49 protein-coding genes, 8 tRNA genes and 1 pseudogene (1 of these 58 running past the window's edge) are annotated in these 57,671 nt (G+C 49.1%); 46 read left to right on the top strand and 12 right to left on the bottom strand.

All coding sequences use genetic code 11. The features are described 5' to 3' along the window. The 5 genes from CX664_RS25610 to CX664_RS08825 form a co-directional block, all read left to right on the top strand. Positions 1 to 62: the 3' end of a hypothetical protein gene (locus CX664_RS25610; RefSeq protein WP_145999904.1), read on the top strand. 136 nt of this gene lie to the left of the window's left edge; 62 of the gene's 198 nt are visible here — the last part of the coding sequence; the start codon falls outside the window, past its left edge; the stop codon is at positions 60 to 62. Positions 63 to 96: 34 nt separating this feature from the next. Continuing rightward, a complete protein-coding gene (locus tag CX664_RS08845; protein WP_180966434.1) occupies positions 97 to 1,260 on the top strand; it encodes a DUF2066 domain-containing protein in 1,164 nt (387 codons plus the stop codon). A gap of 213 nt (positions 1,261 to 1,473) precedes the next feature. Next, complete coding sequence (locus CX664_RS08840) at positions 1,474 to 2,751, top strand: ankyrin repeat domain-containing protein (RefSeq protein WP_145999903.1); 1,278 nt, start codon at positions 1,474 to 1,476, stop codon at positions 2,749 to 2,751. 361 nt (positions 2,752 to 3,112) lie between these two features. Further along, positions 3,113 to 3,829: a DnaA regulatory inactivator Hda gene (hda, locus tag CX664_RS08830; protein ID WP_101746377.1), complete on the top strand. Its 717-nt coding sequence runs from the start codon at positions 3,113 to 3,115 to the stop codon at positions 3,827 to 3,829. Between the two features lie 97 nt (positions 3,830 to 3,926). Next, positions 3,927 to 5,957: a DUF748 domain-containing protein gene (locus CX664_RS08825; protein ID WP_101746376.1), complete on the top strand. Its 2,031-nt coding sequence runs from the start codon at positions 3,927 to 3,929 to the stop codon at positions 5,955 to 5,957. 152 nt (positions 5,958 to 6,109) lie between these two features. On the opposite strand, the gene CX664_RS08820 is transcribed toward CX664_RS08825, so the two are convergent. Both CX664_RS08820 and arsC read right to left on the bottom strand, forming a co-directional pair. After that, positions 6,110 to 6,469, bottom strand: a complete 360-nt coding sequence (locus tag CX664_RS08820; protein WP_101746375.1) for a DUF2069 domain-containing protein — start codon at positions 6,467 to 6,469, stop codon at positions 6,110 to 6,112. A 2-nt stretch (positions 6,470 to 6,471) separates the two neighbouring features. Continuing rightward, complete coding sequence (gene arsC / locus CX664_RS08815; protein ID WP_101746374.1) at positions 6,472 to 6,819, bottom strand: arsenate reductase (glutaredoxin); 348 nt, start codon at positions 6,817 to 6,819, stop codon at positions 6,472 to 6,474. A gap of 169 nt (positions 6,820 to 6,988) precedes the next feature. Here arsC and CX664_RS08810 point away from each other — a divergent pair, with 169 nt between their 5' ends. The 3 genes from CX664_RS08810 (at position 6,989) to CX664_RS08800 (ending at position 9,184) form a co-directional block, all read left to right on the top strand. After that, complete coding sequence (locus tag CX664_RS08810; RefSeq protein ID WP_101746373.1) at positions 6,989 to 8,224, top strand: YihY family inner membrane protein; 1,236 nt, start codon at positions 6,989 to 6,991, stop codon at positions 8,222 to 8,224. 203 nt (positions 8,225 to 8,427) lie between these two features. Continuing rightward, positions 8,428 to 8,919, top strand: a complete 492-nt coding sequence (locus CX664_RS08805; RefSeq protein ID WP_180966433.1) for a TlpA family protein disulfide reductase — start codon at positions 8,428 to 8,430, stop codon at positions 8,917 to 8,919. Next, the gene (locus CX664_RS08800) at positions 8,912 to 9,184 is read left to right on the top strand and encodes an acylphosphatase (protein WP_101746371.1); all 273 of its coding nucleotides are present in this window, start codon (positions 8,912 to 8,914) and stop codon (positions 9,182 to 9,184) included. The genes CX664_RS08805 and CX664_RS08800 overlap by 8 nt, the downstream gene beginning before the upstream one ends. On the opposite strand, the gene CX664_RS08795 is transcribed toward CX664_RS08800, so the two are convergent. Continuing rightward, entirely contained in the window at positions 9,181 to 9,861 is a 681-nt protein-coding gene (locus CX664_RS08795; RefSeq protein ID WP_241693397.1) for a lytic transglycosylase domain-containing protein, read from the bottom strand. The two genes, CX664_RS08800 and CX664_RS08795, sit on opposite strands and share 4 nt — an antisense overlap. Next, positions 9,821 to 11,539: a proline--tRNA ligase gene (locus CX664_RS08790; RefSeq protein WP_101746370.1), complete on the bottom strand. Its 1,719-nt coding sequence runs from the start codon at positions 11,537 to 11,539 to the stop codon at positions 9,821 to 9,823. Before CX664_RS08790 ends, CX664_RS08795 begins: the two co-directional genes overlap by 41 nt. A 174-nt stretch (positions 11,540 to 11,713) precedes the next feature. Here CX664_RS08790 and CX664_RS08785 point away from each other — a divergent pair, with 174 nt between their 5' ends. Both CX664_RS08785 and CX664_RS08780 read left to right on the top strand, forming a co-directional pair. Then, complete coding sequence (locus CX664_RS08785) at positions 11,714 to 12,145, top strand: HIT domain-containing protein (protein ID WP_432388394.1); 432 nt, start codon at positions 11,714 to 11,716, stop codon at positions 12,143 to 12,145. 141 nt (positions 12,146 to 12,286) lie between these two features. After that, a complete protein-coding gene (locus CX664_RS08780; protein ID WP_101746368.1) occupies positions 12,287 to 12,487 on the top strand; it encodes a SlyX family protein in 201 nt (66 codons plus the stop codon). 66 nt (positions 12,488 to 12,553) lie between these two features. Here CX664_RS08780 and CX664_RS28430 read toward each other — a convergent pair whose 3' ends face one another. After that, positions 12,554 to 13,168 carry a cold-shock protein gene (locus CX664_RS28430; RefSeq protein ID WP_276328476.1) on the bottom strand — a complete coding sequence of 205 codons (615 nt, stop codon included), beginning with the start codon at positions 13,166 to 13,168 and terminating at the stop codon, positions 12,554 to 12,556. Positions 13,169 to 13,927: 759 nt separating this feature from the next. Between CX664_RS28430 and CX664_RS08770 the strand changes: the two genes are divergently transcribed. The 22 genes from CX664_RS08770 to nadA all read left to right on the top strand — a co-directional run bounded on the left by CX664_RS08770 (position 13,928) and on the right by nadA (position 39,634). Then, positions 13,928 to 14,269: an HU family DNA-binding protein gene (locus CX664_RS08770; protein WP_101746367.1), complete on the top strand. Its 342-nt coding sequence runs from the start codon at positions 13,928 to 13,930 to the stop codon at positions 14,267 to 14,269. A 205-nt stretch (positions 14,270 to 14,474) separates the two neighbouring features. Further along, a complete protein-coding gene (locus CX664_RS08765; protein WP_101746366.1) occupies positions 14,475 to 15,725 on the top strand; it encodes an OprD family outer membrane porin in 1,251 nt (416 codons plus the stop codon). Positions 15,726 to 16,192: 467 nt separating this feature from the next. Next, complete coding sequence (locus CX664_RS08760; RefSeq protein WP_101746365.1) at positions 16,193 to 16,669, top strand: tetratricopeptide repeat protein; 477 nt, start codon at positions 16,193 to 16,195, stop codon at positions 16,667 to 16,669. A gap of 84 nt (positions 16,670 to 16,753) precedes the next feature. Next, positions 16,754 to 18,289: a hypothetical protein gene (locus tag CX664_RS08755; protein ID WP_145999902.1), complete on the top strand. Its 1,536-nt coding sequence runs from the start codon at positions 16,754 to 16,756 to the stop codon at positions 18,287 to 18,289. Between the two features lie 213 nt (positions 18,290 to 18,502). Further along, positions 18,503 to 18,775, top strand: a complete 273-nt coding sequence (locus tag CX664_RS08750; RefSeq protein WP_101746363.1) for an FmdB family zinc ribbon protein — start codon at positions 18,503 to 18,505, stop codon at positions 18,773 to 18,775. A gap of 94 nt (positions 18,776 to 18,869) precedes the next feature. After that, positions 18,870 to 20,654, top strand: coding sequence for an aspartate--tRNA ligase (gene aspS, locus CX664_RS08745; protein WP_101746362.1), 1,785 nt, complete (start codon positions 18,870 to 18,872; stop codon positions 20,652 to 20,654). Between the two features lie 60 nt (positions 20,655 to 20,714). Next, positions 20,715 to 21,461 (top strand): YebC/PmpR family DNA-binding transcriptional regulator, encoded by a 747-nt coding sequence (locus CX664_RS08740; RefSeq protein WP_101746361.1) that lies wholly within the window; start codon positions 20,715 to 20,717, stop codon positions 21,459 to 21,461. 350 nt (positions 21,462 to 21,811) lie between these two features. Then, positions 21,812 to 22,336 carry a crossover junction endodeoxyribonuclease RuvC gene (ruvC, locus tag CX664_RS08735; RefSeq protein WP_101746360.1) on the top strand — a complete coding sequence of 175 codons (525 nt, stop codon included), beginning with the start codon at positions 21,812 to 21,814 and terminating at the stop codon, positions 22,334 to 22,336. A gap of 22 nt (positions 22,337 to 22,358) precedes the next feature. Next, positions 22,359 to 22,976, top strand: a complete 618-nt coding sequence (gene ruvA / locus CX664_RS08730) for a Holliday junction branch migration protein RuvA (RefSeq protein WP_101746359.1) — start codon at positions 22,359 to 22,361, stop codon at positions 22,974 to 22,976. 20 nt (positions 22,977 to 22,996) lie between these two features. Continuing rightward, a complete protein-coding gene (gene ruvB / locus CX664_RS08725) occupies positions 22,997 to 23,998 on the top strand; it encodes a Holliday junction branch migration DNA helicase RuvB (protein WP_101746358.1) in 1,002 nt (333 codons plus the stop codon). A gap of 181 nt (positions 23,999 to 24,179) precedes the next feature. After that, on the top strand, positions 24,180 to 28,070 hold the full coding sequence (locus tag CX664_RS08720) for a hypothetical protein (RefSeq protein WP_101746357.1): 3,891 nt from the start codon (positions 24,180 to 24,182) through the stop codon (positions 28,068 to 28,070). Between the two features lie 80 nt (positions 28,071 to 28,150). Then, positions 28,151 to 31,525 carry an ATP-binding protein gene (locus tag CX664_RS08715; RefSeq protein ID WP_101746356.1) on the top strand — a complete coding sequence of 1,125 codons (3,375 nt, stop codon included), beginning with the start codon at positions 28,151 to 28,153 and terminating at the stop codon, positions 31,523 to 31,525. A 222-nt stretch (positions 31,526 to 31,747) separates the two neighbouring features. Beyond that, positions 31,748 to 32,416, top strand: a complete 669-nt coding sequence (gene tolQ / locus CX664_RS08710; protein ID WP_101746355.1) for a protein TolQ — start codon at positions 31,748 to 31,750, stop codon at positions 32,414 to 32,416. A 15-nt stretch (positions 32,417 to 32,431) separates the two neighbouring features. Beyond that, positions 32,432 to 32,893, top strand: a complete 462-nt coding sequence (tolR, locus tag CX664_RS08705) for a protein TolR (protein ID WP_244910638.1) — start codon at positions 32,432 to 32,434, stop codon at positions 32,891 to 32,893. After that, complete coding sequence (gene tolA, locus CX664_RS08700) at positions 32,894 to 33,742, top strand: cell envelope integrity protein TolA (protein ID WP_101746354.1); 849 nt, start codon at positions 32,894 to 32,896, stop codon at positions 33,740 to 33,742. Continuing rightward, positions 33,739 to 35,073: a Tol-Pal system beta propeller repeat protein TolB gene (gene tolB / locus CX664_RS08695; RefSeq protein ID WP_101746353.1), complete on the top strand. Its 1,335-nt coding sequence runs from the start codon at positions 33,739 to 33,741 to the stop codon at positions 35,071 to 35,073. Before tolA ends, tolB begins: the two co-directional genes overlap by 4 nt. A gap of 232 nt (positions 35,074 to 35,305) precedes the next feature. Further along, a complete protein-coding gene (locus tag CX664_RS08690; protein ID WP_101746352.1) occupies positions 35,306 to 35,866 on the top strand; it encodes an OmpA family protein in 561 nt (186 codons plus the stop codon). Between the two features lie 112 nt (positions 35,867 to 35,978). Then, positions 35,979 to 36,833: a tol-pal system protein YbgF gene (gene ybgF, locus CX664_RS08685; protein ID WP_101746351.1), complete on the top strand. Its 855-nt coding sequence runs from the start codon at positions 35,979 to 35,981 to the stop codon at positions 36,831 to 36,833. Positions 36,834 to 36,855: 22 nt separating this feature from the next. Further along, a complete protein-coding gene (gene queE, locus CX664_RS08680; RefSeq protein WP_101746350.1) occupies positions 36,856 to 37,494 on the top strand; it encodes a 7-carboxy-7-deazaguanine synthase QueE in 639 nt (212 codons plus the stop codon). Between the two features lie 20 nt (positions 37,495 to 37,514). Then, entirely contained in the window at positions 37,515 to 38,210 is a 696-nt protein-coding gene (gene queC / locus CX664_RS08675) for a 7-cyano-7-deazaguanine synthase QueC (RefSeq protein WP_101746349.1), read from the top strand. A gap of 48 nt (positions 38,211 to 38,258) precedes the next feature. Next, a tRNA-Lys gene (locus CX664_RS08670) sits at positions 38,259 to 38,334 on the top strand. Positions 38,335 to 38,596: 262 nt separating this feature from the next. Continuing rightward, positions 38,597 to 39,634: a quinolinate synthase NadA gene (gene nadA / locus CX664_RS08665; protein WP_101746348.1), complete on the top strand. Its 1,038-nt coding sequence runs from the start codon at positions 38,597 to 38,599 to the stop codon at positions 39,632 to 39,634. 63 nt (positions 39,635 to 39,697) lie between these two features. Here the strand turns inward: nadA and CX664_RS08660 are convergent, their stop codons facing one another. Both CX664_RS08660 and CX664_RS08655 read right to left on the bottom strand, forming a co-directional pair. Beyond that, positions 39,698 to 40,645, bottom strand: coding sequence for an ankyrin repeat domain-containing protein (locus tag CX664_RS08660; RefSeq protein WP_180966432.1), 948 nt, complete (start codon positions 40,643 to 40,645; stop codon positions 39,698 to 39,700). Between the two features lie 600 nt (positions 40,646 to 41,245). Continuing rightward, a complete protein-coding gene (locus tag CX664_RS08655) occupies positions 41,246 to 42,925 on the bottom strand; it encodes a hypothetical protein (RefSeq protein ID WP_101746346.1) in 1,680 nt (559 codons plus the stop codon). A 325-nt stretch (positions 42,926 to 43,250) separates the two neighbouring features. Between CX664_RS08655 and CX664_RS08650 the strand changes: the two genes are divergently transcribed. Continuing rightward, positions 43,251 to 44,723 carry an F-box/WD repeat-containing protein gene (locus tag CX664_RS08650; protein WP_101746345.1) on the top strand — a complete coding sequence of 491 codons (1,473 nt, stop codon included), beginning with the start codon at positions 43,251 to 43,253 and terminating at the stop codon, positions 44,721 to 44,723. A gap of 131 nt (positions 44,724 to 44,854) precedes the next feature. On the opposite strand, the gene CX664_RS08645 is transcribed toward CX664_RS08650, so the two are convergent. Then, a complete protein-coding gene (locus CX664_RS08645; RefSeq protein ID WP_180966431.1) occupies positions 44,855 to 46,321 on the bottom strand; it encodes a M48 family metalloprotease in 1,467 nt (488 codons plus the stop codon). A 230-nt stretch (positions 46,322 to 46,551) separates the two neighbouring features. Here CX664_RS08645 and CX664_RS08640 point away from each other — a divergent pair, with 230 nt between their 5' ends. Both CX664_RS08640 and CX664_RS08635 read left to right on the top strand, forming a co-directional pair. Beyond that, a complete protein-coding gene (locus tag CX664_RS08640; protein ID WP_101746343.1) occupies positions 46,552 to 46,779 on the top strand; it encodes a sulfurtransferase TusA family protein in 228 nt (75 codons plus the stop codon). 58 nt (positions 46,780 to 46,837) lie between these two features. Then, complete coding sequence (locus CX664_RS08635; protein WP_101746342.1) at positions 46,838 to 47,902, top strand: AI-2E family transporter; 1,065 nt, start codon at positions 46,838 to 46,840, stop codon at positions 47,900 to 47,902. A 73-nt stretch (positions 47,903 to 47,975) separates the two neighbouring features. Here CX664_RS08635 and CX664_RS08630 read toward each other — a convergent pair whose 3' ends face one another. After that, complete coding sequence (locus tag CX664_RS08630) at positions 47,976 to 48,488, bottom strand: peroxiredoxin (RefSeq protein WP_101746341.1); 513 nt, start codon at positions 48,486 to 48,488, stop codon at positions 47,976 to 47,978. Positions 48,489 to 48,740: 252 nt separating this feature from the next. Here CX664_RS08630 and dapA point away from each other — a divergent pair, with 252 nt between their 5' ends. Beyond that, the gene (gene dapA, locus CX664_RS08625; protein ID WP_101746340.1) at positions 48,741 to 49,616 is read left to right on the top strand and encodes a 4-hydroxy-tetrahydrodipicolinate synthase; all 876 of its coding nucleotides are present in this window, start codon (positions 48,741 to 48,743) and stop codon (positions 49,614 to 49,616) included. Next, on the top strand, positions 49,616 to 50,803 hold the full coding sequence (gene bamC / locus CX664_RS08620) for an outer membrane protein assembly factor BamC (protein WP_101746339.1): 1,188 nt from the start codon (positions 49,616 to 49,618) through the stop codon (positions 50,801 to 50,803). The genes dapA and bamC overlap by 1 nt, the downstream gene beginning before the upstream one ends. An 82-nt stretch (positions 50,804 to 50,885) precedes the next feature. Here the strand turns inward: bamC and CX664_RS08615 are convergent, their stop codons facing one another. Next, complete coding sequence (locus CX664_RS08615) at positions 50,886 to 51,995, bottom strand: phosphoribosylaminoimidazolesuccinocarboxamide synthase (RefSeq protein WP_101746338.1); 1,110 nt, start codon at positions 51,993 to 51,995, stop codon at positions 50,886 to 50,888. A gap of 769 nt (positions 51,996 to 52,764) precedes the next feature. Between CX664_RS08615 and CX664_RS08610 the strand changes: the two genes are divergently transcribed. Both CX664_RS08610 and CX664_RS08605 read left to right on the top strand, forming a co-directional pair. Then, positions 52,765 to 53,628: a tetratricopeptide repeat protein gene (locus CX664_RS08610; protein WP_101746337.1), complete on the top strand. Its 864-nt coding sequence runs from the start codon at positions 52,765 to 52,767 to the stop codon at positions 53,626 to 53,628. 170 nt (positions 53,629 to 53,798) lie between these two features. Then, on the top strand, positions 53,799 to 54,716 hold the full coding sequence (locus CX664_RS08605; protein WP_101746336.1) for a P-loop NTPase family protein: 918 nt from the start codon (positions 53,799 to 53,801) through the stop codon (positions 54,714 to 54,716). 120 nt (positions 54,717 to 54,836) lie between these two features. Here the strand turns inward: CX664_RS08605 and rdgC are convergent, their stop codons facing one another. Further along, positions 54,837 to 55,808: a recombination-associated protein RdgC gene (gene rdgC, locus CX664_RS08600; protein WP_101746335.1), complete on the bottom strand. Its 972-nt coding sequence runs from the start codon at positions 55,806 to 55,808 to the stop codon at positions 54,837 to 54,839. A 311-nt stretch (positions 55,809 to 56,119) separates the two neighbouring features. On the opposite strand from rdgC, the gene CX664_RS08590 reads away from it, so the two are divergent. The 7 genes from CX664_RS08590 (at position 56,120) to CX664_RS08560 (ending at position 56,977) form a co-directional block, all read left to right on the top strand. Continuing rightward, positions 56,120 to 56,195: transfer RNA gene (locus tag CX664_RS08590), tRNA-Val, on the top strand. A gap of 38 nt (positions 56,196 to 56,233) precedes the next feature. Further along, positions 56,234 to 56,310 (top strand) — tRNA-Asp (locus CX664_RS08585). Between the two features lie 120 nt (positions 56,311 to 56,430). Beyond that, positions 56,431 to 56,507 (top strand) — tRNA-Asp (locus tag CX664_RS08580). A gap of 44 nt (positions 56,508 to 56,551) precedes the next feature. Continuing rightward, positions 56,552 to 56,627 (top strand) — tRNA-Val (locus CX664_RS08575). Between the two features lie 38 nt (positions 56,628 to 56,665). Next, positions 56,666 to 56,742, top strand: a tRNA-Asp gene (locus CX664_RS08570). Between the two features lie 44 nt (positions 56,743 to 56,786). After that, positions 56,787 to 56,862, top strand: a tRNA-Val gene (locus tag CX664_RS08565). 38 nt (positions 56,863 to 56,900) lie between these two features. Further along, positions 56,901 to 56,977 (top strand) — tRNA-Asp (locus CX664_RS08560). A 405-nt stretch (positions 56,978 to 57,382) separates the two neighbouring features. Here CX664_RS08560 and CX664_RS08555 read toward each other — a convergent pair. Next, positions 57,383 to 57,671: pseudogene (locus CX664_RS08555) on the bottom strand (integrase core domain-containing protein); the annotation flags it as partial.

Genomic DNA, 57,671 nt, shown 5'->3' with positions numbered 1-57,671 from the left:
TGCCCGCAGTTGTCCAGACGTTGGCAAATGCAGTATTTTTTGCCGGATTTATGGCAGAATGATGTTCATTTGATTTTTATGTACAGGATTTTATTGATGCCTGTGGCTAAGCGATGCAACGCTCTCCTGCAAAACCTGATCAGTCCGCTGACCTTCTTGTCTGCTCCTGAAGCCCGTTCAGCCGTTAAGGCGGCCGTTCTGGTGGTGGGTCTTCTGGTATTGTCCATATTGCCTGAAAATACCCATGCGGCCTTGGTCCAAGGGTTATACAGTCAGGAAGTGCCAGTGTCCGGACAAGGTTACCAGGAGCGGGCTGATGCCATGTCCCAGGCTCTGGCAGAGGTGCTGGTAAAAGTGGCCGGACAGCGTGAGGTGCTGGCCAACAGTGTGGTAAAAAGTGCACTGGCCAAGCCGGAAGCCTATATTCGCAAGTTTGGTTTTCGCAGCTCTGCTGCTGATCAGGAGCCCTCCCTCAACCGTCAGCAGTATTTGCAGGCGGTATTTGATGACCAGGCAATTAACCGCCTGCTGCGCAGTGCCGGTGTGGCCATCTGGGGGCAGAGCAGACCATCGACACTGGTATGGCTGGCGATGGAGAGCGGTGGGCAGCGCTCAATCGTCAATGCTTCAGGGACTCTTCCAGCAGTGTTTGCCGAGAGCTTTCAGGGGCGGGGCTTGCCGGTGCTCTTTCCGTTGATGGACTTTGAAGATGCCGGGGCGATTTCAACCGTTGATGTATGGGGCGGCTTTACCCACAAATTGCAGGACGCTTCCCGGCGTTATGGTTCTGAATCGATTCTGACCGGGCGTTTGTCCCGTGCTCTGTCACCAGACGCGCTGGCGCAAAACGAACGCTACAATGGTCGGTTGACGCTGATATTCCGGGGAATGAGTCAGTCTGTGGCGGTTAATGGCCTGGATGCTGTTGCGTTGACACAGCTGGCCGCTGATCTGGTAGGCACAACCTTGTCCCGGCACTATGCCATTGATGCCTCCGATGCCAGTGGCAAGACTCTGCTGGTGGTTGAGAATGTTGCCAGTCTGGACGATTATGCCGCCCTGAATAAATACCTTGAGCGGATAACCGCCATTCGTGATGTGTCTGTTCATCGGGTGGCAGGTTCAACGATTGAGTTGGAGCTGGTTATTGATGGCTCTGAAAGCCAGTTGGCCGATGCCCTGGCCCTGGGTCGAAACCTCCGGCCGGTTGCACCGGGTTATGACTCTTCGGCAACTATGCGCTACAGTTGGTCCTACTGACAGGCTCCTGGCTGTTTGCCGTCAGAGTTACGCTATGCGGTGGTCCATGTGATTAGTAGTGATAGTTCTTGCACAACCGGCTGGAGTTATTTGCGGTATCAAGGCAATACCCGGGATGCACAGGTTGTAGCTCCTGTAGCCAGAAATACTAAACCATTATCGTGTTTTAACCGGTCACTTTGGTCTCTGGAAAATACCCCGGCCTGCCCTGGCTTGAGCAATCGTTTTTCAGAGATTGGTGAACCGGTCAGAAGGTCGGTTTCCTTACCCGATTTGACCGCTTGCCCCTGTGAAAATAATGAAGCTTCCTGGTGTAGCAAAAAGATGATGCCAGTGTTTTTGTCGCAGGGGGAGGCAAAGCAGTGGGGCAGGGAATCTGAGTTAAAGAGTGATGGAGGTCATGCTGCCGAATGTTTACTCACCGCTATCGAAAATAATGATAGTGAAGTGGTCCAATCCTTAATCCACGAGCCTCTTCTTGATTTTAATATGGAGGTAATCAGTAAAACTTCGCGTCGTAGGTGTACTCCTTTAATGCTGGCGATTGAAAGAAATTTCCTGGAGCTTGCCAGGATTATACTCAAGGTTGAGACGGTTGAGATTAACAGGGTTTTGGGTTCGAATGCTTTGCATGTGGCGGCACAAGAGGGTAATGCCGATGCTGTAGATCTGCTATTGCGTTCAGGGGCAGACGTTAATGCCCGGGATGTGAATGGCTGGACAAGCCTGATGAAAGCCTGCAAGACAAAAAGTGAGGATGTTGTCAGATTGTTGCTTGATTATCAGGCAGATGTGACATTGGTTAATCTGTTCGGTTTATCGGCCCTCAATATACTGGTTAATGATGATGGTGCTGAGAGACCCGATCTATTGGTGTTGCTGATTGAACATGGGGCTCCTGTTGATCAATGCGATATGAACGCCTGGTTTCCGCTGATCATAGCCATCAAGAAGGGGGGCTTGCAGTATCTTCAAATTTTGCTGGGTGAAGGCTGGGAAAAAGCGACCTGTCAAAACGAAGGGCTGGTTTTTTTGTTTGCAGCTGTGTATGGGAATGAGTCCGTACTCAGGTATTTGTACGACAAAATGCCGAAGAACTTTTTATTGTTCAAGGATATCGATAAGTATTGCTCATTGCGAGGCGTTGATGTTTCTCACTACAAGACGGTATTAACATTATTAAAAGAAAGGTATGGGGATCTTTTATCGCCTGAACTACCAGAAACTTTTTTTTCTCTGAAAAGCCAGTGTCGTCGAGTCATTCAACGACAGGTGTTAGATAGAGGTTTTGATCAGCTTCCCCTGTCGGCAAATTTGAAAAACTATTGTGCTCAGATTCAATTACCCATCCTTGTGGATAACGAGGAAGAACTCCGGGCTTTTTACAGATCTGAATATGAAACTGACGATCGTGAAGATGGGTTCCTGACATGGGGCAGTCTACCTCCGGTTGATTCGGTGGATTGGTTTCATGAAGAATTCTGGGGGTAGCGTATATAATCATCGCCTTTGAAGTTACTGCTTGCTTATAGCCCTGCCCAAGGCCGCGATAATTATGGTACTCTTGCACCACCTGCATAGAAACGACAAGGCCAGCAATCTTTGCCATGCCGGAGCAGCTGAAGAGAAAGACTGATACACTTTTGTTGTCCTGTTTTTGTCATACTCTTTTTTTGTTAACAAACAGCCCATGTAGTGTCGTAGCGGTTACAAAACAGGGCTGAAGACGATTTATTGACCGGTCTATTGATATCAGTCAATACCGGTTGATAATTGAACGGTTTTATTGTGTTACTGTCTTTTGTAATGTTGCAGTTTCTGTTGTCAGTATCACACTACCTTTACGGATTTGATGTCCATTATGAGTTTGCCTGTGCAGCTACCGCTCAGTGTCCAGTTAAGAGACGATGCCACGTTCGCCAACTTCTACAGTGGGCGAAATGAGACGCTGGTCAATCTTCTGGATATGGATAGATCGGTTCCCGGCATCGAATCCGAGCAGTTTATTTTCCTCTACGGCCCCAAAGGGGTCGGCTGCAGTCATCTGCTTCAGGCGGCCTGTCATCAGGTGGACCGGCGCAGCGGGCGAAGCATTTATCTGCCCATGAAAGAGCTGGTTCACTACTCGCCAAAGCTTCTGGAAGGTATTGAGCGGCTGCAACTGGTGTGCCTTGACGATATTGGTGAGGTTGCCGGTATCGATGAGTGGGAAGAAGCGCTGTTTGATCTGTTTAACCGCCTCCGGGACTCCAGAACCCGGTTTCTGGTGGCGGCGGACAATCCTCCCAGGGCTCTGGGGATTCAACTTCAGGATCTGGTTTCCCGCCTTGGCTGGGGCATGGTATTTCAGGTGCATCCACTGGATGATCGGGACAAAGTCGCAGCACTCAAACTTCGGGCCCATTACCGTGGCTTTGACCTGAGTGATGATGTTGCCCGCTTTATTATTCATCGTGGTTCCCGGGATATGGGCAACCTGTTTACCTTGTTGCATAAACTGGACAGTGCCTCTCTGCGCGCCAAGCGCAAGCTCACCATTCCCTTTGTTAAGGAAGTCATGAGGTGGTGACCATAAAATTCCGCATCTGGATTGGTGAAAACCTTGGGGTTTGGTTTTTGCGGAATTTTTAGGGTTAAGGAGTGGTCATCAGGTTTGGAGCTGGCCTATGTGGTTGAGAAAGGTTGGTGGTTTTCAGTTTGTGGGGCTTTTGGGGCTGCTTTTTCTGGGGGGGCTTTCTATTTCTGGGTGGTGGTGGTTTGCCCGGGTTTCTGATCGGGTTTTGAACAGCCTTCACCAACAGACCGGGCAACGCCTGCCTGATAAAGACATTACTTTTGATCCATGGCAGCGCCGATTGACCGGCAGTGATATTCGGGTGGAAGAGCAAGGGATTCAGTTTACTGCTCAGAAGGTCAGTGTCGTGTTGAACTATCGCCATTGGTGGGGGGCGTGGTTTGGTGAGGATGTTGAATCGTTAAGTGGGATTGAACTGGATGATGTCAGCATCGCTATTGATCCGGAGTTGATTGCTTTCACTCTGCCGACGCTCTTTCAAAGGCTGTCCATCAACCGTGGCCGCCTTTTCATTACTGGAATAGACCAACCACTCTCTTTTGACCAGCTGACGCTGGCGAATGAAGAGGAAGGCAGAATCAGGATTTATTCAGACAGTCGTGATGGTGAGAGCTGGAGCTTCTCAGGCGTTTATGAGGTCAGTAAAGGCTTGCTGGATGGTGAAGTGAGGCTGGTCGAACTGCCTTTGTCCGCGCTGGTTAACGCAGTGCCTCTTTATGCATTGGCCATGCTGAATAATGAACTGTCTGCCAATGACCGTTTTTCAGGGACAGTGAGTGCCACATTATCACTGTCCTGGGATAAGCCGGGCGGCCTGATCCTGAAGGGCAATGCAGAAGGGCGCAGTGGGCAGCTCTTGTGGTCGGGACTATCTGCCCAATGGCAGCAGTGGCATCTGAATAACCTGCAATTTCATGGTAATGATCCTGCACAATCTAGGGCAGAACTGGCTATTTCAGGTCTTGATCTGAGAGTGCCAGAAGCACTGGCAGGAGAATGTCCGGTTCAGTTAATGCCAGCCTTACCTACTGGCATTACTTCGCTTGCTATTAACGACAGTCGTCTTGAACTGGCAAACGGCCATTCACCCTGGGTATTTGAAAACGTAAATGGAAGGCTGGTTGCCGATGGTTTTTCGGGGAAAGAAAAAGATTCCCGGACTTATCAGTTCAGTGCTGCACTGGCCAATATCGGGGATTTGCAGCTGAGTGGTCAATTATCCGGCTCTGATAATGATTTTGCGTTTCAGCTCAACGATGCTCGACTTGCAGGTCCTTTAAAAAAGTATTCGGCTGTTGCCGGTTATGATATGCAGGGTAGCCAATTTGACTTGAGTTATAACAGTCAAAATCATACGGGTCAGCTTGATATTTCTGACTGGCAGGCAAAAAAGATCGCAAACAGCCTGCCGGTTGCATCCATCCATTTATTAAAAGCCCTGATAACGGATTCGTCAGGTAGAGCGGCTATCCCGTTTTCTCTTGAGCCCGGTAAACCGAGATTAACAGAACGTATCTATCGGGCGGTTGAGCAGCATGTTATGACCATTGTCCAAGCTCCGCTCGACTACCTTTCCAATACCACAGGTCGTGCACTTGAACCTGTGCTTTACCATGAAGCGGGTAAAGCGACATTAACAAAGCGATCACAAAAGAACCTGGTAAACCTTAAGAAAGCGCTTATCGAGAGACCAGAGTTGAATGTGTTGATTAATGTGGGTGTTTCTGAATCCAGAGATTGGCCAGAGTTCTCACGTTATGAACTGGAAAAGACATTGCTGGAACTGTACGCAGCGACCAGTTCAGTAGAGCCTGCTGAGGTGATCACTATTCCACCCGGGGTGCGGGCATCGCTTGTGGAGCAAATGTATCTGGCTACCCGACGTCACCAGAAAATTCCTGAAGTGGCTGAGCAATCACCCGGGCAGAGGGTTCAGGAAGCCGAAAGCTGGTTGTTGAAAAACTGGCCAAAGACGCCTGATCAACTGGAGAGCTTGCAAAAGGCCAGATACGACTACCTGAAAAGTGAAACTGGCACGGCGTCCGGGCATATTGAGTTGCAGTTATCATCAGGCCCGGACCGAAAAGGGGGTGAGCCTGTGTCGGTACTAACTCTCCACTAGGAGGCTGACCGAGAATAGACTGCCCTACTGCGGTGGCAGCAAATTGGTCTAAAAAGTCGGAAATTTTTAGCAAATAGAACCACTATTCACTAAAAATTTCCGACTTTTTATCCTCAATTTTCTGCCATCCTCGCTACGGGCGCTATTCTCGGTCAGCCTCCTAACCTGTTCGCCTGAGCCTGCCAGCGCACAAACATCATGGAAGTAATAAATAACAGTACGCTGAATCCGGTGATCAGCCAGCCCTGGGGTTGTTCCGGCCTGAACCAGGCATCAAGAACGCCACTGATAAAATAAAAGCAAAGGATAAAACAGAGCCAGGAAGCTGCTCTCAGGCCACGCTTCAGAAGGCCGGGAAGTGGCAACAGCAGTGGCAGTATCTGCAGGGCGGAGATACCAAGGATCGAACCCTGTGGCGGATTCAACCACCAGGTTTCTGCCAGTAGAGAGAGAATCAGGCCAGCATAGAGTGCAAGGCAGACTTGATAGATTTGGTTGGCTTTTTGCTGCATTGTCAGAGAATCTCAAGCACGGACTCAGGGGGGCGGCCAATTCTGGCTTTTTCGCCGTTGACCACAATGGGGCGCTCAATCAATCTGGGAAACTCGCACATAACGTTGATCAGTTGCTCTTCCGTCAGGGATGGATCTTTGAGGTTATTATCCTTGAATTCCTGTTCACCTTTACGAAGCAGGTCCCTGGCATTGATGCCCAGTTTGCCCAGAATGGCTCTCAGCTGATCCGCATCCGGCGGGCTTTCCAGGTACAGTACCACCTCAGGACTGATTCCCTGCTCTTCCAGAATACTCAGGGTTTGACGGGATTTTGAACAGCGTGGATTGTGAAAGATAGTAATGCTCATGACGACCTTGCCTGGAGGACTATAGATATTTTCCGCAAAGCCTACCAATCTCTGTGGATGCTCTGCAAATCATTTGTAATAGATGTCGGATGTATAGTCAGGAAGTAAACCTGTCTCTTTCAGCCTCTGAATTCGGTACACTTATCTCTTGTTTGACAGGGAGTTCATTATGGCACCGGTACTGCAATTCTGGTCATCCTTCCAGAGTTTTTTCACGGCGGTTATTAAACGCTTTCTAGATAACCGCTGCATTGAAAATGCCGCGGCACTGACCTATACGACGCTGTTCGCCGTGGTGCCACTGATGACGGTCACCTACAGTATCCTGTCCGCGGTGCCCAGTCTTCAGGATGTTGGAGACACCATTCAGAACTTTATCTTTACCAGTTTTGTGCCTTCGACGGGGGAGATGGTTCAATCTTATCTGAACGATTTTTCCCAACAGGCAAGAAAATTAACCAGTATTGGTATCGCTTTCCTGCTGGTCACCTCCTTTCTGATGCTGAGAACCATTGATAAGGCATTGAATACTATCTGGCAGGTGGCGCATGTGCGCCGTGGCATGACCGGTTTCCTGCTGTACTGGGCCATTCTCAGCCTGGGGCCTGTGCTATTGAGTGCCGGGTTTCTTACGACGTCTTATCTGGCATCCTTCAAACTGGTTTCTCACACCACGGCCATACTGGGTGCAGAGCAGTGGCTTTTACGCCTTATGCCGGTTGTTCTCAGTACATTGGTTCTTACCCTGCTGTATACGGCGGTGCCCAACAGAAAGGTGCCGGTTCGTCATGCGCTGGCCGGTGCGGTTTTTGTTGCCATTCTGGTTGAACTGGCCAAGGCTGGCTTTACCTTATTTATTACTCTGTCGCCTACCTATCAGCTGATTTACGGTGCTTTTGCCGCTGTGCCCCTGTTTCTGCTCTGGGTGTATCTGAGCTGGCTGATGGTGCTGTTTGGTGCGGTTCTGGTTCGATCCCTGGATCTTTATGGCAAACAGGGCGGTGGTGAGCGGCCACACCCGTTAATCTCGATTTTATTAATCCTTAAGCAGTTGCAGGAAAAGTTTGAGCAGGGACGGGGGTTGCATTACAGCGACCTGCGCAAACGTGATCTTCCGGTTTCTCTTGATGATTGGGAGAGTCATACTGCCCGGCTGATGGCAATGGGGTTGGTCAGCAAGAGTGATGACGGCGAATGGCTTCTTGCCAGGGATCTCAGACACATCAGTCTGTTTGCTTTCTGTGAGCAGTTGCCCTGGCCGATGCCTCAGGATGAGCAGCTCCGGAATATTCTTATCGCTGATGATCCGAACTGGTTATCTGACCTGATTCAGAGGTTGCAGACAGTAAACAGTGCCCGACTGGAAGCACTGGACTGTTCGCTGGATCAGTTACTGTCTAAATAGCTGGTATTGGCAGCTTTTGGTCAACTTGATCAGGTGCTGTCTGTGGCTAATACTGAATTGCGTCTGTCTGGTAAGCCGGATTTATGGAGCCCGGCGGCAGGGCGTTGTCCTGGCTCTTGCTATGGGCAGCAGGTAGAGCGGGTTAAATGGGAATTGTATGACATAGTGCGTCCTTCCCTATGAATGTTTTTTCGGAGGTATTCGTGAGGATAACAAGAACATTGGAATACTTTCTGGTGGTTGTACTGTTGGGGGCTCTTGTGGCCTGTAGCAAGCCAGTGACTTTTGCGGATTTAAACGGCAACCCCGTTGCTATTGCCAGCGAAAATGGTCAATGGCTCGCGTTGAATTTCTGGGCAGAGTGGTGTGACCCTTGCCGGGAAGAGATTCCGGAGCTGAATGAGCTGGCCAATGACGGTCTGGTCAGGGTGCTGGGTGTTGATTTTGACAACAGTCAGGGGGAGGCGTTAATCGATAAGGCAAAAGCCCTGGATATTCGTTTTCCGGTGCTTCGGGAGTCGCCACTTACAGTGTTGAACGAGCCTCCTCCCCAAGTGTTGCCCGCTACATATATTATTTCGCCGGAAGGTAAAGTGGTGAGCAAACTGTTTGGACCACAGACCAGGAAAAGCCTTGAAGAGCAGATTCACAAGTTAAGTAAACACCAATTACAGGAAACCTCGTCCAATGGCTGATGTATGCAAAAGAGCCTTTGTTGAAGGCAGGGTGCAGGGTGTCTGGTTTCGAGGCTCAACCCAGGAGCGAGCCCGTCGCCTGGGCATCGGTGGCTGGGCAAGAAATCTGCCGGATGGACGGGTTGAAGTGTTAATGTGTGGCTCAGAAGCAGCCGTTGCCAAGCTGGAAGAGTGGCTTCATAAAGGACCACCTCTGGCCAGGGTGGTTAATATTTCCATTACCGAAGAGTCGCTGCAGGCGTTTGACTCGTTTACCACGGGTTAATTTACAACCCAGTGACGTTCCCAGTTGGTCAGTACGCGCTCCGGATACCAGGTTTTGCCCAGGCTGCCATTATACCGGGCCAGAGCCCTGGTCAGATTGCCATTTTCTTTCTCAAGGTAATAACTGAGAATGGTGCAGCCATAGCGCAGGTTGGTCTGGATGGTGATGAGGTTGTCCTTATCCCGGCCAATAACATTCTTCCAGAACGGCATAATCTGCATTAAACCCAGGGCACCAGCCGAAGACACCGCATACTGGTCAAAGGCAGACTCTGTCTGAATCAGTGCCAGCACCAGCTCCGGTTGTAAATCTACCTTGGATGCTTCGAAGTGAATCATCCTGAGCACCTTGAGGCGAAGGTCCGGGTCTTTAATAAACCGGGCCAGACGGGCAGACATATCAACCAGCCAGACCTCGGCGTCAAACTGATCGTCGAAGCTGCTGGGTTGATCCAGTGAGCGTGACAGCACTTCCTGTAAAATCGGGTCGTGCCATTCCGCCTGACTGGCTGCTGGCATAACAAGAGCCATGACAAGAACGGCCACAACCCCCAAAGCCCGGAAAAGGGCTTTGGGGTTGGCAGTTTTCAGCAAGCTACTTATAGCGGGTAAAAGGCTGTCAGCAGTTAAAGTACCGTTAGCGATTTGTGCGTTTTTTAAGCAGTTCGATAATTTCACTGAGCTGAATATCTTCTTTATTGTTTGCAGTCCGGTGCTTGTATTCCACCATGCCATCGGCCAGGCCACGGTCACTGAGAACCACGCGGTGCGGAATACCGATAAGCTCCATATCGGCAAACTTAACTCCGGGGCTGGCTTTTCTGTCGTCCATCAGCACTTCAAAGCCTGTGGTGGTCAGTTCCTGGTAGAGTTTTTCGGCCGCTTCACGGACCACTTCGGATTTTTCGATCTTCAGAGGTACCAGGGCGATCTGGAAAGGCGCGATGGCTTCCGGCCAGATAATGCCGCGGTCATCGTAGTTCTGCTCAATGGCGGCGGCGGCAGTTCTGGACACGCCGATGCCATAGCAGCCCATGGCCAGCGGAATGCTCTTGCCATTTTCGCTGAGAACCTTGGCGTTCATGGATTCGCTGTATTTGGTACCCAGCTGGAAAATATGGCCCACTTCGATACCACGCTTGATAAACAGCTGCCCTTTACCGCAGGGGCTTGGGTCACCTTCCTGAATATTGCGCAGGTCTTCAACGCGGCTGAAGGTGCAGTCACGCTCCCAGTTGATGCCGAAGTAGTGTTTGCCTTCGATATTGGCACCAGCACCAAAGTCGGCCATTTTCGCTACGGTTCGATCGACAATCACCGGCATTGGGCAGTTAACCGGACCAAGTGAGCCAGGGCCGGCACCCATGATGTTTTTAACTTCTTCTTCGGTGGCAAAGCGCAGGGGAGCGGCCACATCCGCAAGGTTTTCCGCCTTGACTTCGTTAAGCTCGTGATCGCCACGGATCAGCAGGGCGATGAACTCGCTGTCAGCGTCTTCTGCAGCCGCAACAATCAGGGTCTTGATGGTTTTTTCAACAGGCAGGTTGAACTGTTCTACCAGTTGATCGATGGTCCGGGCATCCGGAGTATCCACCAGTGTCATCGCTTCAGCGGGGGCAGGGCGTTCACCTGCTGGAGCAACGGCTTCTGCTTTCTCAATGTTGGCTGCGTAGTCGCTCTGGTCACTGAATACGATGGCATCTTCACCGGACTCGGCCAGTACGTGGAACTCCTGGGAACCACTGCCGCCAATGGCACCACTGTCAGCCTGCACTGCACGGTATTCAAGACCCAGGCGGTCAAAGATACGGCAGTAGGTTGCGTGCATATTCTGATACTCAGCTTGCAGACACGCTTCAGTGGCATGGAATGAATAGGCGTCTTTCATCAGGAATTCGCGGCCACGCATCAGGCCGAAACGTGGGCGACGCTCGTCACGGAATTTGGTCTGGATCTGGTACAGGTTGATTGGCAGCTGCTTGTAACTGTTCAACTCGTTACGGGCAATGTCAGTAATGACTTCTTCATGGGTTGGGCCAATCACAAAATCACGACCGTGGCGATCCTGAAAGCGCAGCAGTTCAGCGCCGAATTGATCCCAGCGACCGGTTTCCTGCCACAGTTCTGCCGGTTGTACGGCAGGCATCAGGGTTTCCAGTGCGCCAGAGCGGTTCATCTCTTCACGCACAATGTTTGCTACTTTTTGCAGGACCCTGAGACCCAGGGGTAGCCAGGTATAGAGGCCGGATGCCAGTTTACGGATCATACCGGCACGCAGCATCAGCTGGTGGCTGATGACCACGGCATCGGCAGGCGTCTCCTTAAGGGTTGGAATCAGATACTGACTGGTTCTCATGTGTTCATTTACCAGGCTGTTCAAAAAAAGGTTTGTCAAAATTTGACGTCAATTAATGCGCCATTTTAAGGCCAATCGGTTATTATACCAACCGCTGTTGCAAAATCCCCTGTTGTTGATTGGTTGTTCTGAAAAATACCTTCTCTATTCTATTTTCTCTGGATGGGCTGTACCGTGAGTAGCTTTGAACTGGATCCCCAGCTGGCAAGAGACTGTGTGGTTATTGGTGATTTTCCTGTTTGTCGCCTTTTGCTAATGAACGATAGCCAGTATCCCTGGTTTATCCTGGTTCCCCGTATCCAGGGGGTGGAAGAGATTTATCAGTTGGATGAGGCGGCCCAGCAACAGCTGCTTTTTGAATCCTCATATCTGGCGGAAATGCTGCAGGTGCTGTTCAGTGCAGACAAGATAAATGTGGCCGCGTTGGGTAACGTGGTTCGACAGCTGCACGTTCATCATGTTGTCCGTTTCACGGCCGATGCTGCCTGGCCAGCGCCGGTGTGGGGCAGGCATCCCGCCCGACCTTATACGGATGAACAGCTCGCAGAGGTGATGCGCAAGCTGAAAACGGGTATTACCGATATGCCTTCTTTCCAATGGGCTTGACAGGTAAGGTAAATTTGGAAGGCAGAAGCTCAAGGAGTAGACTGCGCAGATTAATCTGCTTCCGGTTGCCTGTAACCGATCTTGTTATGATGGTTAATGACCGGAAGTGGTTTGGCTGGCTGCCTGTGGGAGTAACAAACGATGCAAGATGAACTGCTTGAGCTGCAAACCCAGTTGAGTTTTCAGGAGGATACAATTGCTCAATTGAATGAAGTGGTTACCCGGCAGCAGAAAGATATTGACAGGTTAACAGAAGCCATGGCGCAACTGAAAAAGCAATTTGCAGAGATGGTGGCTGAACAGCTGGAAAGCCAGGAAGAGTTACCTCCTCCCCACTATTGATTGATGATTAGACGGTTCTGGATTCTTCTGGCCGGAACAACCTTGCCAGCCAGAAGACCGGAATGCCTATCTTCCTTTTGGTGCGGCAATAACATCTTCCGCCTGTAGGCCTTTGTCCCTTTCAACCACAATAAACTCAACCCGCTGTCCTTCACTCAGGGTTCGGTGTCCTTCGCCGCGTATGGCACGATAATGGACAAAGACATCTTCACCCATATCACGGGTAATAAAGCCAAACCCTTTGGTGATATTGAACCATTTGACTGAGCCGGTTTCCCGTCCGGAGTCATCAAGGGGTTCCGCCGAGGAGACGGAACTGCCGGGCAGGTTGGCGATAACATGAAACAGGGTGCCGGTGCTGACTGAAAACAGCGTAATCTGGTCGAGAGTCACTCCAGAGATCATCAGGGTGTTGTTATAGGCGAAACCCACCGCTGCACAGAGCGCTGACAACAGCAGGACGGACCCGGCTATCTGCAGCCACCGTTGGAAGCCATTGCGTCTGCTCAGGTAGGCTCCTGTCATTAAATTTAATGAAGCGGCCATCAGTAATAGTGCAACCACCGGGTTGGTTGGGTTGGCAGCGGCTGTTGATGGCTGGTAGAGGTTGGTCATGATGGCAATAACGAAAAAAAATGCCAACAGGCCGGTTAAAAGATGAATTGTTTTTAAATGTTTCAAGGCATGTTCCCTTAATTTGTTATCAGTATCAGTTGAAAACATCGAGCCCTTTTGCACGTGGGCTTTTCAGAACCACAAGCCATCCGTGAAAACAGAATCTGGTGTAAAGCTGTCGTGCATTTTTTAATCATGACCAGACAACATTGAGCCCGACAAACACGTTGTGCAACTTATTATGATGGAACACATGGTTTCCCATATCAGTGTTAATGTACCTTTATGATGTTTATTTCTCAAATATTGACAGGCCTGCCTGACATTTAACATGAAACGAGACACTTCACGGACGTTTAAGACAGGCGGGAAAGAGTCTGTAAACAGCGCTGTGAGCTTTCTGGTGAGTTGTTGGAAGGGTAGATTGACTCTGTTATTTGGGTGTGAATCTTTTGGTAAAAAATGCTCGACGTGGAAAAATACCGATATTATAGTGGTATCCAGTACCTTGAATATCTACTGCTGCCGTCTTCTATTAAGCATGGTGTTCGTAAAGTTGTAGAAATGTTTAGAGGTTGTTAATAGATAACGTTGTACTCATGGAGTGATAAGGCAACTCTGGTAATGTCTTATTGAGAAAGGGAGGTACCAAATCCGCCTGGTGCTGTGGCAGATAATGCAGTCGCTGATGGTTGCCGTTAGCTGGCAAAAGCAGATCGCTTTAATCAGATAACAGCAAAAACATTGGCAAGCGCTCAATGCCCTCTTTAAAAGGGAAAGCCTAAGGGAAGGCTTAAAAGGAATTTTCATCAGGAGAGTACGACTATGGCTGGGAAAAAAGCACCCGCAATCAAGGAAAAATACAGCAAAACCCAGATGCTGGCAGAAATTGCCGAGAATACCGGGCTTAGCAGAAAGCAGGTCAGTGCGGTAATGGATGAACTGAGTGAACTGGTTGAACGCCATATTAAAAAACGGGGTTGTGGTGAGTTTACCTTGCCCGGTCTGTTAAAAATCGTGACCAAGAAAAAACCGGCGCAAAAAGCCAAAAAAGGTGTGCCAAACCCTTTCAAACCCGGTGAATTAATGGATGTGCCGGCCAAGCCCGCTTCTATTCAGGTGAAGGTAAGGCCATTGAAGAAGCTGAAGGAGTTTGCAGCATCGTAGGCTGTTTATAGCTAAAAGCTTATAAGAGCTGCAAAACCAAAGGAGCTTACCGGCTCCTTTTTTTATGGTTGCAATTTGATCAGGGTTGTAGAAAAATAATTTCTCGTTGCGAACAGGATGTATATCACCAAGGGGAACTGCTTATGTCAGTTGGTGGTAGTCGCAATAATAAACACAACAAAGTACTCAGGGAGCAATTCTGATTATGAAAACCCTCGCTAAAAGCGCACTGGGTGTAGCTGTTGCTACAGCTGTCGCCGCTACCTCTGTTCAGGCTTCTCAAGCAGTGACTATGGATCCGAGTCTGACGTTTACCTATAAGAATTTTTACTTTGATGCAGATTTAAAAGAAACCGGTCAGAAGAGGGGACATGATTGGTCCCACGCATTGATTGCTGATTTTGATACCGGTTACGTCAATGGTCTGGTTGGTGCTGTTGTGACTGCGGGTTACGCTGGGCCACTGGATGTTGATTCAGGATTTGCTACTAACGTTGCTGGTGGATCTGATAAAAAACAAGATGATGCTATTTCCGGATTCCAGCAGGCTTACCTGAAAACAAAGCAGTCTTTCAGTGGTGTTGATTTTGAAGGTACTGTTGGTGTCAAGAAGCGTAGTACGGAAACTTACTCTGATTCCGGCTCTCGCATTCTGGCGGCCAGCTCTACAGGTTACGACCTCTCGGTTGGCTTCGAAGGTGCTAATGCATATTTTACTGAAATCACCGGTGTTAGTGAGCGTAATGCTTCAACACTTAATGGCGACCTTTCTGGTGGTGGCGATAAGGTTGATTATCTCCGTATCCTGGGGGCTAATTACAGTTATGCAGGCTTGGATCTCGCTGCAGAATATGGAAACTCAAAAGATTTGGTTAAGCAGACTTTCCTGAAAGCCGGTTATGGTTTTGAGCTTGATGATATGAGTTCTGTTGAACTTGATGCTCGTTACGGTAAAGCCAAGAGTGATCAGCCAGATAATAATGCAAAAGCCAAGTACTATAACCTGAATGCAACTTATAACTATGGCAATGCTTATGTCGCCCTTGGTTACAACAAAACCAAAGATGGTGATTATAACTCTGACTACATTGATGGTGAGCATGGTAAATTCAATTCCAGCTTGTCATTGTGGGAAGACTATGCAGAAGAAGGTGAGAAAGCTTATGTTGTTTCAGCGGGCTACAACTTTGCTGATCAAGGTCTGAGCGGTTTGACTTGGGATGTATGGTACGCTAAAGGCGACGATGCTGATGAAATTGAAGATTTCAAGCGTCGTGAGTATGGTAGCTATGTCAATTACGCTTTTGATGGCTCTCTTGAAGGTCTGTCTGTAGCTTGGCTTTACACCAATTACCGAGCTCAGGGTGATGTTGTTAATGACAGTGGAAGTCTTGGAGGTCTTTCTGATCTGGATATCAACCGTCTGTACCTGACTTACTCTGTTGCTGCATTCTAAGCAGTTAATTGCTTAAGTTGATAAAAGAGGGCGTATGCCCTCTTTTTTTTGCTTAAAAAATTAGTGAATGAATATTCCAGATGCTTTTTTAATCAGAGTGTGCCAATGCATACAAGTCTTTCATTATCTGAATTGCATATCTCAGTGATGGCTTTATCAATGAGTTATTGTACGTTCTGACGCTTCAGTCCAATCCCTCTGAGCTGGTTTTTTGAAACATGTAGTTAATTTCCAGATTGTATTAACTATCTCTGTAAATATCCGCAAACTCCATGCGACTGATTTTTAAATCAGGTGCTGAGTGAAAAAAAAGATAGCACAGAGATTTATATAAACATTTGATTTCTAAAGTGATTAGGTCAGTTTTCAGCCTTGATGCCACTAATGATGAATAGGTATAAATACAAACTGGTTATAATGGAATAATACCTTACACAATTTTATCAGGGATGAGGCTTTTGAGGGTTATGGATAATAAGGCTGATCAGCCATCCTCAGCGTCACTTTGGCTCGCTTATCTGGCTAAAGGTGGCTCCATGAAAGAACTTCGTAATTTGGATCAATGTCAGCTTGATGCTATGTACAGGGTGGCTTTTGCCCAATTTAATTCCGGCCATTTTACCGATGCTTTAAAGGTCTTCCGACATCTTTGTCTGCTTGATCATACCAGCTATTCCTATTTTCTTGGCCTGGGCTTATCACAGTATGAGCTTTCCCTGTTTGCCCAGGCTGCGGCAACGCTGGCTCATGGGGAAAAGCTTGATCAGAAGGACCCAAGGGCTTCACTGATGATGGCTAAATGCTTTATCGAGATCAAACGCTGGTCTCTGGCTCAAAAAGCCTTATCTGAGGCGGTGACCAGAGCGAGCCAGTCTGCCCGTTGGAAAGATGAGCTTCAGCAGGCGAAAAAATTGACCAGTTTTGTTCGTGGCAAATTGCAGTGAAGATGTTTCAGGGGTTGTTTGTTGTCCGGTAAGGAATACCGGGCAGGGTGATTTTCAGGCGTCATGGTCAGGGAGGGCGTTATTATGTCGAACACAGTTGGAGAACCGGGTGGTGTACAAACAGGAATAACGCCTGCACCGGGCACGCCGGGCAATGTTTCGGCAAATCCCGGGAATGGGGTAAGCAGTGGCTACAGTCCAGCAAATTCTGTCTCACAATCTACGGGTTCAGGTCCGGACGGAAGTCAGGCGGGTGTCCAGCTGAATGCTCCGATAAATAGTGGCAACAACGGTGTTGACTATCTGGCAAGAACCTTGCAGTCAAGGCTTGATTCGTTTCGTGCCACGATTGCCCAGAATAATGCCATGACCCCGGGGGAGCTTGATCTTTCTGATACCCAGAACCTGCTGTTGTCCTTAAGAGGTGCGATTAATGACCTTAAGGTACTTAACAGTGTGACAACCATTGAAATACGGGCGGCAGACCGACAGGCACAAGTCTCTCTTTCATCGGACATTTTTGCAATGAGAAAAACGATCGAGTCTACGCAGAATTCGATCAACAGCAAACAGTCAGAACGGGACAGGGCTCCTGACCATCAGAAGCCAGCACTGGATGCTGAAATAGAATCATTAAAAGGGAGAAAAATGGCCGCGGAGGTGCGACTGACTGCAAAAGAGGCGCTACTTTCGAGTTCTGATGATAATGCGGTCAGGGATCTGTCGGTCCCCCTGGTGAAGGCTATCAGTCCGGAATCTCTGGAATCCGGTGAAAAGCAGCTGGATGAACTGAAACATGAATTAAAAGTATTAGAAAAGCGTTTTGACAGTGATGAGGTTCGCTCCAGGCTGACTAGTCTTATTGCTGCTGACTATGACAGGGAGATTCTTCGGGTATCGGATCGTGACATTGAAAATCGTCAGCCCCGGAGAGGTAAAGGCTCTCCTGAGGCATTGAAATCGCTGGTAAGCCCGGAGGTCGTTGATAACCTGTTCAGTTTCTTTTCGGCTCGTGACACCACTGCGAGGGACTCTGTGCGCAATCAGGCCGCTCCATCTGAACAACAGTTAACTGATGCCGCTGAAGGTCTGGCTCTGGTGCTGCTTGCAGAGCCTCCCGTGACAGCCCGTGAAAAAAATACCGTCAATCGGTCATATCCTGATGATAGTACCAGTATTGAGGATGCCGATAATTCACAGACTCCAATGCTGCGTGCAGAGCCACCAGTAACGGCCAATGATAAAAATGCAACTGATCAGCCAAATCCTGGCGATAGTCTTGAAAGTAGTAAAAATGCACAGTCTCCGATACCCCCGGCAGAGCCACCAGTGACAGCCAGTGAAGAAAATCCCGTCGATCAGCCCTATCTTGGCGACAGTCTCAGTCTTGAAGGGGCTAATAATCCACAGGCATTTACAATGCTCCTGTTAAAAGAGCGAATGGCTGATATGCAAGAGGCGTTGGAAAAGAGATCGGATGGGGACATGGTTGATTCTGTTGGGACCAATCAACTTGCCCAGCTGCTTGAAGCAGAGCGAGAAGTCGAGGCCATGGTTGTCGAGGCGATCAGGGATCAGGAACGCTATGAGGCGGATATGCTTAAATCTCATCCGGTTTAAGAGGCAATATCTACGAAAGGGATTCAGTGTTGTTCGTTCTATTTGATAAGCCGTACTGGTGACCAGTGCGGCTTTTTTTGTCTGGCAACGGCTGACTCTGCCGGTCTTTGGGGTATAATGGCCGTTTTTCTGCGAATCAGTAAACGTAAGCGCCCAAGTCAATACGATATCAATGGTGCTTACTGTTGTAAGTAATAGGGTAGGCCAGCGTCAATGCCGATCTATGAGTATCAGTGTGAGCAATGCTCCGAAGTGACGGAAGCGATTCAAAAATTCGGTGATGCACCGTTGCGTGATTGCCCGGTCTGTGGTCAGGCCGCACTGAAGAAGCTGTTAAGTGCGCCGGCCTTCAGGCTGAAAGGTGGTGGTTGGTATGAAACCGACTTCAAAGGAGGCAGTAAGAAAAACCTGTCTTCCAGTGATAACCACTGTCCTGGCAAAGACAGCAAAAGCAGTTGTGCCGGTTGCCCTGCAACCAGTCAATAAAAGCGTTGCCCGGCAACCAGTGATTGATCCAAATCCTTTCAGCCCGGCGGCTGTAAGGATGAAATCCAGTTGAATTCCTGATTTGAGGTATATTATGCGCAGCCATTATTGCGGCGAACTGAATCTTTCCCATGATGGGCAGGAAGTCACCCTCTGCGGTTGGGTACATCGCCGTCGTGATCACGGTGGCGTGATTTTCCTGGACCTGCGTGACCGTGAAGGCCTGGCTCAGGTGGTGGTCGACCCTGATACTGAAGAAGCGTTTGCACTGGCTGACAAGGTGCGTAGCGAATATGTCCTGAAAATTACCGGTATTGTGCGCCCACGTCCTGAAGGCACTGTGAACAGCAATATGTCTACCGGTGAGATTGAGGTGCTGGGTAAGCAGGTGGAAATCCTTAACCAGGCCCAGACTCCGCCTTTCCAGATTGAAGGTTATACCGATGTGGGTGAAGATGTGCGCCTGCGTAACCGGGTCATTGATCTGCGTCGTCCTGAAATGCAGGAAAAGTTGATTATTCGCAGCAAAGCCACCGCTGTAGTGCGTCGCTTTATGGAAGAGCACGGCTTTCTGGATATCGAAACACCGATGCTGACCCGTGCAACTCCAGAGGGTGCCCGTGACTACCTGGTGCCCAGCCGCGTGCATCCGGGGCACTTCTACGCACTTCCCCAGTCTCCACAGCTCTTCAAGCAGATGTTGATGGTGTCTGGCTTTGATCGCTACTACCAGATCGTCAAGTGTTTCCGTGATGAAGACCTGCGTGCTGACCGTCAGCCTGAATTTACCCAGATCGATATTGAGACATCCTTCCTGGATGAAGCTCAGATCATGGGCATTACCGAGTCCCTGATCAAAAAACTGTTTATGGAAGTGAAGAGCGTGGATCTCGGTGCCGAATTCCCGCGCATGACCTATGCCGAAGCCATGAGCCGTTATGGTTCTGACAAGCCAGACCTGCGTATTCCCCTGGAGCTGGTGGATGTGGCTGACCTGATGGCCGGCGTTGACTTTAAAGTATTTAAAGGCCCGGCAGAAGATCCTAAAGGCCGTGTTGCCGCACTGAAAGTGACCGGCGGTGCCGAGCTGAGCCGTAAGCAGATTGACGACTACACGAAGTTTGTCAGCATCTATGGTGCCAAAGGTCTGGCCTGGATCAAGGTGAATGAGCTGGAGAAAGGGGTTGAAGGCCTTCAGTCGCCAATCATCAAGTTCCTGGGGGATGATGTCACCATGAACATCATGTCCCGTATTGGCGCTGCCAATGGTGACATCGTCTTCTTTGGTGCGGATAAAGAAACAATTGTGAATGAGGCGCTGGGTGCTCTGCGCTGCAAGGTGGGTGAAGATCTGCATCTTTATACCTGCGACTGGGCACCATTGTGGGTTATTGACTTCCCGATGTTTGAAGAGACCGATAATGGCTCCCTGACTGCGCTGCACCATCCATTCACAGCACCAACCTGTTCTCCCCAAGAGTTGGAAGCTAATCCGTCTCAGGCACTGTCCCGTGCTTATGATATGGTTCTGAATGGCTATGAAGTGGGTGGTGGTTCCGTCCGTATTCATCGTCAGGACATGCAGCAGGCGGTATTCCGTGTGCTGGACATCCAGGAAGAAGAGCAGCGTGAGAAGTTTGGCTTCCTGCTGGATGCCCTGAAGTACGGTGCGCCTCCTCACGGTGGCCTGGCGTTCGGCCTGGATCGTCTGGTGATGCTGCTCTGTGGTACCACTAACATTCGTGAAGTGATTGCCTTCCCGAAAACCCAGTCAGCTTCCTGTTTGCTGACCCAGGCTCCGGGTGAAGTGGAAAGTCAGCAGCTGCGCGATCTGAATCTGCGCATTCGTCGCGATCCGGCAACTGCAACCAGTCACTGATTCATCCTGGCAGCCTCTCAGTGGAGCGGCTGCCAGCCAAGCGTTTAAATAGAGGTTTTTATGGCAGGTCATAGTAAATGGGCCAACATCAAACACCGTAAGGCTGCGCAGGACGCCAAGCGGGGCAAAGTCTTTACCAAAATCATCCGGGAACTGACCGTTGCCGCCAAGCAGGGTGGCGGTAATGTTGAGGATAACCCGAAGCTGCGGGCGATCGTTGATAAAGCCCTGGCTGCCAATATGACCCGGGATACCATTAACCGCGCGATTGCCCGTGGTGCCGGTGGTGAAGATGATTCCAATATGGAAGAAGTCACCTATGAAGGGTACGGGGCTGGTGGCATCGCGGTGCTGGTCGAGTGTCTGACGGATAACCGCAACCGGACGGTGGCTGAAGTTCGTCATGCTTTTGCCAAGCATGGTGGCAATCTCGGAACTGATGGCTCCGTTGCTTATCTGTTCGAGCGTAAAGGCCAGATATTCTTTGAAGAAGGTGTTGATGAAGAGCAGCTGATGGACGCAGCCCTGGAGGCCGGTGCTGAAGATGTCGTCACTAATGATGATGGCTCAGTAGAAGTGCTGACCGAGTGGACTGAGTTTATGGCCGTCAAGGACGCTCTGGAAGCTGCCGGGCTTACTCCTGCGGGTGGTGAAGTTGCCATGATCGCTTCTACCCAGACAGAACTTGATCTGGCAGGTGCCGAGAAAATCATGAAGCTGATTGATCGTCTGGAAGATCTGGATGATGTTCAGAATGTCTATACCAATGCGGACATTCCTGCAGAAATCATGGAGCAACTGGGCTGAGTTCTAGTCTGGATTGAGTTAACGGAAAGCCCGGATTGCTCCGGGTTTTTTTGTACCTGTTTAAAACGCAGGTGCAGTTAGCCAAGAGGAATTATCAGGGAGTTTCCGTTAAAGGTTAAAAGCCAGTGTGATTAGAAACAGCACCAGGGTGACACTGGCAATGGTCAGTAATGTTTTCATTTGATGGTTCATCTGGCAGGCTGGCTCCCCAAAACTCATGTTCAAGAGTAAGTCGCAACCGGTGAGTTTCGTAGCCTGTTTTGGTAATGCCGTGTTTCAAAATTGTAATGCTGGAAACGTGTATGTATATACAGTATTCTTTTTAACGACAGGTTTGGAACAGAAATGGAATGGCCATATTGTTGGGGATTGATCCCGGATCCAGGATTACCGGGTATGGAATCATTGAGGAAATTGGCTCCCAATGTAAATACGTAGCATCCGGCTGTATCCGAATTCAGGATGGGCCACTGCCAGAAAGACTTGCCCAAATTTTTCAGGGTATCAATACGGTGATTGAAATGTACAGTCCGCAATCTGTCGGTATTGAGCAGGTGTTTATGGCCCGCAATGCCGACTCCGCCCTGAAGCTTGGGCAGGCCCGTGGTGCGGCGATTGTTGCCGCGGTAAATCATGGGCTCGAAGTTGCAGAGTACTCGGCACGACAGGTGAAACAGGCGGTGGTGGGTAAGGGCTCTGCGGAAAAGTCCCAGGTACAGCATATGATTACTTCAATCCTGAAGTTGGATAAAACCCCTCAGGCCGATGCCGCCGATGCTTTAGCAGTGGCATTGTGTCACTCCCACACACGGGCAAGCCTGGTGCGAATGGCCGGTGCAACGGGCAGAAGAAATCGTCGGTTATTAAGTAGTTAAGTCGCTAGAAGAGATACTGAATATGATAGGCAGACTCCGCGGTATTTTACTGGAAAAAAAAGCCCCATACCTGCTGATTGAGGCTGGTGGGGTGGGCTATGAAGTTGAAGCGCCGATGTCGGTGTTCTACCGTCTGCCAGAGGTTGGTGTTGAGACAATGCTTTATACGCACTTTGTCGTTAGAGAAGATGCGCAGCTGCTCTATGGCTTCAGCGACGCCCGGGAGAGAGAGCTGTTCCGTACTCTGATTAAAGTGAATGGAGTGGGTCCGAAACTGGGCCTGACACTGCTCTCCGGAATAGAAGCGTCTGTATTTGTCCGTTGTGTCCATGATGGCGACAGTTCTACCCTGGTGAAATTACCCGGGGTTGGCAAGAAAACCGCGGAACGCCTGATCGTGGAGTTAAAAGACAAACTGTCAACATGGGACAGCTCTGCTGCGCAATTTGATGGTTTGACTGGAACGCCCCTGGGGCAGGCCCTGGAAAAACAGGCCGCTGATACTGAACAGGAAGCCGTCAGTGCCCTGGTTGCCCTGGGCTATAAGCCTCAGGAAGCCAGCAAGGTGATTGGGCGGATTAACGTGGAAGGTCTGTCCAGTGAAGAACTGATCAGGCAGGCATTAAGAAGTATGATTTAACATCATTCCCGGAAAAAATTATGATTGAAGCGGATCGCTTAATATCAGCCAGTGAGCGCCCGAGCGAAGAGGCCCAGGATCGGGCCATTCGACCTGTCCGGTTGCGTGAATATACCGGACAGCCAAAAGTCAGGGAGCAGATGGAGATATTTATCCAGGCGGCCCGAAAGCGTGGTGATGCTTTGGATCATACGTTGATATTTGGTCCGCCCGGGTTGGGAAAGACAACACTCTCCCATATTCTGGCCAATGAAATGGGCAGTAATATCCGTTCGACTTCAGGACCAGTGATTGAAAAGGCCGGAGACCTTGCCGCCCTGCTCACCAACCTTGAGCCAAATGACATCCTGTTTATTGATGAAATCCATCGTCTCAGCCCGGCCGTTGAAGAAGTGCTTTATCCGGCCATGGAAGATTATCAGTTGGATATTATGATTGGTGAAGGCCCTGCGGCACGTTCGATCAAACTGGATCTGCCACCCTTTACCCTGGTAGGCGCGACCACCCGTGCAGGGCTGCTGACTTCACCTTTAAGGGACCGGTTTGGCATTGTTCAGCGGCTTGAGTTCTACAATGTGGCGGATCTCAGTGCCATTGTGCTCCGTTCTGCTGGTATTCTCGGAGTGCCGATGAATAGCGAGGCGGCCAATGAAGTTGCCCGCCGTTCAAGAGGTACACCCCGTATCGCCAACCGGCTGCTGCGAAGAGTCAGGGATTACGCGGAAGTAAAAGGCGATGGTTCGGTAACCCGTGAACTGGCAGACGCCGCCCTGAATATGCTGGATGTGGACGCCAGCGGTTTTGATCATATGGACCGTCGACTGTTACTGGCCATGATTGAAAAGTTTGATGGTGGCCCAGTGGGGGTTGACAATCTTGCCGCAGCCATCAGTGAAGAGCGGGACACCATTGAAGATGTGCTTGAGCCCTACCTGATTCAACAGGGTTATATAATGAGAACACCCAGAGGCAGGGTATTAACTAAGAGCGCTTATCTACATTTTGGCTATGATTACCCCTAGGGGCTGTTCAGGTCATATTATGAACTAGACTTCAGTTCATGCTCGGAGGACCTGACAGTCCTCTTTTTTATCCTTACGGCATTTGGAAATATCGTAACAGGAGTACCCTGATACCCTCAGTATGCAACTAAACTTCAACAGGCCACAGTCCGGCCATATCTAAACAGACAGGATGTATAATATGCTCCCAGCTGGAACGCCTGAAACTTCCTACGGGATGCAGGTACGCTCGAATGATATACCAGAATCAGAGTATCTATCAGGAGAGATACGAACTGCCGGTATCAAAAGACGTGTTATCCCTTTTGCAGTAGACGAACATGTCTTCAGTGAGAACCTGATAGAAGGAATGATTAATCACAAGGGAATGGGGAGACTGGCAGGGGTAAAAGACAGGGGATGTCGCCTGGTTGAGCGTCCTGAGTTAATTCAGTGGTTAACGACTGAAGCTGCTCAAAGTCGTTTATCGGCACCTGATGTCATTTGGTCTCACAGGGGGATCAAGAGACCGAAATCAGATTACAGTACTCTCAGTCAACTTGAAGACCTGGCCGTGTTGATGGGGTTTGCGAAAAGTTTAGGGTTCACCAGTCATTCAGTTCAGGATAGCAGCGCACCGTTTTGCAGTGATCTTCATCCGGTCATGGAGAAGTTTGTTGCGTTGTTCGACAGCAACAATCTCGCGTTGAATTCTTTTTATGAGGTGAGCTTTTATGCAAGGGATGATGTAAATAAACTGTATTTACACATAAAACATTCACATGCTGTGACGCTGTTAACCCCTGATATTATTCCCGATCATGAGGATCCCTTTGGTCGCCTTGACTTTGATCGGGCTACACGCCCTGAACCAATGTATAGTCCTGATGGTATCTACATTGAACTGGATGGTGCTGAGGGTGACAGGGCGTTTTCAGGATTGATTGATCGAGTAAGACTGCTGGATCCATTTGAGGAAAAATCCAGCATGAGTTTCCTGATTCGCTTTCGGAAAAATATTCCTGGGGATCAAATTATTTCTGATATTGCCAACTATCGGCTGGTCACAGGAAGTGAGGACAGGAATCAACTGTATTTCTCCTGCAGTGTCCCTGTAACAACTCTGAAAAAAGGAGAATTATTTATTGAGTTGCAAGCTCCGTTTATTAACTGTCCTGACCCCGATCTTGATGAAATATTTGATGTCGAAAAGGAGTGCAAATCAACCAGGGATAAGCTGCAAAGAAATCCGGATGGCAGTATAAACAATAAGACAAACCGGGATCTTTTGCGCCAGAAGTCGATACCCATTGTCAGAAATACCCGGCAGACTAAGCCTGAGAAAAATGGCTTTGCCGGTGAATATCTTGGTTCAGGAATTGCACAACGCGTCTTTACCCATGCCGAGTTTAATAAATTGGCAGCAAAGAAAATCATGCACACCATGAACCACGCTACTTCTGCAGCAACCATCAAGACACTGTATAGTACACAGAGAATGTGCTCGTGTGTGATGACAGACCCCCTGCTGGGAAAAAATGGAGAAATCAAGTTTGCACTGAGTCCTATAGAATACATAGCGGTGCCGTATCGGGATGGTGCGATTGGTGCTGATCAGGTGTATGAATTTGATTTTCCAGAAAAGAATGCTGCCTGTGGTGTCGCTGCTTCTAATCATCCGGTGACGGTCAGGAGGATAAGAAACAGTACATCAGAGTCGGATGTTTTTAATAACCTTGATTACCTGCCCGTCCTGCCCAGAGAAGAGTGCGATGAACCTTTCTTGTCCGATCACCATTACAGGATGGAAGCAATGGAGGTTAATGGCGATTCAATGAAACCGGAGTTTTATGAACAGGACCAGGTGACAGTGTTAGGATTGCAGAGGAAATACGATCAGGAAGAGATGGTTGAATGTATATTGAAAGATCCTAATGAAAAACCTGAGGTTAAATTTGAAATCATTAAAGGTATTCTGGATTTGATAGACCGGTGTGACCGTTTTAACAAGATGATCGAGGAGAAAGGCAATGGCTGGGTAATCAAATGTGTTATTGATGGTAATTTTGCAAATTTTGCCTATGACCGGAAGAAACATCAGCTTATTTATCTTGATGTTGCCCCGGCAACGGTTACCATCGATGGGCAGATTTTGCCGGGGAATCAATTTATGATGGAATGGATTAAGGAGCGCCATGACTTTATTTCCAAAATGTCTGAAGATCCACAGATGTCAAAATTGTTTGTGCTGGTGATGCTGACCAATGATCTTCGTCAACTTGAAAAAATACAATCCAGACTGGTAAGAGAGTCGGTCAGTCATGATTCTCATAAAGAGGAAACCTCTTCCCTGCGGGACGTGGTCAGCAAAGTGTCCTCTTTGCTGGCGGAAGATGATCGATTTTTATCCTGGTGTGCCTGCCATTTTTTCTCAGACTCTGAAATGACCATGGAAAGCCTCAGTTACCACGAAGACGCATCTTCGGGGGGGCGGTTTTCTCAAGTTGTGTCGATTTTATTTGAACGGTATATACAAAAACCCCTGGTTGATTTTGATCAATATGTAGATAAGCCTGATCCGGCTGAATCGGAAAAGATAAAATCATTACCCTTATCAAGAAGAATGGAGTTGCTTCGACAGTTGTCTGATGTGGCTTTTGGGTACATGAAACATATAAAAAAGAGTCTGGCGGAGAAAACATCGAAGAAGTTGAATGGTATTGATGACCACAAAGAAGATACTTTATCCAAAATTGAATACGAAACAATGATGAATAAGGCTATAAAAGGCGATGTTATTCATTTCTTTCCAACTACTTGTCCTCCAGAGGATATGTTTAATGAATCTGCATTTTCCTGGCTAAAAACATGGGAAGATGTTCATGGCTGTAAACCAATAGAAGGCGATAGCGTTGACAGTGTTTTGGGATTAAGTCGTCAGTTATTGCTCGATGCCGAGTTTGACGAAGCCAGTGATTCTCTATTGATCACCATACCTTGCTTTCAACGATTGGTCAGAAGGATTTATGGTAAAAAAGTGGATGTACTCCTGGTTGAGCCTTTTCATGGGCATGATAAGAAATTTCGAACGGCTTTATATCAGTGGCGGTCTATGTGTCAGGATAAGTCTCTTCGCCTGGAAGAATGCACAGGGGTTGAGGCATTTCATGATACGCTGGAGAATTTGACCATGGACACAATGGTACTTGTTAATCGTCAACCGGAGAATTCCTATCTTATTGGCAATGTCAGTGAAAATCCATGGTCCAGTATCTTCGTCAAGGACAAGGGAAAGCAGGCCAGTAAGCTCAATTGCTCATTACCAGTTACCTATATGCCATGCCAGGATGGTTATGAAAAGTTATTTTTTGAAAAAGTGCTTCTGGGTTTGAAAGAGTTATACGAAACCAGAAAAGAAACAAGCCTGGGAAATGAAAATAGTGAGAACCTCTCTGATGAGGATTTCCTTAAGAAGCTCGTCGTATGGCTCCCGGGCAGCTGTGCGGAAACCAGGAAGGTAGAACGGGATGTTGAGCGTGTCTTTATCAAAATGAACTTGTCGTCCAGTATCATGACTCGATTAAAGCCATGGCTTCGTGGTTATGTCGATATGATACAAGATGAATTTGGTTGGGAGCACTCGCCAAGAGTGTACCTGATGATGCCACTACCTTCAGAAAATACCAGAGAGTATGCCCGTTGGATGCTGCGTCTCACGAAGGATAGAAATGGCAATGACATATCATTCATGAACTTTACCAGTGAGCTTACCATGAATATGCTTCAGGAGAAGATTAAGGCAAGTATTAATGAAACGTCATCCTCCAAACCGGATTTTATGTTTATTGAGGGTGGGTATGGGTACAGGTCGGGGCATTTTCTACTGCATGATACGCCAGTCATCAGAGTATGCAGTGGTTATGATGAGGGCTTTTTCAACGAAATAGACAGCATTGGTTCTGTGGAAGATCTATCCTTGAAATCAGTATCTGTCAGTATACCATATACTTCCCTTGTCAACGGGGATCCCGTCAGCAGGAGTTCTATGGAGTGCCTGAATGATCCCCATGGGAGATTCTTCAGTGATCGATAATGCGGGGCATGTTGGATGATGGTTGTCTGATAAACACGGCTGCAGTACCTATGAAATATTTCCGGATGTAATATGGTGTTATGGCTACATCTATCCGTCAGAAGATTACGCTGTTTAATCTGCTACCAGCGATAGTGTTCTACAGTATTATTACGTTTGTCTTTCTATATTTTACCTTTCGGACGGCCTCTGAAGAAATCGGCAGAAGGCATCTCAATGAGACGTTGCGATATGCAGCATCCGTCGATACAAGAATGAGTAAAGTGATCTTGGCTGGCAAGGCCTTATCCCTGTCTGCCAGTGAGATTTCTTATCATGACCTTTCTGCAAAAGTTATTTCAATATTCAGAGATATGCCCTATGTGAAATCGGTATCCATTGTCGATTTTGAAAAGAAAGGCGGGGTGTTGGTAAAAAGTAAAGAGTCTGTTTATTTTGATTGGATGGTGAAGAAATTTGTTTCTGGAGATCAAGACTCAGATTACTCCATTCCTGATCAAATCTATTTATCAATCAACAATAATCTGGAGTATGACTGGTATGTTAATACTGAATTAACCGGGCCGGTATTTTATACCAGCTTTCTGGTCAGGGTTTCGGATGATAACCATCGGAGCCGCTTTCTAAGGCTCGATCTGGATGCTGCCAAACTGGTCAATATGCCGATAAACCTGGATTTTCGGGTTCGCCTGATTATTGCCGACCCTTTCGGACACATTGTGTACGCCAATGGCATATCGCTACTGAAGTACAGAACCATTGAAAAATTCTCACGGCTTGGGCCTTGTGAGGGTAGTGGCGAACTCTATTTTCCCTCAGAGAATGGCGGTTCGTTCAGGCATTTGCTGTATAGCCCTATTAAACCGTCCAGGCCTGATGAACCGTGCGGTTTTATGAAGGATGTTTTGCACAATGTTGTTAAGGAGGGCAGGTTGGTCAGTGTCCGTATTCTAACCAGGGGCAGCTACAAGTGGTCGGCAGCTGTGCCTGTTAAATCCACCGGTTGGTTTTTCAGCTACAGCATCATGGAAACTGACATCATGAAGCCGGTGTATAAACAGGCCTTTTTAAGCGCAAGCCTGATTGGCCTGGCCATGGTGTTAGCCATTATATGCTTGTGGGGTGTGTCTGGCAGGATTACGCGTCCCCTCAATGAATTAAAGCGTGAAATGAATACCTTTGGTTTTCTGCCCAGTGAGTCAAGTGATAATTTCCAGGATTCAAGGGATGAAGCGGTTAGCCTGAACCGGAGCTTTATCCGGTTAAAGGAACGACTGTTAAACCGGGAAGAGGCGTTGCAAAAAGCCCGGGCACAAAATATGGCCAGCCTTGTCCAGCAGCTAAGAGGACGTTATTTCTATTTTCATCTGGCCACTTCGGGGGATATTACCTATGTCAGTCCATCAATTACTTCAGTACTGGGTTTCGACGAAGACGAGTTTTCTGGAAAAATTCAGGGTTTCTTAACGGATTCGGTGATTAACGATACCTTCAGAAGCGTCCTGAAGCAGTTGCCAAAAGGGGTTTGGCAGGAAACATTTGAACTGGAATTTTTCCATAAAGACGGTTCCATACGCTGTATTGAAGTGGGGTGTGCAGGGCACGCCAATAAAAGCTCACTCACCCAGAAAAACACCGGCCAACAGCTGGATAGCATTGAGTGTATGGGAAATGATATTACCCATCTTGTTCGTGATACGGAAAAATTCAAGGCATTGATAGCCGGTTCGCCGGATGCCATTGTTATCACCGATACGGCGGGTGCCATCAACCTGGTAAATCCCAGGGTCGAAGATCTCTTTCGTTATCACGAGTGTGATTTACTGGGCCTGCCATTAGCGCTGTTAATTGACCCTGAGTACCGGTCAGATCTGATGCTGCTGAAGGAGCTTGACTCCGATGATATCGATAGCCATTGCCTGGAGGCAAGGCTCTCCCGTGGGGTTGATAAGTATGGCCATGGATTTCCAGTGGAAATATCCAGCAACGTGTTGACCACAGCCGATGGTTTGCTGATCTCCATCGTCTTTCGTGACATTACCCAGAGAAAGCGAATCGAAGGCGAGCTACTGAAGGCGAAAGAAACGGCCGAAAAGGCCAGTCAGGCAAAATCTTTATTCCTGTCACATATCAGCCATGAACTGAGGACCCCGCTTAATGGCGTCCTTGGCTATGCCCAGCTGCTGTTGGCTGACAGGGATGTTCCCGATAAATACCGGGAAAGTCTGTCATCCCTTGAGGCCTGTGGTTTGCATCTTTTGACCATGATTAATGACATTCTCGATATCACCAAGATTGAAAGCGGCATTGTGAGAACCCGGGTGGTGCCTTTTAATATCCAGGTGACGCTGGATATGGTGTTTGCCAATTTTCGTGAAACTGCGAAAGTCAAAGGCCTGAACTTGTTGCTGGATATTCTGCCCAATGTGGAGCTGGAGATCGTTGCTGATAATGTCAAACTGCGCCAGGTGTTGATCAATTTGGTTGGCAATGCCGTCAAGTTTACTGACTCTGGCAGTGTCTATCTAAAGGTGTTTGTCAAAGGTGAAAAGCTTCAGTTTGAAGTGCTTGATAGTGGCGTGGGTATTGTCTCATCGGATTTGGCGCAGCTGTTTCAGCCATTCACCCAGCTAAAGAAAGGGCAGGAGTGTGGCGGTGCCGGTTTGGGGCTGTCTATCAGTTATCGTCTGGTGGAAGCCATGGGGGGAGAGCTTCAGGCTGAGAGTGAACCTGGCAAAGGGAGTCGTTTTTATTTCAGTATCCCCTATCAGGTTAGCCATGGGGAAAGCAGAAACGTGTTAGCCACCTTGCCCCCGGGAAACGGCGGAGCTGATTTACAGCCAGAGCACTTTAATCAGCATCAAATTCTGGTGGTTGACGATAGCATTAATAATAGAGATATGTTGGTAAAGGCCCTTAAGTCTAAATCTTTTCATGTTGAGGCGGCAGAGGGAGGGTTGGAAGCGGTGGAAAAATGCAGAACCACTCGCTACGACCTTATTTTGATGGATCTCAGAATGCCCGGCCTGGATGGCTTTGATGCTGCCAGGGCGATTCACCGTATCGGCCGACACCCATCCATTAAGATTATGGCCGTATCTGCCAGTGTGTCAGAACAGGCGAGAGTACAAATTGCAGATTCCGGATTTTGTGGTTTTATTGCCAAACCTGTGCGCTTTGATGAACTGTTTAATTGTATTTATGACCATTTGGAAAATGATAACGGCTTGTCTCCTGATTTACCGCTCTCCGGTGTTTGTCTGAAGGAAATGGTTACTGCTTTGCAGCGCCTGCTTGAGATCGGTGACCTGAAAACACTGGAAGAAAAAGCCGAAGGGTGGTCAGTGCAGCCGGGTTATGGCACCGTCCCTGAAAAAGTTATTGAGCTGTGCAAGCTGCTGGACGTTATGGGGCTGGAGACACTCTATAACGCTTTAGTGGAACATTCTGGCTAGGAGGCTGTCCGAGAATAGACTGCCCTACTGTAGGATGTGTGTAAATCTGATTTGATCTCTCTCACTGACGTGCTATCAAACAGTTATTCACGGGATACAATTACCTTGCTTTGATGGACCTTTATCGGGTGGTTCTGATCCCCATTGTGGTTTTTGGTGTTATGATCAGTCCTTTTTCGACTTCATAATTGATGGGTAGAGAGGTTGTCGGTGGCAGAAAGCATGTCTCTATGGGCTCTGGTGGGTAACGCCAGTTGGATTGTGCTACTGGTGTTATTGTTGCTGGTAGCTGCATCGGTTGTTTCATGGATGATAATTTTCCAGCGGGGAATCCTGCTGAGAAATGCGCAGCAGACCATGATTGAGTTTGAAGATCGTTTCTGGTCGGGAATGGATCTGATTCTGCTGTACAAGGAAGTGCAACAAAATGAACAGTCCGGCTCAGGGGTGGAACACATCTTTAAAGCCGGTTTCGCCGAATTTACCCGCCTGCGAAACCAGGGGACTGTTGATCCTGATGCGGTTATGGAAGGTGCTCAGCGGGCCATGAGGGTAGCCATTTCCAGGGAGCAGGAGCGCCTCGAAGGAAACCTTCCCTTTCTTGCCAGCGTTGGTTCTACCTGCCCTTATCTTGGTCTTTTTGGCACAGTTGTCGGTATTATGAACTCTTTCCGGGGGCTGGCGGTGGTGCAGCAGCCAACCCTGGCTTCGGTTGCACCGGGCATTGCCGAGGCTTTGCTGACCACTGCTGTTGGCCTGGTTGCCGCTATTCCGGCGGTTGTCGCCTATAATCGCTATGCTTCAAGGGTTGAAGCCCTGGTGTCCAATTACGAGATATTTGCGGATGAGTTTTCCAGTATCCTTCACCGTAAAGTTTACAGCCGGACATAAAGGGATCTTAACGCAATGTCACCGATGATAAGTGGGGCAAAGATAAGAAGTCGTCGTAAACCCATGTCTGAAATAAACATGGTGCCGTTTATCGATATCATGATGGTGCTACTGGTTGCTTTTATGATCACTGCGCCCATGATGACTCAGGGCGTGAAAGTTGAGCTGCCCAAAACCAGTAGCGATAATATTGCTCTGCCAGAAGATAAAGAAGTCCTGGTCATCTCTATCAAGGCGGATGGCAGTTATTATATGGACGTCGGATCTGACCATGACAAAGCCGTGAATCTTTCGTCCCTGACAGAGAAAGTCGGTAAGGTCGTGAGTGCCAGACCCGGTACTCAAGTGTTGATTCAAGGAGACACCAGCGTTGCCTATGGATCAGTAGTTCAATTAATGGCTGGCCTGCAAAGCTCAGGTATCAGTCATGTTGGGCTGGTCACTGATCCGGTGGCGGTTGGCATGGAAGAGCGGTAGATGAAGAGATGGTTTAATATTGCTTTTCCAGCCTTTATGGCAAAGGTGACCGAAGGTTATGGGTTTGCTGTAGCCCTCTCTCTGATTCTTCATCTCATGATGTTTGGTGTGCTTTTAGTCAACTGGAGTGCCGACGCCCATCCAAAAATAGCACCGCCGGTGCCCATCAGCGCAGCATTGGTATCGTTGCCTGAACCGGCGGCAAAGCCGCAAACTGTCAGGAAGCCTGCGCCGAGTCAGGTGGAACAAAAGCGCAAAGAAGAGGCAAAAAGGCGGGCGGAAGCCAAAAAAATAGCAGAGGCAAAGCGCAAAAAAGCGGAACAGCAGCGAAAGGAGCAGGAGCGGCAGAAAGCCCTGGCCTTGAAGCGGGAAGAGGAAAGAAAAAAAGATGAGCTTCGTAAAAAGGAAGAAGCTGCCCGGGAGCGTCAGGAGCTGGAGAGGCGTCAGCGGGAAAAGGAGCAAAAGCGCAAAGAGCAGCAAGCGCTTGAGCAAGCCATGGCAATGGAGCAGCAGGCTTTGGCAGCTGCTCAGCAGCTTGAGCATGACCAGCTGCTGCAAGCACAATATGCCGCGCTGATTAAAAGCCTGACCTCCCGGTATTGGAGCAGGCCGCCCAGTGCACGCAATAACATGGTGGCAGAAATTCGAATCAGTCTTTCTCCCTTTGGGGATGTGCTGGATATTACTATGCTGAAGTCCAGTGGTAATGATGAGTTTGATCGCTCCGTTATTCAGGCTATACGCCGAGCGTCGCCCTTTTCAGAGTTGAAGGATCTTGAGCGGCGAATTTTTGAACAACACTTCCGACGAATTACCTTCCGATTCAGGCCCGAGGATCTGGTTAAATGAGGCACTTATTCAAAACCTGTTTATTATTTTACTGTCTGCTCTGGGGGATGAGTGCTCAGGCAGAGCTTGTCATTGAGGTCACCCAGGGAAATGACCAGGCAGTGTCCATGGCAGTTTCCCCCTTCAGCTGGACAGGGGGGAAAGTGTTGCCGGAAGACCCGGCAGCAATCATTGATAACGATTTGAAACTCAGCGGTCTGTTCAAGGCGCTGCCAAGAACCAGTATGCTCAGCTTCCCGGCCAGTGAGCCGGAAGTTTATTATCGTGACTGGAGGTTGCTTGGGGTCTCTTACCTGGTAACAGGGCAGGTGGCACACAGTGGCACAGGTTACACCGTGAACTATCAGCTTTATGATGTTGTCAGGGGGAAGCGCATTGCCAAGGGTGGATTTACCGGAAACAGTGCCCAGCTTCGGGAGATGGCCCATCGCATCAGCGATGTTGTCTATGAAAAGATCACGGGCCTGAAGGGCGATTTTGCCACCCGGATTCTCTACGTAACCGCCCAGAGGCACGACGCTGAAAGAACCGATTATCAGCTGAATTATGCCGATGCGGATGGTAAACGTAACAGGAAGGTGTTCAGCTCCAGCGAGCCTATTTTATCGCCCAGCTGGTCGCCAGATGGCACCAGGGTTACCTATGTCTCCTTCGAGCAGGGTCGCCCTGCCATTTATATGCAGGAACTGGCAACGGGCATTCGCAAGAAACTGACCGGTTTTAAAGGGCTGAATAACTCGCCGGTATGGGCACCGAACGGTAAATCCATTGCCATGGTGCTTTCCAAAGATGGTAATCCGGACATTTATATTCTTGACCTGGCAACGAATAAAATCAGTAATGTCTCGACTCACTACGCCATAGACACTGAACCGGACTGGATGCCAGATGGCAACAGTCTCGTGTTTACCTCAAACCGGGGTGGGAGTCCTCAGGTCTATCAGCAGGAGGTCAGCCGTAAAAGTAATGGTGAATTTATCACAACAGGCAAGCCCCGTCGTCTAACCTTTGAAGGGCGGTTCAATGCCCGGGCCAAGGTCTTTCCGGATGGTAAGTCACTGGCTCTGGTGCATAAAGGGGAGGGAGCTGCTGACTTTAACATCGCGGTGCTTGACCTGGATACCGATAGACTGCGGCTGCTGACGTCATCCAGCCTGGAAGATTCGCCCAGTATTGCCCCGGGTGGGCGCAGACTGATCTATTCTGTACAGGGTGGCAAGAATGGCGAGCTGGGTATCGTTTCTGCTGATGGGCGGGTGAAACAGCGATTGCCTTCTGCCAAAGGTGATGTCCGTGAGCCTGCATGGGGTCCGGCTATTGAGCTCAGGTAACGTACAGGCAGGGTGACCGTTCTATAGTTCTGTGAAGCAGATCGCAGGCAGTCACTTTTGCCCTGCCGATTTTCCGACTTGCTGCTATGCTCGTTTAAACTGCTTTTTTCCGGTAGCCCTTTCTCTGAGGAAACCTCACAATCCCTTGCTATTCGGGCTAGTCGGGTGACTTCAGTTCTGATAATGTACCGCACAAATCTTGAAATCCCGTAGAGAATGATTGGAGTTAAAAATGCAAATCGCCAATGTTGTTAAAGCGGCTTCCATGGCTGTAGCCGCTCTCTGGCTGGCAGGGTGTGCTTCCAAGAAAGAGCCAACCACAGCAGAAATCCAGCCACCGGTTGTTACTGTTGAAGAAGAGGTGCTGGTTGAAGTTCAGCCAGTTCTGGATCCTGCGGTTCAGGCTGTCATTGACAGTGGCCGAATTGATGAGTCTCCGGAAGAGATTCAGGAGCTTCTGGAGAAGAACACCTATTTCTTCCCATTTGACAGCGCCAGGCTGGATAATGACGCATACAAGGCTCTGGATGTGCATGCTGCCTACCTGACTTCTGATATGGGGTACATGAAAAATATCGTCATTCAGGGTCATACTGATGAACGTGGTACCCGTACTTACAACCTGGCTCTGGGTGAGCGTCGTGGCAAAGCGGTGATGGATTACCTGGCTGCTAAAGGTGTAGCAGCTAACCGTATTGAAGTGATCAGCTTCGGTTTTGAGAAGCCTCTGGATCCTGAGCACAGTGAAAGTGCGTGGGCTTTGAACCGTCGTGCGGTAATTGTTACTGAGTAAGCAATAATACCAGTCATATTCTTGATTTGATGCTCTCTCGGTAAGCTTGCTGGAAAGCAGCCCGGTGAGAAAGGAGAATACGACTGGTATCATTATTTCGTCCGGGGGATAAATGCGTAGAGGAAACACTAACCCAAAGCTGATGGCAATGCTGGCTCTTCCAGGGTTGCTTGCTGGTGCTCTGAATGGCGTGGCAATTGCCGCAGCCCCGGTTGAAGAACCGAGACCTCTGGGGCTTTCAGCTGAATCTCAAACGGTTGTCAGTCAAATCTCAGATGGTCCTGTTACGATATCATCCTCATCGGATAGTGATGCTGATTACAATGGTACGGCTCATCTGCTGAATACGATTGATCAGCTGCGACAGGAAATGATGGAAATGCGCGGGCAGCTGGAAGAGCAGGCCTTTCGCATTGAGCAACTGCAGCAGGAAGGTCGGGACAGGTATCTTGACCTTGATGATCGAATCTCTCGATTGAAAGATCAGTCTGGGACAGTGCCCCCGGCTCCAGTTGCCAACTTAAAGACACCAATGGTGAGCGCACCAGTGGCAGAGGCGGCAGAAAAAAACAATCAACCGGCTTTGCAAGCCGAGGAAGAAACTTACCAGTCAGCATTTGCCCTGATTCGTTCCAAACAGTTTGATAAAGCGAAAAACGCACTCCGGGAGCAGCTGAAAACCTACCCTGAAGGTCGTTACGCAGACAATGCCCATTATTGGCTGGGTGAAGTTGATATGGCTCAAGGGCATTACGATGCCGCCAAAGTCTCCTTCCAGATCATTTTGAATGAGTTTCCAAAAAGTCCAAAAGTTCCGGATGCCAGCTATAAGCTTGGACGAGTGCACGACTTGCTCGGCAATCAGAAAGAGGCAAAGAGACTTCTTGAGCTGGTTATTCAGCAATATCCTGATAGCTCGGCAGCCAGGCTTTCTGATACTTATTTGAGAACCATGGGCGATTCCTGATACCTGATGGCAGTCATCCTCAATGCTGAGAATTACCGAGATATTTTACTCATTGCAGGGAGAGACCAGAACCACCGGGTTGCCTACGGTATTTGTGCGCTTAACCGGCTGTCCCCTCCGTTGTCGCTGGTGTGATACGGAGTATGCCTTTAAGGGGGGAGAGTTATTATCCGCTGAAGAAATCCTGGAGAGAGTATCAGAATATAACCCCGGGTACGTCACCGTGACGGGAGGCGAGCCATTGGCCCAGAAAGCATGCCATGGGTTGCTGAGTCTTCTGGCTGACCAGGGTTATGAGGTTTCTCTTGAAACCAGTGGTGCAATCAGCCTCTCTGAGGTTGACGCCAGGGTGGTCAAGGTAATGGATTTGAAGCCTCCAGCCTCAGGCGAGTCCCATCGTAACCAGTATGAAAATATCGGTTTTCTGAACAGACAAGACCAGTTGAAATTTGTTATTGCCGATCGCGGCGATTATGAATGGTCTGTCTCCAAACTGATCCAATACGACCTGGCGAACAGGGTTTCCGATGTTCTTTTTTCTCCGGTCAGTGGCACCATGTCTGCCCGGGTATTGGCGGGTTGGATCCTTGAAGACAGACTGCCGGTGAGATTTCAATTACAGCTGCACCGGATGATCTGGGGTGATCAGCCGGGTGTCTAGGACATAAAAAGGTATTGCAGATGAACAGAGCAGTAGTCCTATTATCCGGAGGGCTGGATTCGGCCACCGTTCTGGCAATGGCTTTAGAGCAGGGATTCGAATGTTACTCGGTCAGTTTTGATTATGGGCAACGTCACCGTTGTGAACTTGAGGCTTCCCGCAAGGTAGCTGAGGCTCTGGGGGTTAGTGAACACAAGGTGTTAAAGCTGGGGTTGACTGATATAGGCGGTTCAGCGCTGACCGATGATGATATTGCAGTCCCGGATTTCAACGATCCCCTCAAGGAGGCTCAGAGCCAGGTTCCGGTCACTTATGTTCCCGCAAGGAATACGGTTTTTCTTTCTCTTGCTCTTGGCTGGGCAGAAGTACTGGGGGCTCGTGATATTTTTATTGGTGCCAATATCGTTGATTACTCGAATTATCCTGACTGTCGCCCGGAGTACCTGAAAGCATTTGAAGATATGGCGAATCTTGCCACGCGGGCTGGTGTTGAAGGCGATCTTTTTCGGATCAGGGCACCACTGCTGAATTTAACCAAGTCTGAAATAATTTCTGAAGGCTTCAGGCTGGGCCTGGATTATGGTATGACCGTCTCTTGCTACCAGGCCGATGAATACGGCGCTGCCTGCGGTGTTTGTGATAGTTGCTGTTACCGGCGAAAGGGGTTTCTTGAAGCAGGGGTCGATGACCCGACGACTTATCGTATTGCGGTTTAACTCGAATCACTTGTAAAACGAATTCTGGCGCGTATAATTTCGCTGATTGGGTCGTTAGCTCAGTTGGTAGAGCAGTTGGCTTTTAACCAATTGGTCGTAGGTTCGAATCCTACACGACCCACCACTTCCTGCCAAACCCTCTTATTTACCTCTTCACCATAATTATTATTAGTGCTGATGCTGTGTTAGAATATCCGCCACATTTTTTTAGAAAATGGCGGTGCGAAAATAATGCGGAGCTGGACTTCCTGCCATTGTGGGGATAGCGGCAACGTCATATTTTCGGCTCATGGCTGATTGATAGAGGAAGTTGCAGACACTTACCTGCCTTTTATATGAAACAGTTCATCCTGGAAGGGTAAAGTGCTTTGCCGGATGCAAGCTTTATGAATGCAGTGATAGACAGAGAGCTCGTTCAGGGCCATTTGCAGAAGGCTCCATTACCGGTGGATCCGGTTGCGAAGGAAGCCAAAAAAAACAGAATCAAACAGCTCCTGAAAGAGAGGGGAGCGGTTCTGGTTGCCCACTATTATACAGATCCTGTCGTTCAGGAACTGGCTGATGAGACCGGTGGCTTTATTGCCGACTCATTGGAAATGGCTCGCTTTGGTGCCCGGCACGATGCCAAAACGCTGATCGTGGCCGGTGTCCGCTTTATGGGGGAAACCGCCAAAATTCTCAGCCCGGAAAAGCTGGTGCTGATGCCGACCCTGGAAGCAGAGTGTTCCCTAGACCTGGGCTGCCCTGTGGAAGAATTTTCCGCTTTTTGTGATCAACACCCTGACCGGGAAGTTGTCGTCTATGCTAATACGTCTGCTGCCGTAAAAGCACGGGCAGACTGGGTTGTAACCTCCAGCTGTGCACTTGATATCATCGAAGACCTTGATGCCCAGGGTAAAGCCATTATCTGGGGGCCGGATAAATACCTTGGCAGTTATATTCAAAAAAATACCGGTGCCGATATGCTGCTCTGGGACAGTAGCTGTATTGTTCATGAAGAGTTCAAGGCGAAAGGTATTGAAGACCTGAAACGTGTTTATCCTGATGCCGCCGTGCTGGTTCATCCGGAGTCCCCTGACTCAGTGGTTGAGATTGCTGATGTGGTGGGATCGACGAGTCAGTTATTGAAAGCTTCTCAGGACATGCCGAACAGCGCATTCATTGTTGCTACGGACCGTGGGATTTTCTATAAAATGCAGCAGGCTTCACCTGAGAAACGTTTTATAGAGGCTCCCACCGCAGGCAGTGGTGCCACGTGCCGCAGTTGTGCCCATTGCCCATGGATGGCAATGAATACCCTTGATGCTCTGCTGGAGTGTCTGGAAACTCCGGGTGAACTGAATGTCATTGAGGTCAGTGATGAGTTGCGGGATAAGGCACTGAAGCCCTTACAACGCATGTTAGACTTTACAGCGGCCGGTTAACATTAATTATCTTCCCGGTTTCTGAGCAGGTCGTCTGAGAATGGACGGCCTCCCGGGACAGTATTATAAGCTCTTCCCGTTTTTATCCATGTAATTGATCAAAGTGGCTTGTAGCTTATGTTTTGATTTAGCTTCCGCCTGAGGTGGAATCCCTACATAGAGTTCCAGCGGCGTACCTCCTTTAAAGAAGTAGAGAGATTTGTCAAACAGGTGTTGCTTGAGCATATAACAAGTGCTGGGAAATTTTGCCTCTATACGCCAAAAAAATTTGTTAATGTTGGCTTTGCCTTCATATAAATTGCCACCATTGTCGATAAGCTTGAACATTGTCGGCAGGTGGCCCTCTAAGGCTGCAAAATGCATGGGAGTAGCCCTGCCATTCCACCGACCGGTGCTTTGGTTTATCTTGGCACCGTGTTCTATCAGATGGTCAATAATTTCCAGGTTGCCTGACCAGGCAGCCAGATGGAGCAGTCGAATGCCGCCTTCAATGATTGGCTTATTGACATCCTTAACGGCGCTGAGCAGCGTACGAATAACATCGTTATTGCCTTGCTTGAAGGCCTTATAAAAATAGGACCTGGCGATGTCATAATAAAATCTGTTGACATCGGTTCCAGCCGATAATAGTACCCTCATTGTATCGGTATCTTCGATTTCCATGCTTTTCTGTAGCGCTGTCAGGCCATCCGTGTAAAGCGAATCCGGGTCAGCTTTACCCTCTTTGCAAAGAATCTCTACTGATTTCGATTGCCTGTTCTTAACTGCCCAGTGTAGCGCTTCTTGTTTTTGTTTCCTGGCATCGGGAAAAGCAGTACACAGACAGGATAAGATTTTCTCATGATTCGATATGGCTGCCCTTGCAAAAGGATCTAAGGTAGGCCCTTCGCCTTCCCCCGTTGTTGTCAGGCGCATAAACGTCGAAGAAGGCACGGCTTGTGCCAGATGGTTGATGACATTTGCATTATCGTTTGAGCATGCCCGCAGGAATAACGACTGAAAATCCTCCACGCTGATTTCCTGTCCATCAACCAGAGGTAATGTGAATGGTAATTGGGGAAAGGGCAAGGATGATTCAGAGGCATTTTCAGACGTATTGCCATCGTCATTTAAATCGATATCGGTATCAAGGCGGAGCGTGCAGGCCGCCTCCCTGACAAAAGGAGAAAGCTGGACAATTCTCTGGAAGAGGGTCTGGGTAAAAGATTCATGGGGTTGGACGGTGGGGAGATTTCCTGTAGGCGTTGTTTCGCGAACCCGCTTACCGTTGAAATTGACTCGAATGGTCTCCGGGTGTGTTCCAGAGGGGGGCGAATCAGGATTGCTATTTGTCCTGCGGTTAGTTGTCCTGGGGTTAAGTGTAAAGCTGCACTCCAGTGTAAATGTTCTGGTGCCTGATGAGTTAGTAAAGGAGAGCTTGGGCATTATTAGAGTCCTTATTAATTTTTGACCTGGTTATTATCTACTAATTTCTGACCGTTTAGATGGCGGATAGTTCCCGGGGATGACGTGAACCTGATAATTATTTGAGGTCAAACGGCGTTATTTACAGTCCAGGTGCAGGCTTTATTCTGAGAGCAACAGCATCACTCAATTCTCACCCAAAGCCTGCTACCTGCCTTGTGTAATGTTCTTAAATGTCAATTTCTGCAACTGCACCAATATTTCGGTGCCTATCTCGCTAATCTGACGAAAGCAGGGATCTCCACTTTGCAGCTTCTCCCAGGAAAACGGGGTGGCCAGCCGGGTCATACTCAACGGCCAGGCCGGATGAGGGGGTGATGAATGCTTAATGATGCTTTGGTGAAGATAATCCCGGGCTCGCAGACGTCGTAATGCTACTTTCTGAATGATGGGTTTAAGTACGAAATGCAAATGACTACTTAAATTGTTTCTCAGCAATATCAGTTCGCCCATCAGGTGACTCCATGTGTACAGCTGGCAGAATGCCCTGTTGGCGTTTACTAAAAAATCAGAAACAACCTGTTCTGTCGGGGATCGGGGGGCAGGCAGCTGTTGCCATAATTTCTTATAAGATTCCAGCTCCAGGCAAAGGGCTGATGAAGCATATTGCACTTGAAAAGCCAAAGTGGCTTTGTCCAGCTTCTTTTTAAACTTCCCGACGGTTCTGGAATGCTCAGGCAATCCCAGCAGCCTGTTTCTCCCTGAATCAATGATGACGGAGGAAACCTCCCGGGCTGAACTGTTAATCATTTCCCTCAGCTTTCTATTGTTCTCCTGATGGATGATTTCAGCTACCTCCCTGTGGGAGGCAAACAGGGAGCCTGCTTTTTGTCTGTCATGGGGGTGGAGCACAAACACCCGGAGGTAGGGGCAGGATCGATCCATTTTATCAGGCTCATTTAATCTGCTTTCCTGTACGGGGTCCGCAATAAAGTAAATTTGGGTGGCTCTGACATTGCCCTCAGCATCGATTAACTGCACCAGAGGCTTGTCGCGATAGATGTTTCTTAAACAACGAGAGTCGTGCAGTCCATCCCTCTGCAACACCCCCGTTTTCAGATAACTTCTGGTAATATTCTCTGCCTTAATAGGGTTTTTCTGTTCTTTTTGAAAAGTCTCGGTTATCCCGGCCGCGACAAAGCGTGAATTTTTCAGACAAAAAGCGCAGGTTAATCGCTCATCAAGCCCTTTGACCCCCGGGGCTGCGGCCTGAGTTTGCAGCAGGGATTTGTCTGCTGCTTTATCACAGGCATAGCTTCCGGAAAAAAACAGGCCTTCATCAACATAGTGGCTGAGCAACTCGGGGGTGTTTAATAACATACGACATAGTCCAGATTCACCCTTGTGCTCGGTAAAAGTCTGGTATCGATCAGCAGTAGTGTTGGGCAGCGAGCAGCGTCCGGCGTTGCAATGATTTTCATACCAAATCGTCGGGTCCATCCAACAGGAATCATCTTTAATGCGCCGCTCTTTCGGATCAGTAATAGCATCTATTTTGCGGGTTACATCAAGCCAGCTTCGCACGACCCAGATATCTCGCTCCTGGAGCGTCTTGATAACCAGGTTCAAACCCTGCACAAAGCCCTTGTGCTCATCAACAAGATAAAGACGCTTGCCAGGGTTCAGTGGGATGACGGTGTAACCCGGACCATTGCAGGTAAGAAGAAAAAAGCCAACGACATCTGACTCAAGTTTAGCCTCCAGATAATGTCCCGGGGCGGTGCTAAGGGAATTTGGCTTCGTTAGCGGTACTGATTTATGTCTGGGGTCTTTTTCCAGATTGGCACTGGCCGGACAAATATCAAAATCACCATGCTGGTTCATCATTCTGTCGATTTCTGAAGCAGATTTTGGGACGCATCGAACGAGCATATTCGACCTTGACCTCATACTTTATATAAACGTTAGTGACCATTGTGCAGACTGTTTTTTCATTGGATAGTTCCAAACTTTTTGTCGTATAAATTCCGGAGTCTGAAGAAAATATTGTCTAATTAATGGGAAAAACTTGTGCAGCTAAATTCGTGCGCCTTCCTGCGGCAAATATTGCTTTACTATTTATCGGGGCAGAGATCAGACAGAGTTATATAACTTGAATTCATTATTTCAGACTCGGAAATAAACTCCAGATTTGTTAACGGTCAGAGGTTCTATGAACAATAAGATTGAGATTGGTGATAATGCTAACTTTTCCCTTCAAAGCTGCGGTAGAACAATCCCGTGTCACAATCAGGCAGGAGAAAAAACGTCAGAGAGGGTTTCGGTTGTTCCCCCGGAACAGGTGTCGCCTTTATTGGCATTACCAGATGAACTCCTGGTTAAAATTGCTGACAACCTGAGTTTCGTTGATTGGCGAAGCCTGGATTTGACCAGCAGGCGGTTAAATACACTTTTTAACACCGAAGAAAGGCTGCAAATCCTATTCGTTCGATATTATGGATCTCCCTCCGAAGCCTATAGAAAAATAATTGAAAACAGGGGGATACCTGCTGTTCCAAACAATGAAATCAAGAACCCTTTTTTACGACTTGCTTATGGAAGATACGTAAGCAATGAATACCTGGCTTCTCTGGGAAATGATGCCTCGCAAACCTGTATGAAGACTCTGTCTGGGCATACTGGCGAGGTGATGTCAGTCACGCCACAGGCTGATGGGCGGCTGGCTTCTTGCGCTGCTGACGAAACCGTAAGGGTGTGGGATCTGAGCAAGCCCGATGGGTCGCAATGCGTGATGACGCTGAAGGGACATACTGGCATTGTACGCTCAGTCACGGAATTGCCTGATGGGCGGCTGGCTTCCTGCTCTGATGATGAGACCGTAAACGTGTGGGATCTGAGTAAGCCCGACGGGCAGCAATGCGTGGCGACGCTGCGTGGGCATTCCTATCACGTGCGCTCAGTCATACCATTGGCCGATGGGCGGCTGGCTTCCTGCGCTACTGACGGAACCGTCAAGGTGTGGGATCTGAGTAAGCCCGACGGGAAGCAATGCGTGGCGACGCTGCGTGGGCATACCACGGGGGTGAGTTCAGTCACGCAATTGCCTGATGGGCGGCTGGCTTCCTGCGCTGGTGATAAGACCGTAAAGGTGTGGGATCTGAGTAAGCCCGACGGGCAGCAATGCGTGGCGACACTGAATGGGCATAACCAATGGGTGACATCTGTCACGGCATTTGACGATGGGCGGCTGGCTTCCTGCTCTCTTGACAAGACCATAAAGGTATGGGATCTCAGCAAACCTGACGGGCAGCAATGCGTGGCAACGTTGAATGGGCATACCAGCTGGGTGAGATCTGTCACGGTATTGGCCGATGGTCGGCTGGCTTCCTGTGCTGGTAGCTATCTTGATTTTGGCGGCTCTGGTGACAAGAGCATAAAGGTGTGGGATCTGAGCATGCCCGATGGGCAGCAATGTGTGGCGACGCTGAATGGGCATGAAAGCTGGGTGAACTCAGTCACGCAATTGGCCAATGGGCTGCTGGTTTCCTGTTCTGACGACCAGGACGTAAAGGTGTGGGATCTCAAGGCGGGGGCCGTGCGTATCGACGCACAAGGGCATACTGACGGGGTGAGCTCAGTCACGGCAATGGCCGATGGGCAGCTGGATTCCTGCCCCCCCTGCTAAAAGAAGAAAAATCATTGCTTGATAATGAAAAAAATACCAATGCTGTCTGGGCTAAAAGTCGCCGTGCAGCGGTCTGCCTTGGAGCCCCGGCAATTTTTCAGGATCAGGCAGGAGCGTCTTCTGGATATTGATTATGAATTTCTCATTTTCTGGCGATAGTTTTGCATATCCGTCAGCTTTTGCTGAAGTTTTGATTTGAGCGAGAAGTTATCACCTGACATCTTTAATGCATACTGCAGGTGTCTGATAGCATCATCCAGATTGCCATTCAGGAAGAAGTACTCAGCCCTTGACTGATGCAGGCCGACAATATCCTCTGCCAGCCCCTGAACTTCCGCCAGCTCAAACCAGATGTCCGGATCGTCCGGACGGAGGCGGCTGAGTTTCTGCAGCTCATCCCGGGCGCTGGCATAATCCTGTTGTTGCAGCAGAATTTCTGCCCGGGTGGCCATCAGCGGGTAGCTTTGTGGGTTGGTACTCAGTGCCTGGTCGATGCGTTTAAGACCCTGGCTGGCTTTTCCGGAGGCGGCTTGTACCAGAGACTGGGTCATAATCAGATAAGGGTTATCAGGGTATTGTTGCAGCAGAAGATTCATTTGCTGCTCTGCGACCGTGAAGTTTCGGGTTTTCATGCTGGCCAGCACCAATCCATATCGAGTGGGAGCCAGGCTGGCTGTTGATGCGGCGGTTAATCCGGACTCTAATTCCTTGTTCAGCTGTCTGGCCATTTCGTGATGGTTGTTGCTGTTCAGGACGGCGGCACGCACTCGCATGAATTGGTAGTTTTGTGAGCCTTTCGTAGTTTTTAACTGCTGGTCTGACATCTGGTCAGCCCGGGCCCGGGAGTCTGCAATCCGGTTTTCTGTCACCGGGTGTGTCAGCAGGAATTCCGGAGGACGGCTGCCGTAGCGGCTGGCTTTGTTCATTTGTTCAAAGATTTCAGGCATGGCCTGTGGGTCAAAGCCGGCCCTGGCAAGGGTGGTGATGCCGATGTTATCCGCTTCCCGTTCAAACTGGCGACTGAAACGAAGCCGTGCACTTTGCATTCCAGCCACGGTTGAGGTCAGTGCTGCGGCACCGGCATCTCCCCCTGCGGTGGCCATGATCAGTATGGACCCAAGAATGGCGGCGGCATTGGGGATGCTTTTGTTCCGTGCCTCTTCAACATTGCGGGCGTAGTGACGCTGGCTCAAGTGTGCCAGTTCGTGTGCCAGAACGGCGGCAAACTGGGCTTCGGTTTCGGCATTGAGAAACAGGCCGGTGTTAACGCCAACGATGCCGCCCGGGGCGGCAAAAGCATTCAGGACCGGGCTGTCAATCACCAGCGGGACCAGCCGGTGATCTTGTAGTTGGCTGGCAGCGGCCAGTCGAAAGATAAGGTTTTCCAGGTAGTCTTTCAGTTGCGGGTCAGAAACCATGGGGGTCTGATTGCGCAGGGCTTTTAACCATGACCGTCCGAGCTCATGCTCTTCCTGTTGGGAAATAATACCCGAAGTGCTATCACCCAGGCTCGGCAGGTTGAGGTTGCTGCTCATGGTGGCGCTGGAGTAGGTCGACAGTACCGAGGTCAGTGCTGTGGCTAAGATAAGTACTGACAAAAAGCCCGCTCGTTTCATAGAATATCCATACCCGTGTTTTCTACAGTACACTTTATCACGAATCTGTTTATGGTTGAGCAATATCATAATAGGGTTGTTCATAGACGGGATATTTCCGCTTTTAACCATTTGCGCGCTAAAGTGCTTAAACAGTTTTGTCGTTTACACTGTCGTTGATATTAACGTTGGGTATTTATACTGTTGCAGCCTGTAAAGAATGAGTCGTTATTATGGATGTTGATCAGGAGCTTGATCTTAAAGGTATGAACTGTCCACTGCCACTGCTGAAAGCCAAACAGGCACTCAGTCGAATGCAGTCAGGTCAGGTTATCAGAGTGTATGCGACAGATCCCGGCTCGGTCAGGGATTTTGCCAGCTTTGCTAATATCAGCGGGCATATCCTGCTGGCCAGTGAAGAAGAGCACGGCGTTTATATCCATACATTGCAGCATAAGTAGTAAGGGATTTGCGTTGAATAATGAATCTTGAGTCGTTGAATAACTAACGGAGCATTTGATGCTGAATGTCATTAAGGGATGGTTGCACAGCTATCTCTCGGATCAGGAAGCGATTGTGCTTCTGATCCTGTTGCTGGTTGGCTTTGTTGTTGTGCTGACCATGGGGAAAATGCTGGCACCGGCATTGGCTGCTTTGATTTTTGCGTTTCTGATGCAAGGCCTGGTGAACTGGCTTGAGCGACAGCGAATGCCTCATCTTCTGGCCGTTAACCTGGTTTTTACCGGATTTGTTGCTGCGTTGTTGCTGGTGATTTTTGTGGTGGTGCCGCTGGTGTGGGAACAGGTGACACACCTGTTAAATGCCATGCCAGGCATGGTTCGTCAGGGGCAGGCGTTGCTGGTGAGTTTGCCAGATCTATACCCCGGCTTTGTTTCTGAGCACCAGGTTAGCCTGCTGGTCACAACCATTAATAAGCACCTGGCCGATTTTGGGCAGTGGGCATTGTCTTTTTCGCTGTCTAAGCTCCCCGGTATCGTTGCTCTTCTGGTCTACCTGATTCTGGTGCCTATCCTGGTTTTCTTTTTTCTCAAGGATAAAGAGGTTTTGCTGGGCTGGATGGCCGGCATTCTTCCTCGCCGTCGCAGGCTGATTGACCAGGTTGCTGATGAGATGAATGACCAGATTGCCAACTATATCCGGGGGAAGGCGATAGAAATTGTTATTGTCGGGGGTGTCAGTTATGTGCTGTTTGCCCTGTTAGGGTTAAGCTATTCTGCGCTTCTGGCGGTGATGGTCGGTTTCTCGGTTGTTGTGCCCTATATCGGGGCGACCGTGGTGACGATTCCCGTTGCCATTATTGGTTTTTTCCAATGGGGATTGGATGATCAGTTTGTGATTCTGATGGTGTGCTATGGGATCATTCAGGCGCTGGATGGTAATGTGCTGGTGCCGCTGCTGTTCTCTGAAGCGGTGAACCTTCATCCTGTTGCCATTATCATTGCCGTTCTGGTGTTTGGCGGTTTGTGGGGGTTCTGGGGGATCTTTTTTGCCATTCCCCTGGCAACCTTGTTAAAGGCGGTAATGAATGCCTGGCCGACAGTGGCGGATGTGGAGTTAAGTTAAAGACAACTACTGAAAAAGTGGGCAATGCCCGCTTTTTCAGTTCGCAAGAGAGCGTTTATTACTCCGCTTTTTATTACTCTTCTTCGTTGCTGTTGTCACTGCTATCGGTCTGCGCCTGAGTATCTACCATTTGTGCGGCCTGCAGAACATCTTCAACATGCCCTTTAATGCGAACCTTGCGCCACTCGTGTTGCAGTACACCATTGCTGTCGATCAGGAAGGTGCTTCGCTCGATCCCCAAATACTCCTTGCCATACATCTGCTTTAACTTGATGACGTCAAACAGTTTGCAGAGCGTTTCATCTAAATCAGAGATCAGCTCAAAAGGGAACTCGTGTTTGGCCCGGAAGTTTTCATGAGCCTTGATGCCATCTTTGGATACGCCAAAGACCAGCGTGTCTGACTCTTGAAATTGGCTGTAATGATCTCTGAAGGCCTGTCCTTCACTGGTACAGCCTGGGGTATTGTCTTTTGGGTAGAAAAACAGGACGACTTTACGGCCTTTGAGTTCAGAGAGTTTGACCGTCGTGTCACTGGTCGCTTGGGCGGTAAAGTCAGGAACGGGTTGGCCCAGAGTTACGCTCATGTTTTATCCTTAGTCGCTCTCATTAGTCATTATTAATTTCAGGGGAGTTAGTTTAAACCATCACTGAAAAAAAGGCAGGTCTTAAAAGGTATTCAAATATTTTAAGCTTTTTCTCTTCTTTTTTTCTCAACTTTTTTTGACTTCAGTTTTTCAACAAAGTTCAACAAAGCCGGGCCGGGATGGATTTCGGCCTTGTGAATGTAAAAGGGCGTTAGTAACATTACGCAAGATTCTGCCTTTAGGAGTGAACTGATGATTACCGGGAGCCTGGTGGCTATTGTTACCCCCATGTATGGCAATGGTGAGCTGGACTGGGAGAGTATGCATGCCCTTGTAGAGCATCATATTGACCAGGGGACGGATGGGATCGTGGTGGTGGGTACCACGGGTGAGTCAGCCACTCTGACGGTGCAGGAACATTGTGAAGCCATAAAACGCGTGGTGGACCAGGTGAATGGCCGGATTCCCGTGATTGCCGGTACCGGGGCCAACTCAACCGCAGAGGCCGTCCACCTGACGGCGGAAGCCAAGGCATTGGGCGTGGATGCCTGTTTGCTGGTGACCCCCTATTACAACAAGCCGACTCAGGAAGGGCTTTACCTTCATTACCAAACGGTGGCTGAATCGGTGGCGATTCCCCAGATCCTCTATAATGTTCCCGGCCGAACGGCGGTGGATCTGCTGCCGGAAACCATTGGCCGCCTGAGTCAGCTGGACAATATTGTCGGCGTTAAGGAAGCCACGGGCATTGTTGAGCGTGGCCAACAGATTCGGGCGTTGTGTGGTGAAGACTTTGCCATTTACTCCGGTGATGATGCTACCGGTATGGAGCTGATGCTCCAGGGGGCAAATGGCGTTATCTCTGTGGTCAATAATGTTGCACCAAAGATTATGCATGAATTGTGTGTTGCTGCCACGGCGGGCGATCGCAATACAGCTCAAGCGCTCAATGCCCGGATTGAAGCATTGAGCAGTCAGCTCTTTCTGGAAGCCAATCCGATTCCAGTAAAATGGGCATTAAAGGAGATGGGGATGATCAAGGACGGTATTCGTTTACCATTGACACCCCTTTCGGAGTGTTATCACTCCGATGTTAGAAGTGCACTGCAAAAGGCGGGGTTGATTTGATGGTTCCAGGTCAAAGGATCAGTGAGTTGCCAAGGCATGCCCGGTTGGGCCTGTCTGTTGTGATCAGCGCATTGGTGCTGACAGGTTGTGCCAACCCTTTTGGCCAGCAGGGGTATCTGCGGGATCGTGCCGGAGACTACATCGAGGCGCAGACCGCTGAGCCCATCACCTTGCCGGCGGGAACTCAGGCCAGGGAACTGGGGGATATTCTGGTGATTCCAGAGGCTGGCCTGACTGACCAGAAACTGCCACGGGAGTTCGAAGTTCCAAGGCCTTCCCAGCGATTGATGTTAAAAGAAGGTGATCATTACAGCCTTGAACGCAATGGCAGTCAGGAATGGTTGTCCGTTGATCGTGGGCCGGGTGAAGTGTTGCCCGGTGTGCTGGGTTATATTGAATGGCTGATGGAAGAGCTGGGTGTTGGCATTGCCAGCACAGAGTTTGACAAAGGCGTTGTTGAAACCCAGTGGCATGACTTTGGCAAGGATAAAGATCACGGTGTGATGTACCGGACATTCGGTAAATTATTTGGAGCTGATGATCTTGAGCCGATGGAAGAACGCTTTCGCTTTGAGGTTCGCAATGGCCTGAAAGGCGGAACCACCGAGGTTTATGTCTATCATCAGGGTCGGCCATTGGCTAAAAAAGGGAAACCGGCTGCGACTCCTGAGAACTGGGATAACTTGGGAGAGACAAGCAAGCGGAAGGCAAACGATGTGCTGGCAGAGATGCTGGTTTACCTGGCACGGGATGATGTTCAGTCATCGGTTTCTCTCCAGGCTCAGGGGCTTGATATTGCTTCAGTCACGGAAGCGGGCCGCGATGGTAATGGTAACCCGGTGCTGACGGTACGTGGCCTGTCCTATGCCCGTGTCTGGGACGCTGTTGCCAATGCTATGGATAACGCTGGACTGAAGGTTGTTGATCGTAACCGTTCCGCCGGTCTCTTCTATCTTGCTGACAGTGTGCCACAACTGGAACAGGAGCAAGAGAAAAAGAGCTTCTGGTCAGGTTGGTTCAGTGATGAGCAAGACACCGATGTGTCTGATGAGCAGAAAACGCTGACGGTCAGGGTGAGTAATTACTCTGAGGCGGTTCAGCTTTCGGTAGAAAAGGATGTGAATACCTCAGCACCTGCAGATGTCAGTCAGAGACTGCTCAAGGTGATTCAGGACAATCTTCAATAAATAATGATCTTCAATAAATAAAGCAGGCGTAAGCCTGCTTTATTGCATCTATCCCTGAACGACAGTTGTTCCTTTTGATGGTTTATCTGGAATCGATCAAACCATACTCCTTATCCAGAATTTCAATAATCTCAGCCTTGGGGTTGTCAGAGAGTTCGAGAGACTTACCGGTAATCTTTTCAGCAATCGCTGTGTAAGTTCTGGAAAGGTCCATCAATGCGCTTTCCGGCAGTGCATGATCTCTGGCAAGGGCTTCCCGCTCTGGCATTCGCTCTTTATTCAGCAGGATATCAGGCTCAGGGAAGTGATTCAGCAGAAACTGCCGGAAGCTCTCTTTTGAATTTTCAATCACCTCGCCCTGACGATAGGCTTCACCGTCCCAAATCCTGGAGGAGTCCGGCGTGCCAACCTCATCCATATAAATCAGCTTTTCCTGTCCACGAGCATCGGTGACGTAACCAAACTCAAATTTGGTATCAACAAACATCTGGTCCAGGGCGGTCAGGGACTGGCTGATAACCGTGAAGCCTTCCTGAAGCAGGGTTTCGTAGCGGTCAATATCATCAGGATGGCGAAAATTGAAAGCCCTGTAATTATCTTCCAGGTCTTTGCGGGTAATATTGACGTCATCCGCCTCAGGGACTCCGGGAATGCCTGTTAACACCCCCTTGGTTGATGGAGTGATCAGTAGCCCCGGCAGTGGTTGATCTTTCTCCAGCCCTTCCGGAAGTCGTATACCGCAGAACTCGCGCTCCCCTTTGCTGTAGGCCCGCCACATTGAGCCGGTAATATACTGACGACCGATGGCTTCAATCATTACCGGTTGCGCTTTCTGGACAATCCAGACCAGTGGATGAGGGATCGCCAGGATATGGCTGTCCGCCAGGCCATGTTGTTTGAAGAGATTGAACCAGTGGTTAGAGATCGCATTCAGCGCAGCGCCTTTGCCGGGGACACCGTTCAGCCCCCCCTCACCATGCCAGATACAGTCAAAGGCACTGATTCGATCAGAAATAACCATAACGGCCAGTGGTGCATCGGCAGCGACATCATAGCCTTGTTCGTTGATCAACCGTCGGCTGTCCGCTTCGGTAAGCCAGTAGACGGAGCGTATCTTGCCGGAGTGAATAGGAAGGTCGGTGCGAATCGGGAGATCGTTGTTAACGGCCAGGACCTTATCAGCAAGACTCATTGCAGCTACCTGTTCTGTATTTTGTTTTGTAATGTCGATTTATCACCCATGATGGTGATACAGCTCTACCCGGCGCAAGGGGGGAGGTACGGTTCGAAATCATAGCAAATAACCCATGTTCTCTGTACAGGAAAAAGCAGCAAAACAACTCTGCAGATCGGGAACCTGCCCAGCTTGGATCGGGTTCATTAATAACTGTTTGTTATTTAGACATCGTCCCGGAGTTTTCGGCGGAGGGCTCATGGCTCTTGTTAGAGGGGGCTGGCAAAATTTTTTATGCACAAATGTCAAGCGATTGACGTGTATTTTTTTTCGCTGCCATAAGTGACTGATTTTGTAAGTACTTATTCTAAGTGCATGAAAAATAAAGAAAAAAATAGATCAAAAAATAGCCAGTTTAATAAAGGGGTAGTAAACATCGGTCTTTGTGACGGGTTGTGAGTGATCATCCACAAACTTATCCACAGATTCTGTGGGTAAAGTAATGATCGCGATGTCGGCTTGAAGTCTGGAAATACAAAGTACTGTTAATTCCAAGATATTCTTAAAGAAAAAGTTTGTGCTGCCGGGTCTATTCTCCGCTGGCTTGCGGCGAAGTGTTTAATCACATTGCTTCAGACGGAACCGGGTGCAAAAAAAACAGCGAGTTAAAAATGCTGACAAAGGCCTTATCGTCAGTTGAAAGTATCATTATTATTGCCTCATCGTTTAGTGGTCATTGCTGCTGCAAAGGCCCTGATCCCAGCAGAATTTCAAGGTGGCAAATGTGATGAATGAGCAAAGCTTCGTGGTGGATGTAACAGAAGCGAATATTCAGGAAGTGCTCCAGCAATCCGCAGATCAGCCCGTGCTTCTATATATAGGTATGCAGAGTGATCCGGCCTGTTCAGCGCAACTGGGTGTTCTGGAAGCGTTGGCAGCTGCTTACCAGGGGAAGCTGATACTGGCGAAAGTGGCCGCAGAAACCGAGCAGATGCTGGCGCAGCAGCTGGTGAGTCAATTGCAGGTAAGAGCATTACCCGGACAGGTGGTTTTGCACCAGGGAAGACCGGTTAAGGTGTTCAGTGGGCCCCAGTCAGAAGAGCAGCTGCGTGAAGTGCTGGATCCATTGACCATGAGTCCGGCAGAAATGATTCGCCAGCAGGTCGAAGCGCTGATGGCTGAAGGCGAAGCTGGCCAGGCACTGGAGTTGCTCCAGAACATTTTGCAGGATGAGCCTGATAACCATGCCCTGCAAGTGTTGCAGGTAAACCTGCTGCTGGAGCTGGGACGTATCGACGAAGCCCGGCAGTTGATGGCTGTGCTCCCCACAGACGCAGAAGGCATTGCCCAACCGAAAGCCAAACTGGCCTTCTACGAAATGGTTGCGGATGCCCCTGCCCGAAATGAATTGGCAGCCCGGCTGGCGGACAATGACAATGATCATGAGGCTCGCTACCAGCTGGCGATCCGGTTGGTGATTGCTGACCAGAATGAAGAAGCGCTGGAGAATTTGCTGACGATTGTTCGTCGGGACCGTGAATTCCGTGAAGACGGTGCCAGGCTGCTGATGTTGCAGGTGTTTGATCAGCTGGGGCAGGGTAATCCAATCGCCAAGCGTTATCGCGGCAAGCTGTTTGGTTTACTGCACTGATTTTGTCTCACCAAATCTTGATCCTCCACTCGCATTCCCGGACTCAGTCTCCTGGAATGCTCGTGCTATCTTTTCTGAACTTTATATTGATCCTGTGGTCAAAAAAGTAAGAGGAGCCATTCTTTCACCCGGATTGGTGTCGAGATAGCAGCTGAATCAGGAGGTTAATAATGAATTGTTTGTACGATGGAGCAGCTGCAATCGGCAGTGCTGTCGCTTACGTCCTGAAACAACCTTTGCGCCTGATCAGCTATTTTTGCGGCCGAGTTGTAGCGGGATTATCAGCAGTCAAAAAAAAACTGTTCGGCACCGTCGGGGAAAGTCAGCCATCCGCCACTGACCTGAACCAACGGTCGGTTTCAATACCGATGGCTGGCCAGTCTCCTTTGACGGGCGAGTCATCGGTAATGGTCGAGAATACTGACTGCTCAAAACCTGCTGCCGGTCACGATGCTAATCTGAAGCCTGATCCCGGGTCACCGGTTAATTTCCCCCAGTGCATCAACATAGGGTTTCTGGGTGCCAGCGGCGGAGGGAAATCGGCTTTGATTAATCTTCTGCGTGAAGTGGATGTTAATGCGACCGACGCAGCCCGGGAAACCGTTGTTTGTTCACAACAACGGGATACCCAGCGCTACAAGCTAAATAAGGCACCTGTTTATTTGTGTGAACTACCAGAGATCAAGGCAGATTATAACCCGAAGGCAATGGCCAATCGTTCAGGCCTCCTCGCCTACGATGCGGTGATTGTTCCTCATTGTTTTAACAAAGCACCTTATGATGCTATTGCTAATATGATAAGCCAGGTGAAAGAAGCGGGTATCCCACTCTATTTCGTTTACACCAAAATGGATAACGCTATTGCGAGTATTCGCAGTGAAGAAAGAAAGTCGAGTCCCTCTTTTTATCAGGATCTTGCCACCGGAGTTAAGGCGCAGATAAAGCGTGATTTCCAACGCTCCATCGGATCAGAGCTCAGCGATGACAATATTTTTATCAGCGGCTTCCCTTCCGACAGCAGAGAATTTGATGTGCCACAACTAAAACAGCTTCTCGGTAGCGTCCAGAAGAGAGCAGGGAATGGTTGAGGGGTGGCGCACGTGGCAGCGTTAGCTGTCGTCAAAACCAGAAGGCAATTCACAGGCAAAAAAACATCAAGCGCACAGAGGGAAACTCTCTAACCGTCGTGCGCTTTTCAGGTCAACCGCTTAAACAGTCTCTTTTTCCGGGATTTCCACCGAGAAGCTGGCTACCTCCTGTCTTTCCAGTGCTTCTTCGCTTATTCCGCCAAGGTTTTCCACCAGTTCATCCAGCATTTGTTGCAGCGTCAGCGTCATGATAGCGAAGTCTGCGTCAAACTGTTCGGCCGCTGTTTCAGCGTTGACTTCATCTAGCTGTTCCTGAACGGAGTCGGTGAACTTCAGTTTACGAATGACCAGGTCATCACCAAGTACAAAGCTCAGGGCATCATTCCAAATCAGCGCCATTTTGCTGACCTGTTTTCCTGCCTGAAGGTGAACCTCAACCTCTTCACCAATCAATTCCTGTTTACTGACTTTTACCTGTCCCCCTTCATCACCGGGCTCACGCAGCTCACACTCATCACCGAGCACCAGCTTGTCAGGCATGGGGATCTCCTGAGCCAGCCAGCGTGTCATGGCATGGGATGGCATGTTTTTCAGTGGCGGGTTAATAATCGGCAGACTGCCAAGGCATTCACGCATGCAGGAAGTCAGCTCTTCAGCTTTCTTGAATGAAGAGGCATCCACCACCAGCCAGCCTTTTGCCGGATCAATATACGCAAAGGTGTTCTGGCTGCGGCTGAATGCTTTGGGCAGCAGTTCCATCAGTACATCGTCTTTTAATGCTTTCTTCTCTTTGCTGAAAACCTGGCGGTCCTGTTCTTGTTCAATCTGTTCAACTTTTTCTTCCAGTGCTTCATTGATCACGCTGGCGGGAAGAATTTTCTCTTCCTTGCGGGCGGTGATCATAACGAACCCATTGCCGGCATGGGTCAGCAGTTCACCCTGTTTGCCTAACGGGGGAACCCAGCCATAGGTGCTCATATCCTGACTGCCACAGCTGCGAAAGCGTTTCTGGCGAAGTTGCTCTTCAAGATCGTCAACGGACGTTTTGAATGGCTGGGTAAACCGGTAAAAGATAAGATTTTTAAACCACATGATCGTTTCAGAATCCTGATTGGTCGGAAGTTTGGCCGCTTTCCATATTGTCCCATCCCTGTTGTCCCATATGGTCGGGCTGCACTTCCGGGTATGGGCTCAAGGCTGTGATGGAAAGCACATGTTAACAAAACCTGATCGTAAATTAGTTATTGATGTTGATAAAGAAACAGAGGGTATAAAAAAATTTTTTAATAACTGTTGCGTATCAACAGGTTAGCTGCTTATAATTCGCCGCGTTGTTGAGAGAGGCTCTCGGGAAGCTTGAGAGAACAAAGCAAAGTTCTCAACAATCTCTTTGATAAGATTCAGGGTGATTAGCTCAGCTGGGAGAGCATCTGCCTTACAAGCAGAGGGTCGGCGGTTCGATCCCGTCATCACCCACCAGCTAGAAACTAGTATCAAGATACTGGAAACTAGACAGCGGACCGGTAGTTCAGTCGGTTAGAATGCCGGCCTGTCACGCCGGAGGTCGCGGGTTCGAGTCCCGTCCGGTCCGCCATTTCTATTGTGTTGTTGGTGTTAACAAGTCCTGAGTGGGGCTTGATATCGGGGAGAGTTCTGGTAAAGTCTCCTTCCCTCAGTACTGATGACAGTGCTGGGATGATTGAAAAGTTTCAGCGGACCGGTAGTTCAGTCGGTTAGAATGCCGGCCTGTCACGCCGGAGGTCGCGGGTTCGAGTCCCGTCCGGTCCGCCACTTTATACCTGCTTTGAGAAGCGGGTAAACAGAGTAAACAATTTGGGTGATTAGCTCAGCTGGGAGAGCATCTGCCTTACAAGCAGAGGGTCGGCGGTTCGATCCCGTCATCACCCACCAGCTAGAAACTAGTATCTTGAAACTAGAGACTAGATAGCGGACCGGTAGTTCAGTCGGTTAGAATGCCGGCCTGTCACGCCGGAGGTCGCGGGTTCGAGTCCCGTCCGGTCCGCCATTTTATGCCTGCGTTGAGAAGCAGGTAAACAGAGTAAACAATTTGGGTGATTAGCTCAGCTGGGAGAGCATCTGCCTTACAAGCAGAGGGTCGGCGGTTCGATCCCGTCATCACCCACCAACTAGAAACTAGTATCTTGAAACTAGAGACTAGATAGCGGACCGGTAGTTCAGTCGGTTAGAATGCCGGCCTGTCACGCCGGAGGTCGCGGGTTCGAGTCCCGTCCGGTCCGCCATATATTAAAACCCTTGCAGCTTCTGTTGTGAGGGTTTTGTCGTTTATAAACCCTTATAACAAAGGGTTAAACGCATTTCTCTGGAGGATTCACCCTCCCCACAAACAAGCTATTTTCCACCATTTTTTGCCGTTTTCTCTCTTCTCTCTGAAAAAGTGGAGGACTTTGTCCTTCGAGTCCTCCAGCGTTTTTTCTTATTAAAATCAGTTTGTTAAGTTGTAGGTCATGCTGGAGGTTTTAGGACGTAGGTCTGGTAGGGGCTCGGAACCAGATTCGAAACATCTCATTATAGATTCCGATGTATTAGGGGGGGGAGTCTATTACTATGTATTCTGCAATTGAACTGAAGGACTTTTACAGTAGAGAGTCTATAGCGGTGTTTGTCAACATAGTTGTCGCCTCAACTTAAGCGGCTTTGCTTAGTTGATCATCAGCAGGCCTGTCGGGATTCAACCAGACTTCATCAGCCAGATCCCAGTTCCTTGTTGACCTCTTTCCCCAGCGCTCTGGGTGGCGTTCTTTGGCTTGTTCATAAACCTTTCTGCGGTTAGCCATAAGCATCTCGGTTTCACCACGATGCCTTTGCCCGGGTGTCAGAAATTTCAGTCCACTGTGCTTGTGCTCTTCGTTGTACCATTGGGCAAAACCATGCACCCAGCTACGTGCTGCTTCAAGATCAGCAAATGGCGTGCGC

Origin of the sequence: Endozoicomonas acroporae (genome assembly GCF_002864045.1) — a bacterium.
Classification (GTDB): Bacteria; Pseudomonadota; Gammaproteobacteria; order Pseudomonadales; family Endozoicomonadaceae; genus Endozoicomonas; species Endozoicomonas acroporae.
Note: the sequence above shows the minus strand (reverse complement) of the source record. Positions and strands in the feature narration are given on the sequence as shown.

Bases quoted from the DNA above. Each gene is read 5' to 3' on its own strand.
- dapA (WP_101746340.1), top strand. From the start codon at position 48,741: ATGATTACCGGGAGCCTGGTGGCTATTGTTACCCCCATGTATGGCAAT.
- CX664_RS08845 (WP_180966434.1), top strand. From the start codon at position 97: ATGCCTGTGGCTAAGCGATGCAACGCTCTCCTGCAAAACCTGATCAGT.
- aspS (WP_101746362.1), top strand. From the start codon at position 18,870: ATGCGCAGCCATTATTGCGGCGAACTGAATCTTTCCCATGATGGGCAG.
- ybgF (WP_101746351.1), top strand. From the start codon at position 35,979: ATGCGTAGAGGAAACACTAACCCAAAGCTGATGGCAATGCTGGCTCTT.
- CX664_RS08605 (WP_101746336.1), top strand. From the start codon at position 53,799: ATGAATTGTTTGTACGATGGAGCAGCTGCAATCGGCAGTGCTGTCGCT.
- CX664_RS08790 (WP_101746370.1), bottom strand. From the start codon at position 11,539: ATGAGAACCAGTCAGTATCTGATTCCAACCCTTAAGGAGACGCCTGCC.
- CX664_RS08635 (WP_101746342.1), top strand. From the start codon at position 46,838: ATGCTGAATGTCATTAAGGGATGGTTGCACAGCTATCTCTCGGATCAG.
- CX664_RS08750 (WP_101746363.1), top strand. From the start codon at position 18,503: ATGCCGATCTATGAGTATCAGTGTGAGCAATGCTCCGAAGTGACGGAA.
- nadA (WP_101746348.1), top strand. From the start codon at position 38,597: ATGAATGCAGTGATAGACAGAGAGCTCGTTCAGGGCCATTTGCAGAAG.
- tolQ (WP_101746355.1), top strand. From the start codon at position 31,748: ATGTCTCTATGGGCTCTGGTGGGTAACGCCAGTTGGATTGTGCTACTG.
- CX664_RS08650 (WP_101746345.1), top strand. From the start codon at position 43,251: ATGAACAATAAGATTGAGATTGGTGATAATGCTAACTTTTCCCTTCAA.
- rdgC (WP_101746335.1), bottom strand. From the start codon at position 55,808: ATGTGGTTTAAAAATCTTATCTTTTACCGGTTTACCCAGCCATTCAAA.
- tolA (WP_101746354.1), top strand. From the start codon at position 32,894: ATGAAGAGATGGTTTAATATTGCTTTTCCAGCCTTTATGGCAAAGGTG.
- ruvB (WP_101746358.1), top strand. From the start codon at position 22,997: ATGATTGAAGCGGATCGCTTAATATCAGCCAGTGAGCGCCCGAGCGAA.
- CX664_RS08825 (WP_101746376.1), top strand. From the start codon at position 3,927: ATGTGGTTGAGAAAGGTTGGTGGTTTTCAGTTTGTGGGGCTTTTGGGG.
- ruvA (WP_101746359.1), top strand. From the start codon at position 22,359: ATGATAGGCAGACTCCGCGGTATTTTACTGGAAAAAAAAGCCCCATAC.
- CX664_RS08820 (WP_101746375.1), bottom strand. From the start codon at position 6,469: ATGCAGCAAAAAGCCAACCAAATCTATCAAGTCTGCCTTGCACTCTAT.
- tolB (WP_101746353.1), top strand. From the start codon at position 33,739: ATGAGGCACTTATTCAAAACCTGTTTATTATTTTACTGTCTGCTCTGG.
- ruvC (WP_101746360.1), top strand. From the start codon at position 21,812: ATGGCCATATTGTTGGGGATTGATCCCGGATCCAGGATTACCGGGTAT.
- CX664_RS08810 (WP_101746373.1), top strand. From the start codon at position 6,989: ATGGCACCGGTACTGCAATTCTGGTCATCCTTCCAGAGTTTTTTCACG.
- CX664_RS08690 (WP_101746352.1), top strand. From the start codon at position 35,306: ATGCAAATCGCCAATGTTGTTAAAGCGGCTTCCATGGCTGTAGCCGCT.
- CX664_RS08755 (WP_145999902.1), top strand. From the start codon at position 16,754: ATGTCGAACACAGTTGGAGAACCGGGTGGTGTACAAACAGGAATAACG.
- CX664_RS08760 (WP_101746365.1), top strand. From the start codon at position 16,193: ATGGATAATAAGGCTGATCAGCCATCCTCAGCGTCACTTTGGCTCGCT.
- bamC (WP_101746339.1), top strand. From the start codon at position 49,616: ATGGTTCCAGGTCAAAGGATCAGTGAGTTGCCAAGGCATGCCCGGTTG.
- CX664_RS08765 (WP_101746366.1), top strand. From the start codon at position 14,475: ATGAAAACCCTCGCTAAAAGCGCACTGGGTGTAGCTGTTGCTACAGCT.
- CX664_RS08800 (WP_101746371.1), top strand. From the start codon at position 8,912: ATGGCTGATGTATGCAAAAGAGCCTTTGTTGAAGGCAGGGTGCAGGGT.
- CX664_RS08770 (WP_101746367.1), top strand. From the start codon at position 13,928: ATGGCTGGGAAAAAAGCACCCGCAATCAAGGAAAAATACAGCAAAACC.
- CX664_RS08615 (WP_101746338.1), bottom strand. From the start codon at position 51,995: ATGAGTCTTGCTGATAAGGTCCTGGCCGTTAACAACGATCTCCCGATT.
- CX664_RS08655 (WP_101746346.1), bottom strand. From the start codon at position 42,925: ATGATGAACCAGCATGGTGATTTTGATATTTGTCCGGCCAGTGCCAAT.
- CX664_RS08740 (WP_101746361.1), top strand. From the start codon at position 20,715: ATGGCAGGTCATAGTAAATGGGCCAACATCAAACACCGTAAGGCTGCG.
- tolR (WP_244910638.1), top strand. From the start codon at position 32,432: ATGTCACCGATGATAAGTGGGGCAAAGATAAGAAGTCGTCGTAAACCC.
- CX664_RS08630 (WP_101746341.1), bottom strand. From the start codon at position 48,488: ATGAGCGTAACTCTGGGCCAACCCGTTCCTGACTTTACCGCCCAAGCG.
- CX664_RS08640 (WP_101746343.1), top strand. From the start codon at position 46,552: ATGGATGTTGATCAGGAGCTTGATCTTAAAGGTATGAACTGTCCACTG.
- queE (WP_101746350.1), top strand. From the start codon at position 36,856: ATGCTGAGAATTACCGAGATATTTTACTCATTGCAGGGAGAGACCAGA.
- CX664_RS08720 (WP_101746357.1), top strand. From the start codon at position 24,180: ATGCTCCCAGCTGGAACGCCTGAAACTTCCTACGGGATGCAGGTACGC.
- CX664_RS08780 (WP_101746368.1), top strand. From the start codon at position 12,287: ATGCAAGATGAACTGCTTGAGCTGCAAACCCAGTTGAGTTTTCAGGAG.
- queC (WP_101746349.1), top strand. From the start codon at position 37,515: ATGAACAGAGCAGTAGTCCTATTATCCGGAGGGCTGGATTCGGCCACC.
- CX664_RS08610 (WP_101746337.1), top strand. From the start codon at position 52,765: ATGAATGAGCAAAGCTTCGTGGTGGATGTAACAGAAGCGAATATTCAG.
- arsC (WP_101746374.1), bottom strand. From the start codon at position 6,819: ATGAGCATTACTATCTTTCACAATCCACGCTGTTCAAAATCCCGTCAA.
- hda (WP_101746377.1), top strand. From the start codon at position 3,113: ATGTCCATTATGAGTTTGCCTGTGCAGCTACCGCTCAGTGTCCAGTTA.
- CX664_RS08715 (WP_101746356.1), top strand. From the start codon at position 28,151: ATGGCTACATCTATCCGTCAGAAGATTACGCTGTTTAATCTGCTACCA.